The organism is Hydrogenophaga sp. RAC07 (assembly GCF_001713375.1).
Lineage (GTDB): Bacteria > Pseudomonadota > Gammaproteobacteria > Burkholderiales > Burkholderiaceae_C > Hydrogenophaga.
In genome coordinates this window covers 953,825-1,011,495 of the sequence record NZ_CP016449.1, presented here as the reverse complement: position 1 = coordinate 1,011,495, position 57,671 = coordinate 953,825, and the positions used below count along the sequence as shown (strand labels likewise).

Annotated in this window: 48 protein-coding genes (2 of these 48 running past the window's edge); 24 read left to right on the top strand and 24 right to left on the bottom strand. The window is 66.5% G+C overall.

Annotated features, from left to right (window positions below):
- Positions 1-245 carry the 5' end (the start) of an ABC transporter ATP-binding protein gene (locus BSY239_RS04645; RefSeq protein WP_069045816.1) on the bottom strand. 412 nt of this gene lie to the left of the window's left edge, so the window shows 245 of its 657 coding nt (coding positions 1-245); the start codon lies at positions 243-245; the stop codon falls past the left edge of the window.
- Positions 242-739 carry a hypothetical protein gene (locus BSY239_RS04640; RefSeq protein ID WP_083239814.1) on the bottom strand — a complete coding sequence of 166 codons (498 nt, stop codon included), beginning with the start codon at positions 737-739 and terminating at the stop codon, positions 242-244. The genes BSY239_RS04645 and BSY239_RS04640 overlap by 4 nt, the downstream gene beginning before the upstream one ends.
- Before the next feature lie 125 nt (positions 740-864).
- Between BSY239_RS04640 and BSY239_RS04635 the strand changes: the two genes are divergently transcribed.
- The 5 genes from BSY239_RS04635 (at position 865) to BSY239_RS04615 (ending at position 5,175) form a co-directional block, all read left to right on the top strand.
- Positions 865-1,734, top strand: a complete 870-nt coding sequence (locus BSY239_RS04635; protein WP_216637497.1) for an EamA family transporter — start codon at positions 865-867, stop codon at positions 1,732-1,734.
- 243 nt (positions 1,735-1,977) lie between these two features.
- The gene (locus BSY239_RS04630; RefSeq protein ID WP_069045814.1) at positions 1,978-3,009 is read left to right on the top strand and encodes an ABC transporter substrate-binding protein; all 1,032 of its coding nucleotides are present in this window, start codon (positions 1,978-1,980) and stop codon (positions 3,007-3,009) included.
- Between the two features lie 69 nt (positions 3,010-3,078).
- A complete protein-coding gene (locus BSY239_RS04625; RefSeq protein WP_069045813.1) occupies positions 3,079-3,915 on the top strand; it encodes an ABC transporter ATP-binding protein in 837 nt (278 codons plus the stop codon).
- 13 nt (positions 3,916-3,928) lie between these two features.
- Positions 3,929-4,699 (top strand): ABC transporter permease, encoded by a 771-nt coding sequence (locus BSY239_RS04620; RefSeq protein ID WP_069045812.1) that lies wholly within the window; start codon positions 3,929-3,931, stop codon positions 4,697-4,699.
- Positions 4,699-5,175 (top strand): nucleoside deaminase, encoded by a 477-nt coding sequence (locus BSY239_RS04615; protein WP_069045811.1) that lies wholly within the window; start codon positions 4,699-4,701, stop codon positions 5,173-5,175. Before BSY239_RS04620 ends, BSY239_RS04615 begins: the two co-directional genes overlap by 1 nt.
- 305 nt (positions 5,176-5,480) lie before the next feature.
- On the opposite strand, the gene BSY239_RS04610 is transcribed toward BSY239_RS04615, so the two are convergent.
- Entirely contained in the window at positions 5,481-6,500 is a 1,020-nt protein-coding gene (locus BSY239_RS04610) for an aromatic ring-hydroxylating dioxygenase subunit alpha (protein ID WP_069045810.1), read from the bottom strand.
- A 289-nt stretch (positions 6,501-6,789) separates the two neighbouring features.
- On the opposite strand from BSY239_RS04610, the gene BSY239_RS04605 reads away from it, so the two are divergent.
- The 4 genes from BSY239_RS04605 to BSY239_RS04590 all read left to right on the top strand — a co-directional run bounded on the left by BSY239_RS04605 (position 6,790) and on the right by BSY239_RS04590 (position 11,148).
- Positions 6,790-7,818: an ABC transporter substrate-binding protein gene (locus BSY239_RS04605; RefSeq protein WP_069045809.1), complete on the top strand. Its 1,029-nt coding sequence runs from the start codon at positions 6,790-6,792 to the stop codon at positions 7,816-7,818.
- Positions 7,818-8,309 (top strand): nucleoside deaminase, encoded by a 492-nt coding sequence (locus BSY239_RS04600; protein ID WP_069045808.1) that lies wholly within the window; start codon positions 7,818-7,820, stop codon positions 8,307-8,309. Before BSY239_RS04605 ends, BSY239_RS04600 begins: the two co-directional genes overlap by 1 nt.
- A 216-nt stretch (positions 8,310-8,525) precedes the next feature.
- Positions 8,526-9,353: an urease accessory protein UreD gene (locus tag BSY239_RS04595; protein WP_069045807.1), complete on the top strand. Its 828-nt coding sequence runs from the start codon at positions 8,526-8,528 to the stop codon at positions 9,351-9,353.
- A 115-nt stretch (positions 9,354-9,468) separates the two neighbouring features.
- The gene (locus BSY239_RS04590) at positions 9,469-11,148 is read left to right on the top strand and encodes a tetratricopeptide repeat protein (RefSeq protein ID WP_069045806.1); all 1,680 of its coding nucleotides are present in this window, start codon (positions 9,469-9,471) and stop codon (positions 11,146-11,148) included.
- Here the strand turns inward: BSY239_RS04590 and BSY239_RS04585 are convergent, their stop codons facing one another.
- Positions 11,149-12,066, bottom strand: coding sequence for a LysR family transcriptional regulator (locus tag BSY239_RS04585; protein ID WP_069045805.1), 918 nt, complete (start codon positions 12,064-12,066; stop codon positions 11,149-11,151).
- 112 nt (positions 12,067-12,178) lie between these two features.
- Here BSY239_RS04585 and BSY239_RS04580 point away from each other — a divergent pair, with 112 nt between their 5' ends.
- From BSY239_RS04580 to BSY239_RS04560, 5 genes are all read left to right on the top strand, one after another.
- A complete protein-coding gene (locus tag BSY239_RS04580; RefSeq protein ID WP_069048774.1) occupies positions 12,179-14,344 on the top strand; it encodes a thiamine pyrophosphate-dependent enzyme in 2,166 nt (721 codons plus the stop codon).
- 88 nt (positions 14,345-14,432) lie between these two features.
- A complete protein-coding gene (locus tag BSY239_RS04575) occupies positions 14,433-16,043 on the top strand; it encodes an indolepyruvate oxidoreductase subunit beta family protein (protein WP_069045804.1) in 1,611 nt (536 codons plus the stop codon).
- Between the two features lie 57 nt (positions 16,044-16,100).
- Positions 16,101-17,102 (top strand): Bug family tripartite tricarboxylate transporter substrate binding protein, encoded by a 1,002-nt coding sequence (locus BSY239_RS04570; protein WP_069045803.1) that lies wholly within the window; start codon positions 16,101-16,103, stop codon positions 17,100-17,102.
- A gap of 38 nt (positions 17,103-17,140) precedes the next feature.
- Positions 17,141-17,383, top strand: coding sequence for a glutaredoxin domain-containing protein (locus tag BSY239_RS04565; protein WP_069045802.1), 243 nt, complete (start codon positions 17,141-17,143; stop codon positions 17,381-17,383).
- Between the two features lie 95 nt (positions 17,384-17,478).
- On the top strand, positions 17,479-19,164 hold the full coding sequence (locus BSY239_RS04560; RefSeq protein ID WP_069045801.1) for a hypothetical protein: 1,686 nt from the start codon (positions 17,479-17,481) through the stop codon (positions 19,162-19,164).
- A gap of 12 nt (positions 19,165-19,176) precedes the next feature.
- Here the strand turns inward: BSY239_RS04560 and urtE are convergent, their stop codons facing one another.
- The 8 genes from urtE to BSY239_RS04520 all read right to left on the bottom strand — a co-directional run bounded on the left by urtE (position 19,177) and on the right by BSY239_RS04520 (position 30,061).
- Positions 19,177-19,869 (bottom strand): urea ABC transporter ATP-binding subunit UrtE, encoded by a 693-nt coding sequence (gene urtE / locus BSY239_RS04555; RefSeq protein WP_069048772.1) that lies wholly within the window; start codon positions 19,867-19,869, stop codon positions 19,177-19,179.
- A 16-nt stretch (positions 19,870-19,885) separates the two neighbouring features.
- Positions 19,886-20,761 carry an urea ABC transporter ATP-binding protein UrtD gene (gene urtD / locus BSY239_RS04550; protein ID WP_069045800.1) on the bottom strand — a complete coding sequence of 292 codons (876 nt, stop codon included), beginning with the start codon at positions 20,759-20,761 and terminating at the stop codon, positions 19,886-19,888.
- Entirely contained in the window at positions 20,758-21,891 is a 1,134-nt protein-coding gene (gene urtC / locus BSY239_RS04545; RefSeq protein WP_069045799.1) for an urea ABC transporter permease subunit UrtC, read from the bottom strand. The genes urtD and urtC overlap by 4 nt, the downstream gene beginning before the upstream one ends.
- The gene (gene urtB / locus BSY239_RS04540) at positions 21,888-23,492 is read right to left on the bottom strand and encodes an urea ABC transporter permease subunit UrtB (protein ID WP_083239813.1); all 1,605 of its coding nucleotides are present in this window, start codon (positions 23,490-23,492) and stop codon (positions 21,888-21,890) included. The genes urtC and urtB overlap by 4 nt, the downstream gene beginning before the upstream one ends.
- A 109-nt stretch (positions 23,493-23,601) precedes the next feature.
- Positions 23,602-24,900, bottom strand: a complete 1,299-nt coding sequence (gene urtA / locus BSY239_RS04535; RefSeq protein WP_069045798.1) for an urea ABC transporter substrate-binding protein — start codon at positions 24,898-24,900, stop codon at positions 23,602-23,604.
- A 212-nt stretch (positions 24,901-25,112) separates the two neighbouring features.
- Entirely contained in the window at positions 25,113-26,072 is a 960-nt protein-coding gene (locus BSY239_RS04530) for an alpha-E domain-containing protein (protein ID WP_069045797.1), read from the bottom strand.
- Positions 26,073-26,134: 62 nt separating this feature from the next.
- A complete protein-coding gene (locus BSY239_RS04525; protein WP_069045796.1) occupies positions 26,135-27,574 on the bottom strand; it encodes a circularly permuted type 2 ATP-grasp protein in 1,440 nt (479 codons plus the stop codon).
- A 54-nt stretch (positions 27,575-27,628) separates the two neighbouring features.
- Positions 27,629-30,061 carry a DNA internalization-related competence protein ComEC/Rec2 gene (locus BSY239_RS04520; RefSeq protein WP_069045795.1) on the bottom strand — a complete coding sequence of 811 codons (2,433 nt, stop codon included), beginning with the start codon at positions 30,059-30,061 and terminating at the stop codon, positions 27,629-27,631.
- 152 nt (positions 30,062-30,213) lie between these two features.
- Between BSY239_RS04520 and BSY239_RS04515 the strand changes: the two genes are divergently transcribed.
- The 4 genes from BSY239_RS04515 to BSY239_RS04500 all read left to right on the top strand — a co-directional run bounded on the left by BSY239_RS04515 (position 30,214) and on the right by BSY239_RS04500 (position 38,109).
- Positions 30,214-33,720 carry a transglutaminase family protein gene (locus BSY239_RS04515; RefSeq protein ID WP_069045794.1) on the top strand — a complete coding sequence of 1,169 codons (3,507 nt, stop codon included), beginning with the start codon at positions 30,214-30,216 and terminating at the stop codon, positions 33,718-33,720.
- Between the two features lie 95 nt (positions 33,721-33,815).
- Positions 33,816-36,416: a circularly permuted type 2 ATP-grasp protein gene (locus tag BSY239_RS04510; protein ID WP_069045793.1), complete on the top strand. Its 2,601-nt coding sequence runs from the start codon at positions 33,816-33,818 to the stop codon at positions 36,414-36,416.
- Positions 36,417-36,596: 180 nt separating this feature from the next.
- Positions 36,597-37,568 carry a transglutaminase family protein gene (locus BSY239_RS04505; protein WP_069045792.1) on the top strand — a complete coding sequence of 324 codons (972 nt, stop codon included), beginning with the start codon at positions 36,597-36,599 and terminating at the stop codon, positions 37,566-37,568.
- A 70-nt stretch (positions 37,569-37,638) separates the two neighbouring features.
- On the top strand, positions 37,639-38,109 hold the full coding sequence (locus BSY239_RS04500; protein ID WP_069045791.1) for a RidA family protein: 471 nt from the start codon (positions 37,639-37,641) through the stop codon (positions 38,107-38,109).
- A 110-nt stretch (positions 38,110-38,219) separates the two neighbouring features.
- Here the strand turns inward: BSY239_RS04500 and BSY239_RS04495 are convergent, their stop codons facing one another.
- From BSY239_RS04495 to BSY239_RS04480, 4 genes are read right to left on the bottom strand one after another with little or no spacing between them, the layout of a single operon-like run.
- Positions 38,220-38,399 carry a hypothetical protein gene (locus tag BSY239_RS04495; RefSeq protein ID WP_156775415.1) on the bottom strand — a complete coding sequence of 60 codons (180 nt, stop codon included), beginning with the start codon at positions 38,397-38,399 and terminating at the stop codon, positions 38,220-38,222.
- A 2-nt stretch (positions 38,400-38,401) separates the two neighbouring features.
- Complete coding sequence (locus BSY239_RS04490) at positions 38,402-39,502, bottom strand: DNA glycosylase AlkZ-like family protein (protein ID WP_069045789.1); 1,101 nt, start codon at positions 39,500-39,502, stop codon at positions 38,402-38,404.
- Positions 39,503-39,506: 4 nt separating this feature from the next.
- A complete protein-coding gene (parC, locus tag BSY239_RS04485; protein ID WP_069045788.1) occupies positions 39,507-41,858 on the bottom strand; it encodes a DNA topoisomerase IV subunit A in 2,352 nt (783 codons plus the stop codon).
- Positions 41,859-41,877: 19 nt separating this feature from the next.
- Positions 41,878-43,848 (bottom strand): DNA topoisomerase IV subunit B, encoded by a 1,971-nt coding sequence (locus BSY239_RS04480; protein WP_069045787.1) that lies wholly within the window; start codon positions 43,846-43,848, stop codon positions 41,878-41,880.
- 167 nt (positions 43,849-44,015) lie between these two features.
- Here BSY239_RS04480 and BSY239_RS04475 point away from each other — a divergent pair, with 167 nt between their 5' ends.
- The 5 genes from BSY239_RS04475 (at position 44,016) to bamC (ending at position 48,171) form a co-directional block, all read left to right on the top strand.
- Positions 44,016-45,251, top strand: a complete 1,236-nt coding sequence (locus BSY239_RS04475; protein WP_069045786.1) for an MFS transporter — start codon at positions 44,016-44,018, stop codon at positions 45,249-45,251.
- Complete coding sequence (locus BSY239_RS04470; RefSeq protein WP_069045785.1) at positions 45,248-45,457, top strand: hypothetical protein; 210 nt, start codon at positions 45,248-45,250, stop codon at positions 45,455-45,457. The genes BSY239_RS04475 and BSY239_RS04470 overlap by 4 nt, the downstream gene beginning before the upstream one ends.
- Positions 45,457-46,011 carry a class I SAM-dependent methyltransferase gene (locus BSY239_RS04465; RefSeq protein WP_069045784.1) on the top strand — a complete coding sequence of 185 codons (555 nt, stop codon included), beginning with the start codon at positions 45,457-45,459 and terminating at the stop codon, positions 46,009-46,011. Before BSY239_RS04470 ends, BSY239_RS04465 begins: the two co-directional genes overlap by 1 nt.
- Before the next feature lie 72 nt (positions 46,012-46,083).
- Positions 46,084-46,980: a 4-hydroxy-tetrahydrodipicolinate synthase gene (gene dapA, locus BSY239_RS04460; protein ID WP_069045783.1), complete on the top strand. Its 897-nt coding sequence runs from the start codon at positions 46,084-46,086 to the stop codon at positions 46,978-46,980.
- A gap of 51 nt (positions 46,981-47,031) precedes the next feature.
- Entirely contained in the window at positions 47,032-48,171 is a 1,140-nt protein-coding gene (bamC, locus tag BSY239_RS04455) for an outer membrane protein assembly factor BamC (RefSeq protein ID WP_069045782.1), read from the top strand.
- A gap of 56 nt (positions 48,172-48,227) precedes the next feature.
- Here the strand turns inward: bamC and BSY239_RS04450 are convergent, their stop codons facing one another.
- Positions 48,228-48,746: a hypothetical protein gene (locus BSY239_RS04450; protein ID WP_069045781.1), complete on the bottom strand. Its 519-nt coding sequence runs from the start codon at positions 48,744-48,746 to the stop codon at positions 48,228-48,230.
- Between the two features lie 41 nt (positions 48,747-48,787).
- A complete protein-coding gene (locus BSY239_RS04445; protein WP_069045780.1) occupies positions 48,788-49,939 on the bottom strand; it encodes a cupin domain-containing protein in 1,152 nt (383 codons plus the stop codon).
- Between the two features lie 14 nt (positions 49,940-49,953).
- On the opposite strand from BSY239_RS04445, the gene BSY239_RS04440 reads away from it, so the two are divergent.
- Complete coding sequence (locus tag BSY239_RS04440) at positions 49,954-50,505, top strand: FKBP-type peptidyl-prolyl cis-trans isomerase (RefSeq protein WP_069045779.1); 552 nt, start codon at positions 49,954-49,956, stop codon at positions 50,503-50,505.
- Positions 50,506-50,516: 11 nt separating this feature from the next.
- On the opposite strand, the gene dut is transcribed toward BSY239_RS04440, so the two are convergent.
- The 6 genes from dut to BSY239_RS04410 all read right to left on the bottom strand — a co-directional run.
- A complete protein-coding gene (gene dut / locus BSY239_RS04435) occupies positions 50,517-50,966 on the bottom strand; it encodes a dUTP diphosphatase (RefSeq protein ID WP_069045778.1) in 450 nt (149 codons plus the stop codon).
- Between the two features lie 23 nt (positions 50,967-50,989).
- On the bottom strand, positions 50,990-52,810 hold the full coding sequence (locus BSY239_RS04430; protein WP_069045777.1) for a TRAP transporter large permease: 1,821 nt from the start codon (positions 52,808-52,810) through the stop codon (positions 50,990-50,992).
- A 2-nt stretch (positions 52,811-52,812) separates the two neighbouring features.
- Positions 52,813-53,412: a TRAP transporter small permease subunit gene (locus tag BSY239_RS04425; protein WP_069045776.1), complete on the bottom strand. Its 600-nt coding sequence runs from the start codon at positions 53,410-53,412 to the stop codon at positions 52,813-52,815.
- Positions 53,413-53,581: 169 nt separating this feature from the next.
- The gene (locus BSY239_RS04420) at positions 53,582-54,661 is read right to left on the bottom strand and encodes a TRAP transporter substrate-binding protein (protein WP_069045775.1); all 1,080 of its coding nucleotides are present in this window, start codon (positions 54,659-54,661) and stop codon (positions 53,582-53,584) included.
- Positions 54,662-54,831: 170 nt separating this feature from the next.
- Complete coding sequence (dxs, locus tag BSY239_RS04415) at positions 54,832-56,727, bottom strand: 1-deoxy-D-xylulose-5-phosphate synthase (protein ID WP_236944135.1); 1,896 nt, start codon at positions 56,725-56,727, stop codon at positions 54,832-54,834.
- Between the two features lie 47 nt (positions 56,728-56,774).
- On the bottom strand, positions 56,775-57,671 hold the 3' portion of the coding sequence (locus BSY239_RS04410) for a polyprenyl synthetase family protein (protein WP_069045773.1). Its footprint extends 15 nt past the window's final position; 897 of the gene's 912 nt are visible here — the last part of the coding sequence; the start codon falls outside the window, past its right edge; its stop codon occupies positions 56,775-56,777.

Here is a 57,671-nt window from a genome sequence, read left to right as displayed (position 1 = left end):
CCGATGTGCCTTGCCCGCCAGGCATCGCGCGCGGCGGCGGCCAACACGCCCACCGACTGCCCGTTCACCACCATCTCACCTGCGGTCGGCGTGAGCAGGCCGCAGGCCAGTGCGAGCCAGGTCGACTTGCCGCTGCCGGAAGGTCCGCGCAACAGCAACGTGCCGCCCTGCGCCACCGACACATCGGCGAAGCGCAACGGCTCGGTACGCGGGTAGGCGAATTGCAATCCGCGGCTTTCAATCATGCGTCGGGCTCCGCGCAGCCTGCGCAGGTGCCGTGGATGGACACGTCCACCCGGCTGCCTTGGTGACCCAGGCGCGCCAGCGCGGCAAACAGGTCGTGCGTCACGGCGCGCGTGGGTTCGCTGGCCTCGGTGAGGCGGAACTGCCGGTGGCAGGCATCGCACTCGAAACGCGGCAGCGCAACTTCGTCTTCACCGCCCGGCATGGGCAACGCCAGGCTGAAGTGCCAGGTGCGCGCGTCGTCGGCCTGGCGCTGCAACACGCCGCACGCGGCCAGGCGATCGAGCAGCCGGTAGAGCGTGACGCGGTTGATGTCCAGACCGCGGGCGGTGAGCGAAGCCAGGGCCTGCGCGTGGGTCAGGCCGCCAGCGGGCCGGGCCAGGAACAGGCCGAGCACGGCGCGTGTGGCCAGGGTGCGGCGCAGGCCGGCGGCTTCCATGCGCGACTGGATCTCGGGCGGCACACCGTTGAGCGCGGGGCGGGGGCGAAGGGACACAGGGAGCTCTCCTGGCTGTTGCAACCCAGTTGCGATTCGGCGGATATTAACGCAATTCAGTTGCAATAAAACGGTCCTCGCTACACTCGCCGCCGAGACCCCCACCACCTGCCCCGGACCTTCCTTTGCCCACCACCCACCTCCTGCTCGCCCTCTCGGTGGTTTTTGTCTGGGGCACCAACTTCGTGGTCATCCGCTGGGGCCTGGACGGACTGCCGCCCTTTCTGTTCGCCACGCTGCGCTTCGCTTTCTCCGTCCTGCCCTGGTTGTTGTTCATCCCACGGCCCACGGCGCCCTGGCACAAGATCGCGGCCTTTGGCGTGCTGCTGGGCGTGGGCCAGTTCGGACTGCTGTTCCTGGCCATGCGAAGCAGCATCTCACCCGGGCTCGCCTCGCTGGTGGTGCAGTTGCAGGTGTTCTTCACCATCGGCCTGTCGCTGTGGCTCATGGGCGAGCGCGTGCGCGGCTTCCAGATCGCCGGCTTGCTGCTCGCACTGTGTGGCCTGGGCGTGATTGCCGCCAACCTCGACGCCACGGTGACGCTGCAGGGCATCGCCACGGTGCTGGGCGCGGCGTTTTTCTGGTCGCTGGCCAACCTGGTGGTGAAGTCGCTCGGACCGGTCAACATGCTGCACTTCATGGTGTGGAGCAGCCTCTTTGCGGTGCCGCCGCTGTTCGCCCTGTCGTGGTTCATCGAAGGGCCGGCGCTCATGCGCTCCTCGGTTGAACAAGCCGGCGGCCTGGTGTGGGCCAGCGTGCTCTGGCAGGCGGTGGGCAACACCTTGTTTGGCTATGGCGTGTGGAACTGGCTGCTGGCGCGCCACCCGGCCGCCACGGTGACACCGCTGGCCTTGTTGATCCCGGTCTTCGGCATGGGCGCGTCGGCCTTGTCGCTGGGCGAACCTTTGCCCGCGTGGAAGCTGGGCGCTGCCGCGCTGGTGCTGCTGGGTCTGGCGGTGATCGTGCTCTGGCCGCGCTGGCGACCGGGTCGCTGACAGATCCCGGGCAAAATCGCCCCACCCTGGTGCGACCCAACTTGGTGCGCACCATTCGGGGTTACCCATGTAGACGTTTTCGAGACGGGAAACCAGAATCTGTATACACATTCTGTGTTCAAAACACCCGCAAGCATCTGTTTCCAAGGGTAAGCACCGCTGGCACCCTTATTGCTGATGCAGAAACATGCCTGGGCGCTCCCGACACGGACCCTTGCAATCCCTCACCCCACAGGAGAACCCATGAACAAACGCCACTTCATCCGGACCGCCGCCGCACTGGCCACCCTGGCCGCCATGGGCGCCGCCCAGGCCCAGACCCCCATCAAGTTCCAGCTCGACTGGCGCTTCGAGGGCCCGGCCGCCCTGTTCCTGCAGCCTGCGGCCAAGGGTTACTTCAAGGCCGCCGGCCTGGATGTGACGATCGACTCCGGCAACGGCTCCGGTGGCACCGTGACCCGTGTGGCCTCGGGCACCTACGACATGGGCTTTGCCGACATGGCCGCGCTCATGGAGTTCCACGCCAACAACCCGGACGCACCCAACAAGCCGGTGGCCGTGATGATGGTCTACAACAACACGCCGGCTGCGGTGCTCGCACTCAAGAAGAGCGGCATCACCAAGCCCGCCGACCTGAGCGGCAAGAAGCTTGGCGCCCCGGTGTTCGACGCCGGCCGCAAGGGTTTCCCTATCTTCCAGAAGGCCAACAACATCAGCAACGTGGCCTGGACGTCGATGGACCCACCGCTGCGCGAGACCATGCTGGTGCGCGGCGACATCGATGCCATCACTGGCTTCTCGTTCACCTCGCTGCTCAACCTGGAAGCGCGTGGCGTGAAGGCCGAGGACGTGATCGTCATGAACTACGCCGACAACGGCGTGAAGCTGTACGGCAACGCGATCATCGCCTCGCCCAAGCTCATCGCCGAGAACCCGGCCGCCGTGAAAGCCTTCCTCACGGCCTTCGCCAAGGGCGCCAAGGACGTGATGGCCAACCCGGCCACCTCCATCGAAACGGTGAAAGCGCGTGACGGCATCATCAACGTGCCCCTGGAAACGCGTCGCCTGCAACTCGCCATCGACGCCGTGGTGGCCAGCCCCGACGCGCGCAAGGAAGGTTTTGGCCAGATCGTTCCCGGTCGTCTGGCGCTGATGGCTTCGCAGGTGTCCGATGCCTATGGCACGAAGACGCGTGTGGACCCGGCCAAGATCTGGAACGGCTCCATGCTGCCCGCTGCAGCCGACCTCAACGTGCTGCCGCCCGCCAAAAAGTAAGGCCGGTCCGCAGCCTCTGGCCCAGGCCAGCCACCCTGCGGCGGCTGGCCTTTTTTTCAGGAATTTTTCATGCAAACCGCCCCGCCCCCAGACTCCGCCAGTGACAAGCCTTTCGTCGATTTCGACCAGGTCTGGCTGGCCTACAACGACGACCTGCTGGCCAAGAACACCTTTGCGGTGGAGGACATCAACCTCAAGGTCAAGCAGGGTGAGTTCATCGCCATCGTCGGCCCCTCGGGTTGCGGCAAGTCCACCTTCATGAAGCTCACCACCGGGCTGAAGATGCCCAGCATGGGCAAGATCCGCATCGACGGCCAGCCCGTGACCGGTCCGCTGAAGATCTCGGGCATGGCCTTTCAGGCGCCTTCGCTGCTGCCCTGGCGCACCACGCTGGACAACGTGCTCTTGCCACTGGAAATCGTGGAGCCTTACCGCAGCCAGTTCAAGGACCGGCGCAAGGAATACGTGGAACGCGCCGGCCGCCTGCTCGCCAGCGTGGGCCTGGGCGGCATGGAGAAGAAGTTTCCGTGGGAACTCTCGGGCGGCATGCAGCAGCGCGCCAGCATCTGCCGCGCGCTGATCCACGAACCCAAGATGCTGTTGCTCGACGAGCCCTTCGGCGCGCTCGATGCCTTCACCCGCGAGGAACTATGGTGCACGTTGCGCGACCTGTGGGAGGCGCAGCGCTTCAACGTGATTCTGGTCACCCACGACCTGCGCGAGTCGGTGTTTTTGGCCGACACGGTGTACTGCATGAGCAAGAGCCCGGGCCGCTTCGTGGTGCAGCGCGAGATTCCGATCCCGCGCACGCGCGAACTGGAGGTGACCTACACCAAGGAGTTCTCCGACATCGTGCTCGAACTGCGCGGCCACATCGGTGCCATGCGCACCCCCGTCAACCAGTGAACGGACCCACACCATGAGCTTGAACAAAAAACAGATGGAGCGCTGGTCGCCGTTTTTGCTGCTGCTGGCCATCATCGTCATCTGGGAAGTCATCACCAGCGGCTTCGGCGTTTCCGAATTCATCTTCCCCAGCCCCTCGCGCATCTGGGAACAGACACTGGAGCACAAGACCACCATCCTGGGCCACGCCTGGCGCACCTACTGGGTGACCATGGCGGGCTTCGGCATCGCCATCGTGGTGGGTGTGCTGCTCGGCTTTCTCATCGGCAGCTCGCGCCTGGCCTATGCGGCGGTGTACCCGCTCATGACGGCCTTCAACGCGCTGCCCAAGGCGGCGTTTGTGCCCATCCTGGTGGTGTGGTTCGGCATCGGCGTGGGCCCGGCCATCCTCACGGCATTCCTCATCAGCTTCTTCCCCATCATGGTGAACATCGCCACGGGCCTCGCCACGCTGGAGCCGGAGCTGGAGGACGTGTTGCGCGTGCTGGGCGCCAAGCGCTGGGACGTGCTGACCAAGGTCGGCCTGCCGCGCTCCATGCCCTACTTCTTCGGCTCGCTCAAGGTCGCGATCACGCTGGCGTTTGTGGGCACCACGGTGTCGGAGATGACGGCGTCGAACGAAGGCATCGGCTATCTGCTGATCTCCGCCGGTTCATCGATGCAGATGGGTCTGGCCTTCAGCGGTCTGCTGGTGGTGGGAGCGATGGCGATGGTGATGTATGAGTTGTTCAGCTGGATCGAGAAGCACACCACCGGCTGGGCACACCGCGGCTCACAAAACTGATGAGCCCTGATCAGGTTGCCAGGCACCTGCGAAGGGCCAACGAGGTGGCCAGGCGAGCCGCCAGCATGGGCCGCCATCCCTTTGGTGCCCTGCTGGTGGCGCCCGATGGTGAGACGGTGTTGGCCGAGCAAGGCAACATCAACACGGTGAACCATGCGGAGTCGACCCTGGCGCGCACGGCGGCGGACAACTGGCCCGGCGAGTACCTGGCGCGTTGCACCCTGGTGACCACTTTCGAGCCGTGTGCCATGTGCACCGGCACGATTTACTGGGCCAACATCGGGCGGGTGGTGTACGGGGCGGGTGAAGAGGCTCTGCTCGCGCTCACCGGCAGCCACGAAGAGAACCCCACCTTGTCCTTGCCTTGCCGTGAGGTGCTTTCGCGCGGGCAGAAGTCGATTCAGGTGATGGGCCCGGTGCCTGAGCTCGAAGCCGAGATGCTGGAGCCCCATCAAGGGTTCTGGGCCGCTCGCTGAAGGTCTTTTCCGAGGGGCACCGGCCATCGGCGACCACGGGGCACGGCTCCGCGGGTGTCCCCCGGACCGGCTTCGCCGGTCCTCCTCCTTTACCCCGCTGCGCCGTACCCCATGATCACCGATGGCCTCGTTGGGGCTCAAGCAGTGGGTGAGCCACCGTGGCCTCTGCACGGGGGTGGGTGGCGTTCTGCGCAGCGGGGTGAAGGAGAAGACGGCGCCAGCCGTCCGGGGACACCCGCGGAGCAGAGCGCCGCCCGCCGGCCGCCCACGAGGTGCAGACCAGAAGCGCGTGCAAGAGAAGCAACTCAGCGATGCACCTCCACCTCATCGGCGGCAGTCAACAAAGCCATCAATTTGCGTCGAATCAGAATCCCCGGCCGATCCGAGTCCATCGAGTACTCCACGCCACGGCGACGCAGATCCACCACCGCGTCCGGGTCGGTCGACTCCAGGATGTCCTTGTCTTCCCGCGTGATCTCGTCATCGAAGTCGATCAGCATCTGCGCCGGGCAATCGGCTTCGGTGTCGTTGCGGAACAGCCATTGGCACAGTTGCATGCGGCCGTCATCAATGGGCGTGAAGGCGTTGATGATGATGTGGCGAATGCCGCTGGGGTATTCAATGTCCAGCCGGCGTGAAAACGGCTGGTAGTAGGCGTTGCGCATGTGCCGCTGCGTGATCGCCTCCTTCACGCCGCTGATGCGCTGGAAGCGCTCCGGGTTCGCGGCGTCGATCACCGTTTCGGCGTAAAAGCCCGCGTCGTTCTCCACCAGCTCGTACTTGCTTGGCGCAGGGGACGCGGCCACACCAAAGGTGGCGCGGTGCACAAAGCTGAAGTGCGAGTTGTCGAACGAGTTTTCCAGCGCACGCAGCGGGCTCGTGTTCCAGGTTTCGTAGAACTGGAAGATGGTGCGCCAACCCTCGGCCTCGAACTCTGGCATCGCCGGGATGTCGGCCACCGGGTCTTCGAGTGCCACCCACGCATAACCGTAGCGCGCCGTGCAGTGGTAGGCCGTGGTGCCGTAGTCCTTGGGAATCTCGCGGTCCGCCGGGTACTGCGGAATCATGACCACGCGGCCGCTGCGGTTGTAGACCCAGCCGTGGTAGCCGCACTGGATGTTGCCGTCCTTGCACCAGCCCTTGCTGAGCCTGGCGGTGCGGTGGCAGCAGCGGTCCTTGAGTGCGGCGGGTTCACCGTGTTCGTCGAGAAAGAGAACGATGTTTTCACCCAGCAAGGTGAAGGGCTTGGGGCCGTCGGCCAACTGCGAGAGCGGCATGACGGCGTGCCAGTAACGGCGAAAGACGGGCTGTTGGGTGACCAGCATGGAAACGCTCCTGAAAGAAATGGCTTGAGGGATCTCAAGAGCAATTTCCTGCTCCGCATGGCGCGGTGCTGAACGCTTCTACTCTGGGCAAACATGCTAGCAAAACGCAGGCCACGGCGACGCACCGTTTTGATGAACTCCTGCTGGCATGGCTTGTGCGTACACGCATTTCGCAGAGTAGAAGCGTTCAGTGGGTGCCGCGTCACCCGCCCGGAAATTGCTCTTGTACGTCCCCTGTGTCCACACGGCCCAGGGGGTTGGAACAAGCCCATTTTTCCGGAGCCACGCCATGCAACGCCGCCTCTTCATTGCCACTTCTGCCGCCCTTGCCTCACTGGGCGCGCCCACCGTGTGGGGCCAGTCGGCGCCCAAGCTCACGCCCATCAAGTTCACGCTGGATTTCCGCATCACCGGCCAGACCTCGCCCTTCTTTCTGGCGCAGCAGCGCGGCTACTACAAGGACGAAGGCCTGGACGTGAGCATCGACGTGGGCGCAGGCTCGGTGGCCTCCATCACGCGCATTGCCAGTGGCGTCTACCAGATGGGGCTGGGCGACATCAGCTCGCTCATCGAGTTCCAGGCCAGCCAGACCGGCACGCCTTTGGTGCAGGCGGTGTACCAGTACTACAACCGCGCACCGTTCGCGATCATCGGCCGCAAGGACCGCGGCATCACCACCGATTTCCGCAGCCTCGAAGGCAAGAAGATCGCCGCCGCAGCGGTGGAGTCCACCCGCCGCGCCTGGCCCATGGTGGCGCGAAAGCTGCGCGTGAAGGACGAATATTTCCAGTGGTCCACCACCGACTTCGCCTCGCGCGACAACGTGGTGGTGCGCGGCGATGTGGACGGCGCCACCTACTTTCACGATTCCGCCGTGTCGCTGTTCGCCCGCATGAAACTCGACGACTTGTCCATCCTGCAGTACCAGCAAGCGGGCGTGAACCTGTATGGCAACGCGATCCTGGCGAGCAACGCCATGACCACACAGAACCCGGCCGCCGTGGCCGGCTTCCTGCGCGCGACCAACCGCGCCATTCTGGACAGCATGGCCGACCCGGCCGCCGCGATCGCGGCCACCAAGGTGCGCGAGCCCATCCTGAACGAAGCCGTGGAGCTGGAGCGCTGGCGCATCACGCAGCAGTACATCGCCGCGGCCGACACCAAGGGGCATGGACTGGGCGATGTGCTCAAGCGCACGCTCGAAGATCAGGTGGACGAGGTGGTCAGCGTGTACGGCTTGAAAGCCCGCCCGAGTGTGGAAGGTGTGTTCAACCGCGCCATGCTGCCGGCCGCGAACCTGCGAATGGTGAAGGCCTGATGGACGCGGAAACGCCCATCAACGAGCGCGACGGCCTGTACATGCGCCAGGCCATCGCCTGGTCGCGCGTGGGCCGTGAGCGCGGCAACCGGCCGTTTGGCGCGGTCGTGGTGGCCGACGACGACCGCGTGCTCGCCGAGGCCTGGTGCAACACCAGCGAAACCGGCGACTGCACGGGCCACGCAGAGACCAACGCGGTGCGCCAGCTCAGCCCGGTGGTGGACCGCGAGACGCTCTCGCGCTCCACCCTCTATTCCTCGGCCGAGCCCTGCGTGATGTGCGCAGGCGCGATCTTCTGGAGCAACATCGGGCGCGTGGTGTTCGGCATCGACGCGGTGCGCTTGCGGGTGTTTCGCGGAGAGGTTGCGGCGCAGCGCGATGCCGAGTTGTCGTGTCGCGATGTGTTCAACGCGTCACCGCATCCGATTGAATGCATCGGGCCGGTGTTGATCGAGGAAGCGAGTGAGCCTCATCGGGGTTTCTGGGGATAGATTCTTTGTTGGGTTTTCTCCGGCTGCTCCGGTCATCGGCGACCACGGGGCACGCTGCTTCAGGCTCGCGGACGCGGTGTGCGCTGCGCAACGGCGTAAAGGAGGAGAGGCGGCGAAGCCGACTCGGGGGACAGCCGCGGAGCAGCGCACACCGCGTCCGCGAGCCCGCGAGGCCCAGGCCAGAAATCCCCCCAGCCCAGCCCCTAAACTCAAAGCATGCCCTGGCACGCCCAACTCGACCTCCACTACCGCCGCGACGAACATCGCACCGTGCTGCAGCACCGCCACACCGGCCCGCTGCGCATCTTCAAAAGCCTCTACCCCGAGGGCGACGGCATCTGCCACAACGTCATCATCCATCCGCCCGGCGGGCTCGTGGGCGGCGATGTGCTGGAGGTCAACGTGCACGCAGCAGCCCACTCACACGGGCTGCTCGCCACGCCCGGCGCCACACGCTTCTACCGCTCCGACGGCCCCGCCACCGAGCAGCGCGTCACGCTCACGCTCGACGAAGGCGCGCGTCTCGAATGGCTGCCGTTGGAGGCCATCGCCTACCCCGGCTGCCTCGCTCTCAACCACCTCACGGCCACCCTGGCTGAGAGTGCTGAAATGATCGGCTGGGATGTGTGCGCCCTCGGCCTGCCCAACGCCAACCAGGCGTTTGACCGGGGCAGCCTCACGCAGCACCTGGAGATTCCGGGCCTGTGGCTGGAGCGATCGCGCATCGACGCAGCCGACACGCGGCTGCTCGAATCGCCGCTGGGCCTGGGCGGCCACAAATGCATGGGCACGCTCTGGCTGGCCAGCGGCACCCCCCTCACGCGCGAACGCCGTGAACAGCTGCTGGAGGCGGTGCGCACGGCGTCGGGTGGTGAACACGGCGTGCAGGTGGGCGCCACCTGCCCCAACCCGCGCATGCTCGTGGTGCGCGGGGTGGCGCCCATGGTGGAGCCGCTCATGACCTTGTTCCAGCAGGTGTGGGCCGCGCTGCGCACCCACGCCTGGGGCCTGAACAACACACCACCGCGCATCTGGAAAGTCTGACAGGCACCGAATTGGGGTGAAAAGCCCCCGCTGATCGGTGCACCAGCGCGCTGGCGTCGTGCGCAGAATGGGAAAGCCATTGATGGGCGCGCCAGTTCCGCGCCCTGAACCACCCATGCCCGTTGCCGCGAACCACCTGCAAGACGCCCACGCTCTCGTGATCGAAGGCAACGTGCAGTCGCGCTCGATCCTGGTGTCGCAACTGCGTGAGCTCGGCGTGGGCACGGTCTCGCAGTGCTCGCGGCTGGTGGACGCCCGGCGCAAGCTGGAAGTGAACCGGTACGACGTGGTGATCTGCGAACAACACTTCGACCGCGACTCGATGTCGGGCCAGGACCTGCTGGACGACCTGCGACGCAACCAGCTGCTGCCGTTCTACACGGTATTCATCATGGTCACCGCCGAGGCCTCATACGCCAAGGTGGCCGAAGCGGCCGAGTCCGCGCTGGATGCCTACCTGCTCAAACCCCACACCGGTGCGCGCCTGTTCGAGCGCATCCGGATGGCGCGCGACCGCAAGAAGTCGCTGGAAAGCATCTTCTCCGCCATCGACGCCGAGCAGTTCGACCAGGCCGCCTTGCTCTGCCTGGAGCGCTTTGAAACCCGGGGCACCTACTGGCTGTATGCCGCGCGCATCGGCGCCGAGCTGCTGCTGCGCAACGGCGAGATTGGCGATGCGCAGAAACTCTACGAAGCCGTGATCGCCGCCAAGACCTTGCCCTGGGCGCGTCTGGGCGTGGCGCGCGCGCAGCTTGAAGGCGGACAACCCGCCAAGGCCGTGACCACCCTGGAGAGCCTGATCCAGGACGACAACAACTACGCCGATGCCTACGACGTGATGGGCCGCGCGCAGTTCGAACTGGGCAACTTCCAGAGTGCGCTGACCACCTACCAGATGGCCACGAAACTCACGCCTTCCTCCATCAGCCGCCTGCTCAAACACGGCATGCTGGCCTACTACACCGGTGAGAAAAGCGAGGGCGTGGAACTGCTCGACCGCGCCACGCGCCTGGGGCTGGACTCCAAGATGTTCGACGCCCAGGCCCTGCTGCTGCTGGCCTTTGCGCGGCTGGACAACAACGACCTGCGTGGCCTGGCCCGCACCGTGGACCAGCTCACCCGCCTGCGCGACCGCAGCCACGCGCCCGCGCGGCCCCACCGCCTGCTCGGCATGGCAGAGAGCCTGCTGGCGCTGCAGAACAACAACACCGCGCGCGCACTCGACGACGTGCGCCGCCTGGCCAACGACGCGCTCAATCCCGACTTCGACTTCGAGACCGCCTGCAACCTGCTCGCGCTCATGAGCCGGCTGCAGATGCGGTCGATCTCGCTCAACGAATCCGAGAGCGCGGTGGACACGCTCGCCCTGCGCTTTTGCACCAGCAAGGCCATGAGCGAGCTCATGGCCTGCGCGGCCTCCGGCGTGCAGGGCTTTGCCGACCGGGTGCGCAGCGCGCACAGCCAGATCCTGAAGATGACCGAACAGGCCATGACGCTGAGCATCAAGGGCGATCCGCAGGGCACGGTGGTGAAGCTGCTCGATGACGGAGAGCGCACGCTCAACGCCAAGCTGATCGAGTCGGCCCACCAGGTGCTGCAGCGTTACAACGTGCGCATTCCCGAGTTCACCGCGCTCAACGAACGCACCGAAGCACTGCGTGAGCGCTACCGCACGACCGCACAACACTCCCGTCTGGGCGAACACACGGGCGCCGCGGCCTCGCCAGGCGGCGTCTCCTTGCCCGCGGGCTACAAGCCGCCCAATCCCGACGGCCTGCTCGCCGCCACCACCTGATCAGCGCTCGGCAAACAGCGCGATCACCTGTTCACGAAACCAGCGGTTGTCCGGGTCGCCTTCAAAGCGGTGGCTCCAGTGCAGCGACACGGTGAAGCCACGGTCCACAAAGGGCGGCTGCACCACCACACAACCCCCCGTGGCCACAAAACCCTGCGCGATGTTGCCCGGCATCACCACACACAGGTCGGTGGCCTGCACGATGGAGGGCAGCACCATGAAGTGCTCGGTGGTCAGGCGCAGGCGCTCCTGCAGGCCGGTCTGGGCCAGGATGCGCAAGGTGTCGCTGTGCGTGCGCACCGCCACAAAGTCGAGCTGGTGCAAGGCCTTGAGCAGGGCCGGGCCCCGCAGGCGTGCCAGCGGCGCGTGCATGGGGTGGCCGCTGCGCATGAGCACCACGTAGCGGTCTTGCAGCAGCTCGGTGCGTTGGGTGTCCTTCACCTGCGGCAGAAAGCCGAACGCAAAGTCGATCACACCACTGTCCAGCGCGTCGGTGAGCCCACCGTGCGGCACCGGGCGCGTGGCCACGCGCACGCCCGGCGCCTCGTGCTGCAGGCGGCCCATGAGATCGGGCAGAAAGCGGCTCTCGCCGATGTCGCTCATGTGCAGGCGAAAGAGGCGGCGCGAGCTGCCGGGGTCGAAGCCGCTCGATTCGCTCAGCGCGCTGGCCAGCGTGGCCAGCGCGCCCTGCACCGCTTCTGCCAGCGCCACAGCCTTGGGCGTGGGCTTCACACCACCGGGCGCGCGCACGAACAGCGGGTCTTTCACCAGCAGGCGCAGGCGCGTGAGGCCGTGGCTCACCGCCGGCTGGGTCAGGCCCAGGTGCTCGGCCGCCCGGCTCACACTGCCGGCGCGGTACACCTCGTTGAAGAGGCGCAGCAGGTTCAGGTCGAGGTCTTTGATATGCATGGCGTTCATGTCGCTTAGTGGTTTCATTGTATTGATCGATGACGATCCGGTGCCGATACTCGGTGGTTCGGTCGCGCCCCCGCACGAAACCCACGATAGCGACCCGCTGGAGACAAGCACCTTGGAAGTTTCATTCACCCAGGAAATCGAGTCCCTGCGGCTCGGTGACGGCCAGACCTTTCACGGCGAGGGCATCCTCGCCATCACCAAGGCGCTGCTGCAATCGGGCGTGGCCTATGTGGGCGGCTACCAGGGCGCCCCTGTGTCCCACCTGCTCGACGTGATGGTGCAGGCCAAGCCCTACATGGACGAACTCGGCGTGCACGTGGAGGCGTGCTCCAACGAAGCATCGGCCGCGGCGATGCTGGGCGCGTCCATCCACTACCCGCTGCGCGGCGCGGTCACCTGGAAGTCCATCGTCGGCACCAACGTGGCGGCCGATGCGCTCTCCAACCTGGCCTCGCCCGGGGTCACCGGCGGCGTGCTGGTGGTCGTGGGTGAAGACTATGGCGAAGGCGCCAGCGTGATCCAGGAGCGCACCCACGCCTACGCGCTCAAGTCGAGCATGGTGCTGCTCGACCCGCGCCCCGATCTGGAGCGCATGGTGCACATGGTCGAGCAGGGCTTCCGGCTGTCGGAGGCGTCGAACATGCCCGCGTTGATGGAGCTGCGCATCCGCGCCTGCCACGTGCGGGGCAGCTTCACCACCAAGGACAACGTCAAGCCCGCGCTCTCGCGGCACAAGCTGATCGACGAACCCGCCAGCTTCGACTACAACCGCCTGGCCCACCCGCCAGTGACCTTCCGCCACGAGAAGCTCAAGGGCGACGAGCGCATTCCGGCGGCGCGGCGCTACATCGTCGAGAACAACCTCAACGAGTTCTTCGACGGTGAGCACAAGGAACTGGGCCTCATCGTGCAGGGCGGTCTTTACAACACCCTCATCCGCGCTCTGCAGCAGTTCGGCCTGGCCGATGCGTTTGGCGACACCGCCATTCCCATGCTGGTGCTCAACGTCACCTGCCCGCTGGTGCCCGAGCAACTCACCAACTTCTGCCTGGGCAAACGTGCGGTGCTGCTGCTCGAAGAAGGCCAGCCCGAGTACATCGAACAGGAGCTCGCCACGCTGCTGCGCCGGCTGGACATCCAGACCCCGCTGCACGGCAAGGACATGCTGCCCAACGCGGGCGAGTACACGGTCGAAGTCATGGCCAACGGCCTGGCCAAGTTTGTCGGCCGCCATTTGCAGGACCCGGCCACGCAGGCCATCACGGAGACGGCTCGCGCCTGGCTGCAGGGCAACCAGACGCGCCGCGCCGAGTCGGTGCAGCAGCTCTCCGCACCGCTGCCGGCGCGCCCGCCGGGCATGTGCATCGGCTGCCCGGAGCGGCCGGTGTTCTCCGCGCTCAAGCTGGCGCAGCAAGACACCGGGCCGGTGCACATTGCGGGCGACATCGGCTGCCACGCACTCGCCACCTTCGAGCCGTTTTCGTTCGGTCACTCCATCCTCGGCTACGGCATGAGCCTGGCCAGCCGCGCGGGCGTGTCGCCGGTGATGAAGCGGCGCGTGTTGTCCGTGATGGGCGACGGCGGCTTCTGGCACAACGGCCTGCTCACCGGCGTGCAGAGCGCGCTCTTCAACGGCGACGACGCGGTGCTGCTGATTTTCAAGAACGGCTACACCTCGGCCACCGGCACGCAGGACATCATCTCCACGCCCGATGACGACGCCAAGGACCAGGCCAGCGACAAGCAGGCGAGTCTCGCCCACACCAACCAGACCATCGAAACCACGCTCAAGGGCCTGGGTGTGAAGTGGATGCGCACCGTGAACACCTACGAGGTGGACACCATGCGCGCCACGCTCACCGAAGCTTTCAGCACGCCGTTCCAGGGCCTCAAGGTGATCGTGGCCGAGGGCGAATGCCAACTGGAACGCCAGCGCCGCATCAAACCCTGGATTGCCAACCTGCTGAAAAAGGGCGAGCGCGTGGTGCGCGTGAAATACGGCGTGGACGAAGACGTGTGCAACGGCGACCACGCCTGCATCCGCCTCTCGGGCTGCCCCACGCTCACCTTGAAAGACAACCCCGACCCGCTCAAGGTCGACCCGGTGGCCACCGTCATCGACGGCTGTGTGGGCTGCGGCCTGTGCGGCGCCAACGCGCACGCGGCCACGCTGTGCCCGTCGTTCTACCGCGCGGAAGTGGTGCAGAACCCCAAGTGGCACGAGCGCCTGTTCCATTCGCTGCGCGGCAGCATTGTTCGTTTCCTCCAGCCGGCGTGACCATGAACCCCCACGCTCATCACTTCGTGTATTCGCTGCCCCCAAAGGGGGCGCGGTCCTTCCTTGGGGCGGCCCGGCGGGAGTCCCCATGACCAACAACCAACAACCCATCTCCCTGCTGCTCTGCGCCCTCGGCGGAGAAGGCGGCGGCATCCTCACCGACTGGCTGGTGGAGGCCGCGCGCCACGCCGGCTACGCAGCGCAGGCCACCTCCATTCCCGGCGTGGCGCAGCGCACGGGCGCCACCACCTACTACATGGAGGTGTTCCCCGTGCCCATGGCACAACTGGGCGGGCGCAAGCCGGTGTTCGGCCTGAACCCCCTGCCCGGCCGGCTCGACGCACTGGTGTCGTCAGAACTGCTGGAGACCGGCCGCCAGATCACCAACGGCCTGGCCTCGGATTCGCACACCCTGGTCATCACCTCGTCGGCCCGGGCGCTCACCACCGGCGAGAAGATGGTGATGGGCGACGGCCGGCGCGACGCCTCGGAGCTGGTCGACCTGGTGAACACCCACAGCCGCGCGCGGCATGTGCTGGACATGGCCGCACTCACCAAACAGGCCGGCACCGTGGTGAGCGCGGTGATGCTGGGCGCCATTGCGGGCAGCGGCCTGCTGCCGTTTGCGCGGCAGGACTTTGAAGCCGTCATCGGCACCGCCGGCGCCAGCGCCAAGGCCAGCCTGCGCGGCTTCGCGCTCGCGTTCGACGCGGTGCAGGCCCAGCGCGCGCAGGCCGCGTATGTGGAGCAGGTGCTCGCACCCGAGCCCACACCCGCCGGCCCCAGCCTGCCTGCAGCCCTCGCACGCGAGTTCCCGCCCGAAGTGCACCCGCTCATGGCCCTGGGCCACGCCCGGGTGTGTGACTACCAGAACGCCGCCTACGGCTCGCACTACGCCGCGCGGCTGCGGCGCGTGCTCGAAGCCGAGAAGCGCACCGACCCGCAAGGTGAGCACGGCTGGGCCACCACCGTGGAAATGGCGCGCTGGGTCGCGCTGTGGATGGCCTTCGACGACATCGTGCTCGTGGCCGACCTCAAGAGCCGAGCCAGCCGCCAGGCCCGCGTGCGCGCGGAGGCCAAGGCCGGCAACGACGACCTGCTGCGCGTGTACGACCATTTCAAGCCCGGCGCGCCCGAGTTCGCCGCCATGCTGCCCGCCGGCATGGCACAGCGCGTGCTGGCCTGGGACCGCCGGCGCGTGGCCGCGGGCAAGGCGCCGTGGGCGCTGCCGCTGAAGATCGGCACGCACTCGGTGCTGGGCATGCTCGCCTTGCGCGGCCTGGCCGCCACCAAACGCCTGCGCCCCATGGGCAGCCGCTTCCAGGCCGAGCAGGCCCTCATCGACCGCTGGCTCGCCGCCGTGGTTCAGCTCAGCTCCATCCACTGGCAGCTGGGCCACGAGGTGGCACTGTGTGGCCGGCTCATCAAGGGCTATGGCAGCACCAATGAACGCGGCAAAGACAACCTGCTGCACATCATCGACCACCTAGCCCTGCCCGCACTGAACGACCCCACGAGTGCCGCACAACGCTGCCGCGCCGTGGCCGCCGCCCGCACCGCCGCGCTGAGCGACGAAGCCGGCAAGGCACTCGACCTGGCCCTGCAGCAACACGGCGCACCCGCGCGCCCGGTGAAAGCGCAGCCGATCCGGTGGCAGCACAACCCCCGATTGAAAGTGAAGGCCATTGCGCCACACTGAACGCCACACTGAGTTTTCCGTTCACCGTTCCACCACAAAACCGACAAGGAGACAGACATGAACCAGCCCCACATCACCAACCCTTCTCGCCGCTGGCACCTGGCCGGCGCCGCCGCCCTGGGCCTGATGGCCCTGGCCGCCGTGCCCGCCGCGCTGGCGCAGGCCTGGCCCGAGAAGCCGGTGAAGGTGGTGGTGGGCTTCCCGCCCGGGGGCGCTGCCGACCAGATCGCGCGGCTCGTTTCCACGCCGCTGGCCGCCGCACTGGGCCAACCCGTGGTGGTGGAAAACCGCGCGGGCGCCAACGGCAACATCGCCGGCGACACCGTGGCCAAGGCCCCGGCCGACGGCTACACGCTGCTCATGGGTTCGGGCGGCATGGTGTCGGTGAACCCGCACATCTACCCGCGCATGCCGTTTGACCCGGCCAAAGACCTCGTGCCCGTGGCTTCGGCCGCGCGCGTGCTGGTGTACCTGATGGGCAAGCCCACGCTGGAAGCCAACAACGTGCAGGACCTCATCAAGCTCATCAAGGCCAACCCCGGCCGGCTGGTGTACGGCTCGGCCGGCAACGGCAGCTCGCCCCACCTGGCGGGCGAAATGTTCAAGAGCCAGGCCGGCCTGTTTGCCGTGCACGTGCCCTACCGCGGCGCCGCCCCCGCGCTCACCGACCTCATGGGCAACCAGATCGACTACTACTTTGACCCGGGCATCGGTCTCTCGCACGCCCGCGCCGGCCGCACCAAACTGCTGGCCGTGGGCAGCATGAAACGCTCCCCCCTGTTCCCCGACGTGCCCACGCTCGACGAAGCCGGCCTGAAAGGTTTTGACGCCGACTCCGTGTTCGGCTTCTACGCCCCCGCCGGCACGCCGCAGGCTGTGATCACCAAGCTGAACACCGAGATCAACAAGATCCTGAACAGCACCGCCGTGAAAGACCGCATCACCGCACTGGGTGGCGAAGCCCTGGCGCTCACGCCGGCCGAGTTCGGCAAACGCGGCGCGGACGATTCGCAGCGGTTTGGCGCGATCATCAAGGAGCGGAAGATCACGGCGGAGTGAGGACGGCCAGGAAGCGTCCACCCGTAAACTCTTCCCCCATGCAACTCAACATCACCGTCTACTCCAAGTCCGCCTGCCCGCAATGCGAGTCGGCCAAGATGCTGCTCAAGTCCCGTTCGCTCGGGTTTGAGGAGATCAAGATCGATGACGAGACCGAGCGTCTCGCGTTCTACGAGCGCTGCGGCCCTTCGGTGCGGCAGATGCCGCAGATCTTCATCAACGACCAGCGTGTGGGTGGCCTGTCGGGCTTGCAGGCGGCGCTGGTTCAGCTGGGCAAGTAAGGGCTCCAGAACGGGGGCCATGGGCTCCCGGGCGGATTCACACCGCGCTGGCGGCGCAGGACGATGGGCGTCCCTTCCATTGGCCGCCCGCTGCGATGAACTCCTCTGCCACCCCCACCCAACGGCTTCACGCCCTTCGCCACACCGCGCCCGCGCAGCCGCTGCTGCGTTCCGACATTCGAACGGCCACGCGCCACGACCTCACGCCGAGCCAGGCGCAGGCCTTGCTGCTGCAGGCACTGGACGAACTGCGGCTGGTTCCCGGCGACGACGCAGACCACGCGCACGCGGAGCGTCTTCACGAATGTTTTGTGCAGATCCTGCACACCGCGCAGGCGCTGCACCCCACGGTGGAGGCGGCGGTGCTGGAGCACATGGTGCACAGCCTGCGCGAGCACCATGCCCAACACGACCGTGTGGCCCACGCCTTGGTGTCGGCCTGGACGGCGGTGGGCCCGCGCGACCCGACCGCGCTGGTGATCGGCCTCATCGAGGCGTCGGCTGCGGACGCTGCTCCGCTGCCCTTCTGGCTCTCACACGTGTTGCACTTGCTGCCGGCGGGTCATTCGCATCCGCTGCTGCAAGCTCGCTTGAACGAGCTCACGCCAGCGGGCATGGCCCACCGCCTGCAGCAGTTGGAGCACAACCCGGACCCGCACGCGTTGGAACACCTCATCGGTGATCTGAGCCTGCTGGCGCTGGAACAGTCACCCACGGCGGGTTTGTCGCGTCTGGTGGAGGTGTCGCCGGGGGACGATGAATCGGTGGTGTGGCTGTCGCACCAGCACCCGGGTCTGGTGTGTGTGGGCGACCGTTGCTGCGACGACCACTGGCTGCTCACGCCGCTAGGGCATTCCACGCTGGAGCACCTGCTGCACCTGTGCGCCGATCAAGAGGCGCGCGTGTCCCGCCGGCTGCGCCAGCGTCTGCTCTACCAGTTCACACACGCGGCGCGGCTGGCGCTGCTCAAGCCCGGGCGGCGCCACCCCTGCCTGGTGCTGGCGCACATCCACCGCGTGGCGCAGACCTTTGACAAAACCGACGACGCCTGGGCCGATGTGCTGGCCTGGCTGGCCCCGCACCGCAGCGGGCATCACGGTCATCCGGCAAGCCGCTCGGCGCAGCACACGGTGTTTGACCTGTTGTTGCTGCCCTCGTTTGAAGGGCACCCGCAGCTGGCGCTGCGCACGCTGGTGGACGCGCAGGTGGAGCCCACGGTGTGGCTGCCCGGCGTGGTGCGCAGCTGCATGGCCACGCAGCCCGGCCTCTCGCGCCTGCTGCGTCCGCTGCAGCACCTGCATGCCAGCACCCACCTGAACCACGCGCTGGTCCACGAGGTGCTGCACCAGTGCCCACCGGCGCACCTCGTGCGGGTCGGCTTCGAGATTGCGTTGACGGTGTTCCACGAGCCCGCCAGACCCCGGGGCCTCACCCCCAACGCCCTGCACGCGCTGGCGCGAGCGCAATCGCGCTTTGGCTCGGGCTGGGTGCCGTTCAGCCTGCTCGCTCACTTGCTGGACGAAGGCCGGCGCTTCGGCTGCGTGGGCCTGGGCGTGACCGACGGCGAGTGGCTGCTCACGTTCGCACAGGACAACAGCCACCAGCTGCCAGCGGGCCTGCCGCCGCTGGCGTTGGAGGCGGCGCTGATCAACCTGTTCGACGTGCTCACGCGCCTGGGGCTGGAGCCCGATCCCGTGGCGCATGTCTGCATGCAGTTGTTCGACCACTGGGCCGAGCGCGGGCACCTGGGCCACCACACGGCGCAACACACCGGGCACTGAGGCCCGGCGTGCTCAGATGGCCACGAGCTGGCGCACGCCCTTGGCCTGCATCTCGCTGCCGGGGCCGCTGGCAATCACCTCACCGCGCTCCATGACCACATAACGGTCGGCCAGGGCTTCGGCGAAGTCGTAGTACTGCTCCACCAGCACGATGGCCATGTTGCCGCGGTCGGCCAGCATGCGGATGACGCGGCCGATGTCCTTGATGATGTTGGGCTGGATGCCTTCGGTGGGTTCGTCCAATATCAACAGCTTGGGGCCGGCGGCCAGCGCGCGCGCAATCGCCAGCTGTTGCTGCTGCCCGCCCGACAGGTCACCGCCGCGCCGGCCCAGCATCTGCTTGAGCACGGGAAACAGCTCGAACAGCTCGGGCGGAATGGGCGTGTTGCCCTTTTTGTAGGCCAGTCCCATGAGCAGGTTTTCCTGCACGGTGAGGCGGCCAAAGATCTCGCGCCCCTGCGGCACAAAACCCATGCCCATGCGGGCGCGTTCGTAGGGCGTGGCGCCGGCAATGGGCACGCCGTCGAGCGTGATGCTGCCGCTCTTGATGGGCACCAGCCCCATGAGCGATTTGAGCAGTGTGGTCTTGCCCACGCCGTTGCGGCCCAGCACCACCGTGACCTGGCCGAGTTCGGCCTGCAGATTGACGTTGCGCAGGATGTGGCTGCCGCCGTAGTACTGGTTGATGTCTTTGACTTCGAGCAGGCTCATGTGTTTGTCCTCAACGACCCAGATAGACCTCGATCACGCGCTCATCGGCCTGCACCTCGTCCAGCGTGCCCTCGGCCAGCACCGCGCCGTCACACAGCACCGTGACCTTCTCTGAAATCGTGCGGATGAAGCTCATGTCGTGCTCCACCACCATCAGCGAATGTTTGCCCTTGAGCGTGAGGAACAGCTGCGCCGTGCGCTCGGTTTCTTCGTCGGTCATACCGGCCACGGGTTCGTCGAGCAGCAGCAGTTTCGGGTCCTGCATCAGCAGCATGCCGATCTCCAGCCACTGCTTTTGCCCATGGCTCAGGTTGCCGGCCAGGCGCGCGGCGCTGTCGGCGAGGTGGATGGTCTGCAGCACCTCGCCCAGGCGGTCCTTTTCAGCGCCGGTGAGGCGGAACACCATGGAGCGGCGCACGCCCTTGTCGGTGGCGAGTGCGAGTTCGAGGTTTTCAAACACGGTGAGGTGTTCGAACACCGTGGGCTTCTGGAACTTGCGCCCGATGCCCATGGCCGCGATCTCGGCTTCGCGGTAGCGCAGCAGGTCGATGGTGCTGCCGAAAAACACGTGACCCGAGTCGGGCTTGGTCTTGCCGGTGATGATGTCCATCATCGTGGTCTTGCCCGCGCCGTTGGGGCCGATGATGCAGCGCAGTTCACCGGGCGCGATGTCCAGGCTCAGGTTGTTGATGGCCTTGAAACCGTCAAAGCTGACGTTCACCCCGTCGAGGTACAGGATGCGGCCGTGGGTGGTGTCCACTTCGCCGGGCGTCACCAGCCGGGAGAAGCCCGCCGCGCGACCGCCCGATGCGGTGTTGCCCGCGAGACCAACAGCCGCGATCTTCTCCAGGCGCTGCGCGCCCTCTTCCATCAGGTCGGGCGTCATGCCTGGCCTCCTTTGTGTCCACGCAGTTTTTTCACCAGGCCCACCACGCCTTGCGGCATGAAGAGCGTGACCACGATGAACAGCACGCCCAGGAAGTACAGCCAGTACTCGGGAAAGCTCACGGTGAGCCAGCTCTTGGCGCCGTTGACGATGAAGGCGCCGACGATGGGGCCGATCAGCGTGGCGCGGCCACCCACCGCGGCCCAGATCGCGATCTCGATGCTGTTGGCCGTACTCATTTCGCCGGGGTTGATGATGCCGACCTGCGGCACATAGAGTGCGCCGGCAATGCCGCACATCACCGCCGAGATGGTCCAGATGGTGAGCTTGTAGGGCAACGGGTTGTAGCCGCAGAACATGACACGGCTCTCGGCGTCGCGCACAGCTTGCAGCACGCGGCCGAACTTGCTGTTGACCAGCCAGCGCGCCCACAGAAAGAAGCCCAGCAGCGTGAGGCCGGTGATGATGAACAGGGTCATGCGCATGCTGGGTGTGGCCAGCGGAATGCCCAGGATGCGCTTGAAATCGGTGAAGCCGTTGTTGCCGCCAAAGCCGGTCTCGTTGCGGAAGAACAGCAGCAGCGCGGCGAAGGTGAGCGCCTGCGTGATGATGGAGAAATACACACCCTTGATGCGCGAGCGGAAGGCGAAGTAGCCGAACACGAAAGCCACCAGGCCGGGCACCAGCACGATCAGCAGCAGGGTGGCGATGAAGCTGTCAGAGAGCGCCCAGTGCCAGGGCAGTTCCTTCCAGTCGAGGAACACCATGAAGTCGGGCAGTTCGCTCTTGTAGTTGCCGTCCAGCCCGATCTGGCGCATGAGGTACATGCCCATCACATAGCCGCCCAGCGCGAAGAACAGGCCGTGGCCCAGGCTCAGGATGCCGGTGTAGCCCCAGATCAGGTCCATGGCGAGCGCGCAGATGGCGTAACACATGATCTTGCCGAGCAGGCCGACCATGTAGTCGCTCAGGTGGAAGGCGCTGCCCTCGGGCACGAACAGGTTGAGCAGCGGCGCCACGGCGCACACCACCAGCAGCGCAACCACGAAGGCGCTCCAGCCGGTGCGGGTGAGCAAGGGGCCGGGCTGGGGCAGCGACACAGCCACGGGGACGTTGGGTGTGGTGCTCATGCTTCTGCGCTCCGGCCCTTCATCGCAAAGATCCCTTGCGGACGCTTCTGGATGAAGATGATGATGAAGACCAGCACCGCGATCTTGGCCAGCACGGCGCCGGCCCAGCCTTCAATGAACTTGTTGAGCATGCCCAGACCCAGCGCGGCGTACACCGTGCCGGCGATCTGGCCCACGCCACCGAGCACCACCACCATGAACGAGTCCACGATGTAGCTTTGGCCGAGGTCGGGGCCGACGTTGCCGATCTGGCTGAGCGCGCAACCCGCCAGGCCCGCAATGCCCGAACCGAGTGCGAAGGCATAGGTGTCGATGCGCGCGGTGTTCACACCCATGCACGAGGCAATGGGCCGGTTCTGCGTGACCCCACGCACGAACAAACCGAGGCGGGTTTTGGTGATCATGAGCGTCACACCCACCAGCACCGCCACCGCGAAGCCGATGATGATGATGCGGTTCCACGGCAGGTTGAGGTTGCCCAGCAAGGTGACGCCGCCACTCATCCAGCTCGGGTTTTCCACGCCCACGTTCTGCGCGCCGAAGAGGCTGCGCACGGCTTGCATCAACACCAGAGAGATGCCCCAGGTGGCGAGCAGCGTCTCCAGCGGGCGTCCGTACAGGAACCGGATCACCGTGCGCTCCATGGCCGCACCCACCAACGCCGAAGCAGTGAACGCGATCGGCAGGGCCGCGAGCAGATACCAGTCGAAGTACTCGGGGAGCGACTGGCGAAAGAACGCCTGCACCAGCCAGGTGGCGTAGGCGCCGATCATGATGAGCTCGCCATGGGCCATGTTGATCACGCCCATGAGCCCGTAGGTGATGGCCAGACCGAGTGCTGCCAGCAGCAGGATGCTGCCCAGGCTGATGCCTGTGAACGCCTGGGCCAGCGTGTTGCCCAGCGCCAGCATGCGGTCGATGCCCTTGAGCGAATCGGCCAGTGCGGCTTTCACGCCGGCGTCGGTTTCTTTCTCCATCTGTTGCAGCAGCAGCGGCCGCACGATGGGCTGTTTGGCCTCGCCCAGCTTCTGCGCGGCGGCCAGGCGTTGCGCGGGATCTTCGCTGGCGAGCAACACGGCGGCCTGCGCCAGCTCCAGACTCTGGCGCGCCTGCGCATCCAGGTTGCCGGCCAGCGCCTTGTCGATCAGCGCGAGCTGGCTGATGTCGGGCTCTTCAAACGCGCTGCGCTGCAAGGTGCGCGCGGCTTCGCGCTGGCGTTCGGGCTCTGCGCCCACCAGCTCCATGCCCGCCAGCGCGCTCTCCATGGCGCTGCGCAGGCGGTTGTTGATCATGATGTCGCCCGCGTCGTAGGGCAAAGGCAGCTTCTCGCCGGTCACGGCGTCCACGGCGCCATCGTCCACCACGATGAACACCCGTTCGCCCTGCACACGCACGGCTTCTTCGGCCATGGCCTTGATCAGGGCAGACGCTTTTTCGTCGGGCTCGGCGGCGAGCTTGTTCAGGGTGTCGATGCGCACATCGGTGTCGCCGTCCACCAGGGCCAGGGCGTCGGCCGGTTTGAGGGCGTGGGCCGATGCTCCGGCGGCCAGGCACAGCGCCAGCAGCAGTCGCACAAGGCAATGAAACAAGGTGGGACGCATGGGGTCCGTCTTTCAGTTCAAAAATTCAAAGCGCCCCGGCAGGCACACGCCGGCCGGGGCAGCAAGACCAGGCAAGGTGGCCTCCCCATGGAGGCCACCCCGCGCTTCATCACTTCTTCATTTCGGGCACATTTTTCTTGCCCTTGTTTTCGGCGATGTAGTCGCTCCATGGGTCTGCAACCACCGGGCCGGGCGTCTTCCACACCACGTTGAACTGGCCGTCGGCCTTGATCTCGCCGATGAACACCGGCTTGTGCAGGTGGTGGTTTTCCTTGTCCATGGTGCTGGTGAAGCCACCGGGTGCCTTGAAGGTCTGGCCGGCCATGGCGGCGATCACCTTGTCGGTGTCGGTGGACTTGGCCTTGGTCACGGCTTGTGCCCACATGTTCACGCCGATGTAGGTGGCCTCCATCGGGTCGTTGGTGAGTGGCTTGTCCTTGTGGCCGGGGATGTTCTTGGCCTTGGCGTAGGCGGCCCACTTCTTGGTGAACTCGGTGTTGGCCGGGCTCTTGACGCTCATGAAGTAGTTCCAGGCGGCCAGGTGGCCCACCAGCGGCTTGGTGTCCACACCGCGCAGCTCTTCCTCGCCCACCGAGAAGGCGACCACAGGCACGTCCTTGGCGGACAGGCCGGCGTTGCCCAGCTCCTTGTAGAAGGGCACGTTGGAGTCACCGTTGATGGTGGAGACCACGGCCGTCTTCTTGCCTTCGGACGAGAACTTCTTGATCTTGGCAATGATGGTCTGGTAGTCGGAGTGACCGAACGGGGTGTACTCCTCCATGATGTCGGCATCGGCCACGCCCTTGGCCTTCAGGAAGGCGCGCAGGATCTTGTTGGTCGTGCGCGGGTACACGTAGTCGGTGCCCAGCAGCACCCAGCGCTTGGCCGAGCCGCCGTCCTTGCTCATCAGGTATTCCACCGCAGGAATGGCCTGCTGGTTGGGCGCGGCACCGGTGTAGAACACGTTCTTGCTCAGCTCTTCACCTTCGTACTGCACGGGATAGAACAGCAGGCCGTTGGCCTCTTCCACCACCGGCAGCACCGACTTGCGCGACACCGAGGTCCAGCAGCCGAAGATCACGGCGGCCTTGTCCTGGGTCAGCAACTGCTTGGTCTTTTCAGCGAACAGCGGCCAGTTCGAAGCTGGGTCAACGACGACGGGTTCGAGCTTCTTGCCCAGCAGGCCGCCCTTGGCGTTGATCTCGTCAATCGCCATCAGCACCGTGTCCTTGAGCACGGTTTCCGAAATGGCCATGGTGCCCGAGAGGCTGTGCAGCACGCCGACCTTGATGGTCTCCTGGGCGTGGGCGCTCAGGCCGGTGAAGCCTAGCGTGGCGACCGTGGCGGCGGCAGCCAAGGTCTTGAGTGTGAAACGGCGTGCAGTTGAGGTGGCTGGGGTGGTCGACATGGCGCTTCTCCTGAGTTCCTGGGGTCCCGTGAGGGGTTGGTGTTGGCGCCGCCGGCTGCCCTCTTCGGGCGTGGCTCAGCGGACAACTGGATGCTAGGGAAGACACCGGGGGGCGTATGTACGCCGGGTGGCGTACGTGGCACACAAGCGGTCGTTACCGACATGAAAAAGGCCAGCACGAAGCTGGCCTTTGTCGCTGAAGTCGGCGCTCTTCAGCCCGCCGGCACCAGAAAGTCCTTGCTGATACGCCCACCCAGTTCGTTCACCCGGTCGAGGAACTGCGTGAGGAAGGCGTGCAGGCCGGTGGCCAGGATCTCGTCGATGCGGGCGTACTGCAGGTCGGCTTTGAGCTTGCCGGCGCGGCGCAGGGTTTCGGCCGACAGGTCGTTGGACACCACGGTGAGGTTGTTGACCACTTCGTTCAGGCTGGCGGCCAGGCTGCGCGGCATGTCGGCGCGCAGGATCAGCAGCTCGGCCACGCGCTCGGGCGAGATCACGTCGCGGTAGACCTTGCGGTAGACCTCGAAGCCGCTGACGCTGCGCAGGATGGCGCTCCAGTGGTAGAAGTCGTACTCCTGATCGAGCTCGCTGGCGTTGCCGAAGAAGTCGCTGTGCACCGCGTGGAACTTCACATCGAGCAGGCGCGCGGTGTTGTCGGCCCGCTCCAGGAAGGTGCCCATGCGGTAGAAGTGGAACGCTTCGTCCTGCAGCATGGTGCCGATGGCCACCCCGCGCGAGAGGTGCGAGCGGAACTTGACCCACTCGAAAAATTCGCTGGGGTCGCGCTCGAAGTTCTTGCTCTTGATCATGCGGCCGAGTTCCAGCCAGGTCTGGTTTTGTGTTTCCCACAGCTCGGTGGTGAGCGCGCCGCGCACCGCGCGGGCGTTTTCACGCGCGGCCTTCAGGCAGGTGGCGATGCTCGACGGGTTGGACTCGTCGCGCACCATGAAGTCGAGCACGTTGCGCGGCGTGATTTCCTGGCCGTACTTCTTGTTGTAGGCGGGCATGAGCTCGCTGATGATCAACAGGCCTTCCCAGCCCACCTGCGCCACGGCGGCGGACTGCGGCAGCAGCGAGGTCTGGTAGTTCACGTCGAGCATGCGGGCGGTGTTCTCCGCGCGCTCGGTGTAGCGGGACATCCAGAAGAGGTGGTCGGCGGTGCGTGACAGCATGTTGGGTCCCTATGTTCAGATGGGGTCAGGGCTGAAGATCTGACCCCAGGTCTATTCGATCTTCAATCTTCCAGAACCCAGGTGTCCTTGGTGCCGCCGCCCTGCGAAGAGTTGACGACCAGAGAACCATCCTTGAGCGCCACGCGGGTGAGCCCCCCCGGCACCATCTGCACCTCTTTGCCGCTGAGCACAAAGGGGCGCAGGTCGATGTGGCGCGGCGCCACGCCGCTTTGCACATAGGTGGGGCAGGTGGAGAGCGAGAGCGTGGGCTGGGCGATGTAGCCACCGGGGTTGGCCACCACAGCCTTGCGGAAGTCTTCGATCTCGGCCTTGGTGGAAGCCGGGCCCACCAGCATGCCGTAGCCGCCGGCGCCGTGCACCTCTTTGACCACCAGGTCTTTCATGTTGGCAAGCATGTACTTGAGGTCTTCGGCGTCGCGGCCCATGAAGGTGGGCACGTTGCTGAGAATGGGTTTCTGCCCGAGGTAGAACTCGATCATCTTGGGCACGTAGGGGTAGATCGACTTGTCGTCGGCCACGCCGGTGCCCACCGCGTTGCAGATGGCCACGTTGCCGCTGCGGTACACGCTCAGCAAACCCTCGCAACCAAGCGTGGAGGTGGGGCGGAACACGGAAGGGTCGAGGAAGTCGTCGTCCACCCGGCGGTAGATCACGTCCACGCGTTTGGGGCCGCGCGTGGTGCGCATGTAGACGAAGTTGTCCTTGACGAACAGGTCTTGCCCCTCCACCAGCTCGATGCCCATCTGCTGCGCAAGGAAGGCGTGTTCAAAGTAGGCGCTGTTGTACATGCCGGGTGTGAGCACCACCACCGTGGGCTCGGCCGTGGTGGCCGGGCTCACCGCACGCAGGGTTTCCAGCAGCAGGTCGGGGTAGTGGGCCACCGGGGCCACGCGGTTCTCGCCGAAGAGTTCGGGAAACAGCCGCATCATCATCTTGCGGTCTTCGAGCATGTAGCTCACACCACTGGGCACGCGCAGGTTGTCCTCCAACACGTAGTACTCACCCACGCCGTCGGCGTTGGGGGCGCGCACGATGTCCACGCCCGCGATGTGCGAGTAGATGTTGTGCGGCACGTCCACGCCCATCATTTCGGGGCGGAACTGCGCGTTCTGGAAGATCTGCTCGGCCGGCACGATACCCGCCTTGATGATTTCCTGGTCGTGGTAAACGTCGTGGATGAAGCGGTTGAGCGCGGTCACGCGCTGCACCAGACCTTCTTCCATGCTCTGCCATTCGTGCGCGGGAATGATGCGGGGAATCAGGTCGAACGGGATCAGGCGCTCGGTGCCGGAGCCGTCTTCGTCCTTGGCGCCGTACACCGCAAAGGTGATGCCGACACGCCGAAAGATCATTTCGGCCTCTTCGCGCCGGGCCGCCATGACTTCTTCGGGCTGCTGCGCCAACCAGCGGGCGTAGTTCTCGTAATGGGCCCGAACCTCGCTGGGCGAGGCATTCATTTCGTCAAACATCGGTCTGCTCATGGGCTTTTTTCTCCTGACCACAGCATAGCAAGGAGTGGGCCAGCAATTGGTGTGTCAGCGCTCCATCGTTGGGGGTTGAACCGTTTTTTGATCGTGGTAATGCCAGTAGCGACGGCTTTCCAGGCGGTGGCATCTCACCGCCTCGGGCTCGGCGCTGCGCCAGGTCGCCGCACCGCAGTCGGGTGAATTCACCCAGCGGATCTCGCGCTGCCGGTAGCGATCCAGCACCGCAGGTGCCGGGTGTCCAAACCGGTTGCGGTAGCCCGACTGCACCAACACCCAGCGTGGCTGCAGGGTGTTGAGCAGCACCGGCGTGCTCGACGTGAGGCTGCCGTGGTGCGGTGCAAGCAGCACGGTGGCGCGGTCCTGCGGCCGGGCCAGCGCCAGCTGCACCTCGCGCGCGGCATCGATGTCGCCTCCCAGCCAGGCGCTGTGTTCGGCGCTGGCAATGCGCAGCACACACGACATGGCGTTGCTGCCCAGAAGGCCCTGCCCGTCGGGGCCGTAGTCCTGCGGGAGCGGGCGCAGCACCTCGAAGTCCACGCCGTCCCAGGTCCAGCGTTGGCCGGCCACGCAGCGTTCTGCGGTCTCGGCGCTGAACGACGACAACCAGCGCGCCTGCGGGTGCGCCGCGCGCACCGCCTCGGCCCCACCCGCGTGGTCGCTGTCGCGGTGACTCACCACCACCGCGTCGAGCCGCTCACCCAGCGCGCGCAGCAGCGGCAACACCACCCGTTCGCCGGCGTCACTGTCGGGGCCGAAGCGTGGACCGGTGTCGAACAGCAGGCTGTGCCCAGCCGTGCGCACCAGCACCGCGCTGCCCTGCCCCACGTCCAGCGCCAGCAGCTCGAACTGTCCCGGCGCCGGGCGTGGCGGCGCGTACAGCAGCGCGGGCGCGAGCAGCAGCACCCCCGCTGAGCGCACCACCCACGGCAGGCGCAGCACCAGCAGCGCTCCGCCCAACACCGCAGAGAGTGCCAGCGGCCAGGGCGCCGCCGGGCGAAACACCGCGGCCCAGCTGGCCTGCCCCATCCACTGCAGCCCCGAGGCCATGGCCTGCACCACCCAGGCCGCCGCGTCCCACAGCGGCGGCACAGCCACGCCCAGCATGGCCAGCGGCGTGATGAACAAGGTCACCACCGGAATGGCCGCCAGGTTGGCCACCAGGCCCACCACCGAAAACTGTCCGAAGAGCAGCAGCGTGAGTGGCGCCAAGGCCAACGTGACCACGCCTTGCTCCCGCAGCAGACCCACCACCGACCGCACCGCGCGCGCCGGCACCCCGTCCGCAACGGCGCGCTGCGAACGCCCGGGATCGGTCGCAAACAAGATACCCACCGCGACAAAACTGAGCCAGAAACCCGGCTGCATGAGCGCCCACGGATCGAGCAACAACACCGCCGACATCGCCAGCAGCCACACCACCGGCCACGGCCAATGCCGCACCCCCAGGCGCAGACCGACCACCACGGCCAGCATGATCACCGTGCGCTGCGCCGGCACGCCCCAGCCCGAAAACAGGGCGTAGGCCGTCGCCAGCGCCACCCCGCCCATGCCGGCCACCACCGGCGTGGGCACCGCCAGCAAGGCCTGGGGCCACACCGGGGCCAGCCGCCGCCAGCCCCGGGCCAGCAGCGCGGTGGCCAGCCAGGCAAACATGGTCACGTGGAGGCCGGAAATGCTCATGAGGTGGGCCACGCCGGTGGTGCGGAACAGCGCCCAGTCCTCGCGGTCGATGGCGGACTGGTCGCCCACCACCAGCGCCGCCAGCACACCGGCGGCGCGCGGATCCTCCACGCGCTCGTCGATGCGTTCGCTCACGCTCTGGCGAAATGCGTTCAGCGGATGGCGCCGGGTGGACCCCAGATGCTCAGGCGCCGGGTCGCGCGGACCGCTTTTCACATGGCCTGTGGCCTGGATGCCGTGCTCCCAGAGCCAGTGCTCGCGGTCAAAGCCGTGGGGGTTGGACAGGCCGTGCGGGCTGCGCAGGCGCACGGTGAAACGCCAGCGGTCCCCGGCGCGCACGCCCGGGCCCTGGCTGGCCATCTCCCAGTGCGGCCCCTCGGCAGTGGGCCCAAAGCCGCTGATCCAGCCCAGCTGAATGCGTTCGGGCACCTGCACCGGCGTCCCTGCGCGCGTGGCCGACTCCACCACAAAGTCAAACCGTTCGCCTTGCGCCGTGCGCTGCGGCAACGAGGCCACGCGGCCAATCAGTTCCATGTCGGTGCCCTGCAAGGTCGGGTCCAGCGCCTGGCCGGCAAAGTGCGCGGCGCGTGCGCCGGTGAGCCCAAAGCCGATCAGGCAGCCCGCGAGCACCGTGAGCACGAGGCCGCTGACCCGCCCCGCCAGACGCGAGCCCAGCACGAGCACCAGGCCTGCGCACAGCAGCAAGCCATACACCCCCAAGGCCCACAGCGCCGGCTGCTGCAACTGCAGTGCCACGCCCAGCACCCAGCCCGGCAAACCCGCCAGCCCGCCCCGGCGCATGGTCAGGGAGTCGGGCGCAACACCACCACAAACGCGTTGCCGGCAGTGCCATCACCATTCTTTGGCGCAAGACTTGCTAGGATGAGTCCCAGCGCCCACGGCCAAGCCATTGCCCGACGATCCATTGTTTCCTCCCCGTTGAAAGCCCCCACATGGCCATTCATGTCGCTCTGAGCCACATCACCCATTATCGATACGACCGGCTCGTCAAACTCGGCCCCCAGGTGGTCCGTCTGCGGCCCGCGCCGCACAGCCGCACCAAGGTGCTGTCGTACTCCCAGCGCATCGAGCCCGAAGGCCATTTCATCAACTGGCAGCAGGACCCGTTCGCCAACTACCAGGCCCGCCTGGTCTTCCCCGAGCCCACCACCGAGTTCAAGGTCACCATCGACCTGGTGGTGGAAATGGCGGTCTACAACCCGTTCGATTTTTTCCTGGAGCCGCGCGCGGAGAACTTCCCGTTCAGCTACGACGAAGAGCAGAAAAAGGAACTCGCACCCTACCTGGTGACGGCGCCCGTGACACCGTTGCTCAAGGCGTATCTCGCCACGGTGGACCGCAGCGAACGCCGCACGATCGACTTTCTGGTCGACGTGAACCAGAAACTGCAGCACGCGATCTCGTACACCATCCGCATGGAGCCGGGTGTGCAGGCGCCGGAAGAGACGCTCAAGCTGGGCAGCGGTTCGTGCCGCGACACCGGCTGGCTGCTGGTGCAGATCCTGCGCCACATGGGCCTGGCCGCGCGCTTCGTCTCGGGCTACCTGATCCAGCTCAAGAGCGACGTGAAATCGGTCGACGGCCCCAACGGACCCGAACAGGACTTCACCGACCTGCACGCCTGGTGCGAGGTGTTCCTGCCCGGCGCTGGCTGGATCGGCCTGGACCCGACCTCGGGCCTGCTCGCCGGTGAAGGCCACATCCCGCTGGCCTGCACGCCGCAGCCCTCCAGCGCCGCGCCGGTGGAAGGCGCCATGGACAAATGTGAAGTGGAGTTCAGCCACCACATGGGCGTGACCCGCGTCTACGAATCGCCCCGCGTGACCCTGCCCTACACCGACGACCAGTGGGCCGGTGTGGTCGCGCTGGGCGACAAGGTCGACGTGGACCTGCAGAAACACGATGTGCGCCTGACCATGGGCGGTGAGCCGACCTTCGTGGCCACCAGCGACCGCGACGCGGGCGAGTGGAACACCGACGCGCTCGGCCCGACCAAACGCGGCTACGCCACCGAACTGCTGAACCGCCTGCGCGTGGAATACGGCGCCGGCGGCTTCGTGCACATGGGTCAGGGCAAATGGTACCCGGGCGAGCAGTTGCCGCGCTGGGCACTGTCCATGTTCTGGCGCGCCGACGGCGAAACCATCTGGAACAACCCCGCGCTGCTGGCCGACGAGCGCGACGAAAAGCACTACACCGCCGACGACGCGCGCCGCTTCACGCAGGCGCTGGCCCGCAAGCTCGGCCTGTCCACGCAGTACATCACCCCCGGTTTTGAAGACACCTGGTACTACCTCTGGCGCGAACGCCGCCTGCCCGTGAACGTGGACCCGTTCGACGCCAAGTTGGACGACGAGCTCGAGCGCGCGCGCCTGCGCCGCGTCTTCACCCAGGGCCTGGAGGCCACGGTGGGCTACGTGCTGCCGCTGCAGGCCTCGGGCCCCAACGGCGCCTTGTCCAACAACGGCAAGAGTGCCTACACGCGCGTCTCGGGCACGGTGTGGTCCACCGGCCCCTGGTTCTTCCGCGACGAGCGCATGTACCTCGTGCCCGGTGATTCGCCCATGGGCTACCGCCTGCCGCTCGACTCTCTGCCCTGGGTCTCGGCCGGCGACTACCCGTACCACATCGAACAGGACCCGCACACCGCGCGCGACCCGCTGCCGCGCGGCGCGGCGGTCAAGCACCAGGTTTCGCCGCACCAGGTGGGCGGCGGTTTTGCCGAAGGCGGCACCGTCTCCATGCAGGGCATGGACTTCGACCCCGACGCCGAAACCGTGGAAGGCCTGCGTGCCGGCCAGCCCGGCCCGGGGGCAGCCCCCGCGCAAGCCTTGTCGGCCCGCTTTCCGCAGCGCGCCGAATCGGCCGCCTGGCTGACCCGCACCGCACTTTGCGTGGAGGCCCGCGACCCGCATCGCGCCAACGGCCCCAAGGCCGAAAAAGCCGGTGGCGGCAAGATCCAGCACCTCTACATCTTCATGCCGCCCATGGCGCATCTGGAGGACTACCTGGATCTGCTGGCCGCGGTGGAAGCCACGGCCGAGCGCCTGGGCATGACCATCGTGCTGGAGGGCTACCCACCACCACGCGACCCACGCCTGAAGATGCTGCAGATCACCCCCGACCCGGGCGTGGTGGAGGTCAACATCCACCCCGCCCACACCTGGGGCGAGCTGGTGGAGCACACCGAGTTTTTGTACGAGGCCGCGCACCAGACCAAGCTGTGCGCCGAGAAGTTCATGACCGATGGCCGCCACACCGGCACCGGTGGCGGCAACCACTTCGTGATGGGCGGCGCCACGCCGGCCGACTCGCCGTTCCTGCGCAAGCCCGAGCTGCTCGGCAGCCTGATTGCCTACTGGCACAACCACCCCTCGTTGTCGTACCTGTTCAGTGGCCTCTTCATCGGCCCGACCAGCCAGGCGCCGCGCGTGGACGAGGCGCGCAACGACCAGCTGTACGAGCTGGAGATTGCGCTGGCGCAGATCGAGAAGAACCGCACCACCTACGGCGACCACATGCCACCGTGGATGGTCGACCGCACGCTGCGCAACATCCTGATCGACGTGACGGGCAACACGCACCGCAGCGAGTTCTGCATCGACAAGCTCTATTCCCCCGACACGCCCACCGGCCGTCTGGGCCTGCTGGAGTTGCGAGCGTTTGAAATGCCGCCGCACGCACGCATGAGCATCGCGCAGCAGCTGCTGTTGCGCGCCCTGGTCTCGCGCTTCTGGCAGCAGCCCTGGCACGGCCGCCTCACCCGCTGGGGCACCGAGCTGCACGACCGCTACCTGCTGCCCACCTATGTGCGCATGGACTTTGAAGACGTGCTCACCGATCTGGCCGACTTTGGCTACAAGTTCGACATGGCCTGGTTCGACCCGCACTTCGAATTCCGCTTCCCCATGGTGGGCCAGGTGGCTGCGCGCGGCATCGAACTCACGCTGCGCAGCGCGCTGGAGCCCTGGCATGTGATGGGCGAGGAAGGCGCGCCGGGCGGCACCGTGCGGTACGTGGACTCGTCGCTGGAGCGCATCGAAGTGCGCGTCAAAGGATGGAACGACAGCCGACATGTGATCACCTGCAACGGCCGCGCCATCCCGCTGCAAACCACCGGCACGGCCGGCGAATATGTGGCTGGCGTTCGCTACAAGGCCTGGAGCCCGCCGTCGGCGCTGCACCCTTCGATTCCGTCGCATGCGCCGCTCACGTTCGACATCGTCGACACCTGGATGAAACGCTCCATGGGTGGCTGCCAGTACCACGTGGCGCACCCGGGCGGGCGCAACTACGACACCTTCCCGATCAACGCCTACGAGGCCGAGAGCCGCCGCATGTCGCGTTTCTTCCAGATGGGGCACACCCCGGGCCACATGGACGTGAAGCCCGCCAGCAGCAGCCGCGAGTTCCCCGCCACGCTGGACCTGCGCTACTGACCACCCGGCGGGTGGCCCGCCTTGTGTGACGGAAGCAACAAGGCGGGGACCCCGGCGGGGTATTGCCCGCAGGGCACCGGGCATACTCGGGCACAGTGAACCACGACCCCTCCGACTCCCTCTTCGACGAGCTCAGCCCCGACAACCCCGGTGACTGGGCTTTGTCCTTGTCGGTCCCCGCAGACCCGGGCCACCGGGACGAACTGCGCGCCGGGGGCAAGTCCAGCGGCGACGCACTCGCGCCCGCCTGGGACAGTTTCTTCGAGCACATCGGCACCGACGGCCTGGCCGACCTGAGCCGCCGCAACGACAACCTGCAGCGCCAGATCCGCGACAACGGCGTGACCTACAACGTCTACGCCGACGCCTCGGCCGGCCTGCAGCGGCCCTGGGCGCTGGACCTTTTCCCCATGCTGGTCGGTCCGCAGGACTGGGCACAGATCGAGGCCGGCGTGTTGCAGCGCACCCGCCTGCTCAACGCCATCATGGGCGACCTCTACGGCGAACGTGAGCTGCTCAAGCGCGCGTTGCTGCCCGCCGCGCTGGTGCAAGGCCACCCGGGTTACCTGCGATCGATGCAGGGCGTGAAACCACCGGGCGACACCTGGCTGCACATCGTGGGCTTCGATCTGGCGCACGGTCCCGACGGCCGCTGGTGGGTGGTGGGTCAGCGCACGCAGGCGCCTTCGGGCCTGGGCTACCTGCTGGAAAACCGCATCGCGATTGCGCGCCAGTTCCCCAAGGCCTTCGCCGGCATGAAGGTGCAGCGTCTGGCCGCGAGCTACCGCGCGCTCATGGACGGCATCAAACGCATGGCGCCCGAAGGCGAGAACGCGCGCATCGCGCTGCTCACCCCCGGCCCCTACAACGAAACCTATTTCGAACACGCCTACCTGGCGCGTTACCTCGGCCTCACGCTGGTGGAGGGCAACGACCTCACCGTGCGCGACCAGCGCCTCTACTTGAAGACGCTCAGCGGCCTGGAGCCTGTGCACGCGCTGATCAAGCGGCTGGACGACGAGTGGCTGGACCCCTTGGAACTGCGCTCCGATTCGCGGCTGGGCGTGCCCGGCCTGCTGCAGGTGCTGCGCGCGGGCAACCTGCTGCTGGCCAACGCGCCCGGCTCGGCACCGCTCGAGTCCAGCGCCCTGCTGGGCTTTCTGCCCGCCATCAGCCGCCACCTGCTGGGCGAAGAACTCGCCATGCCGTCGCTGGCCACCTGGTGGTGCGGCGAAGACGCCGCGCTGCGCGAGGTGCTGCCGCTCATCAAGGGCAGCGTGATCAAACCCACCTACCCGCAATCGGGGCTGGACACCGCCATGGGCCAGAGCCTGAGCGAACGCGAGCTCGACGAATGGTCGGGCCGCATGGCCCGCCACCCGGATCACTACACCGTTCAATCGTGGCTCCCCTTGTCGCAAACGCCCACCTGGTCGGGCGAACGGCTGATGCCACGTTCGGCCATGCTGCGCGTGTTTGCACTGGCCGACGGTGCCGGCTCCTGGCGCGTGTTGCCCGGTGGCCTGGTGCGCCTGGCGCCGCGCGGAGAACTCATCGCCGCCATGCAGCGCGGTGGCAGCAGCGCCGACTGCTGGGTGCTCACCGACGGCCCGGTCGACCACACGAGCCTGCTGCAATCGGCGCCCAGCACACTCGCACTGGCACAACAGAAGCGTCCCGTCACCAGCCGGGCGGCAGAGAACCTGTTCTGGCTGGGCCGCTACACCGAGCGCGCCGAAAACAGCGTGCGGCTCGCGCAAATCGTGCTCAACCACCTGGGCGGCGAAGAGCCCAACTCGCGCCCGCTGATGGCGTGGCTCACCGCCACCGCCACCGAGAACTCGCTGGTGATCTCCGAAGCGCCGACCGCCACCGCCTCGCCGCGAGTGTTCGCGCGCAGCCTCATGGCTGCGCTCTCGCCCAAAGCGGCCGACCCGCTGTTTGCCAAGTCGCACAGCGTGGGCTTCAACCTGCGCGCGCTCAAGTCCGCCGCCTCGCAGGTGCGCGAGCGCCTCTCGCAGGAACACTGGCACCTGATCGAGCGCACCGAAACCTGCTTTGCGCGCGACTGTGCCGCCCTGTCGACCGACGCCGAATACGCCACCGTCGAAGCCCTGACAGCGCTGCAGAACGCCAGCGAACTGCTGGCCGCCATCACCGGCTCACAAACCGACCGCATGGTGCACGACGACGGCTGGCGCCTGCTCTCCATGGGTCGCCACATCGAACGCCTCATCACGCTCTCGCGCGCCCTGTCGCTCGCGCTTGAGCACGGCTGCGTGCACGACCAGGCCGGCTTCGAAGCCGTGGTCGCGTTGTTCGACAGCACCATCACTTTCCACGCCCAGTACCAGCAACGGCGCGACATGGTCGCCCTCATCGACCTGCTGGTGATGGACCGCGACAACCCACGCTCGCTCGCCTGGGTGGTGCAGACGCTGCGCTCGCGCCTGGCCAAGTTGGCCAGCAGCGCCACGCCGCAAGACGCCGTGCTGGCCCAGGGCCTGCCCAACCCCGACACCTGGGTGCTGCCCGACCTGAGCAACTGGCAACGCAGCCCCGAAGGCCTGCGCACCTGGAGCGACCTCGCCGAGCTGCTTGACGGTTGCGAGATCTCGGCGGTGGAACTCTCCAACGAAGTCAGCCGTCTTCACTTCAGCCACGCCGATTTGCGCAATCAAAGCCTGGGTGCCTGAGATGAACCCCCACGCTCCGCACTTCGTGTCGTCGCTGCCCCCCGAGGGGGCGCTGGCCCTCCTTGGGGCGGCCCGGCGGAGGTCCTGACAACATGAACCCCCACGCTCCGCACTTCGTGTCGTCGCTGCCCCCCGAGGGGGCGCTGGCCCTCCTTGGGGCGGCCCGGCGGAGGTCCTGACATGCTTCTTCGAGTTCTCCACCGCACCCGCTACCGCTACCACGGCTCGATCGATCTGGCGCAGCACATGGTGCACCTGTGCCCGCTGGACACGCCGTACCAGCGCCTGATCGGCAACGAACTGCGCATCGACCCGATGCCGGCCGCGCGCAGCCAGACCACCGACGTGTTCGGCAACCAGCGCACCTTCTTTTCGCTGCAGGCCACGCACAGCGTGCTCACGGTGGAGGCCGACAGCCTGGTGGAGACGAGCGCGCACCAGCCGCTGCCCCAGACGCCGCCGTGGCGCACCATGACCTGGGAGCGGGTGCGTGAACATTTCCGCTACCGGGCCAACGCACCGTTCGACCCCGCCGCCGAATTCCTGTTTGCGTCGCCCTACGTGCCGCGCGACGACGCGTTTGCAGCCTTCGCCCGCCCGGCGTTCAAACCCGGCCTGCCCGCGCTGGCCGCTGCCCAGGCGCTGATGGAACTCATCCACACCGACCTGACCTACGAGACCGCCAGCACCGAGGTGAACACCCCGGCGCTCGAAGCCCTGGCCCAGGGCAAGGGCGTGTGCCAGGACTTCGCCCACATCATGCTGGGCTGCCTGCGCTCGCTGGGTTTACCGGCGCGGTACGTGAGCGGCTATTTGCTCACCCGCCCGGCGCCCGGCAAGGTGCGCCTGATCGGTGCCGACGCCTCGCACGCCTGGGTGTCGGTGTACGTGCCGATCGTCAGCGAATCGGACGACGAGACCGAGAACACCGGCGCCTGGTTCGACTTCGATCCGACCAACAACCGCTGCGGCTGGGGCAGCCCGGGCGAAGACTACGTGACACTGGCCACCGGCCGCGATTTCGGTGACGTCTCGCCCATGCGCGGTGTCATTCAAAGTGGTGCCGACCACACGCTGCAGGTGGCGGTGACGGTGGCACCGCCCGACGAACTCAAAGCGCTCGAAGCGCAGGCCTCAGATCCCAAGGACTGATCTGCGCGCAGACCGTCCCGCCATCGGGGCCGTCATTAGAATGGGCCGCTCATTCTTCAGGAGCCTTCCCATGAGCATTTACGACAAGCTGTCACAACTCGGCATCGTCCTGCCGCCCGTCTCGGTGCCCGCCGCGGCCTACGTGCCCTTCGTGCAGACCGGCAACCTCATTTTCCTGAGCGGCCACATTGCCCGCCAGGACGGCAAGCCGTGGGTCGGTCAGCTTGGCCTGACCATGACCACCGATGAAGCCAAACCCGCCGCCCGCGCTGTGGCCATCGACTTGCTCGGCACCCTGGCCGCCGCCTGCCTGGCCGCCGGCAAAACGCTCGACGACATCAAGCGCATCGTCAAGGTGCTCAGCCTCGTCAACTCCACCGCCACCTACACCGAGCAGCACCTGGTCACCAACGGCTGCAGCGAGCTGCTCGGCCAGGTCTTCGGCCCGGTGATCGGGGCGCACGCGCGCAGCGCGTTCGGCGTGGCGCAGTTGCCGATGGGAGCCTGTGTGGAAATCGAGCTGATCGCAGAGCTCGGTTGACCCCCCCCGCGCGCCTCACGGCGCTCCCCCCTGAAGCGGGGCGGCATCCGGGGCCGGCGGAGCCGGACCCGCGATGCCCCTTGGTCGGGGTTGCTTCGCTCGAGCCGGGCTTACCGCTTCCTGCGTTCGCTGGCTCGCCGCACCTGGCGGCTCTGGGTGGCTTGTGCTTCTGCCTGCTCTTTCGCAGCGCGGCGCCGTGCAAAGTGGCGTACGGCAATTCGCGTGATGCCGAACGCGAGCACCGCCAGCGCCGCCGCAATCACCACCCCGGTCAGTTCGCTGTTGTCCATGTTCATTCCTGTGGCGTCATGAAGACCTTGAAGCGCGCCAGTTCCTCGTCCAGCGCGCGCTGAAAAGCCGCGTCGCGCGGGCGACCGGCGATGAAGCCCAGTTCGTGTCGGAGCTGCCCGCGCTCCAGGCGCAGGTTGGCCCAGCCCACCATCTCTTCGCCCCACAGCACCGGCAGCGCGTAGTGGCCCATGGTGCGCTTGGGCGCCGGCACATAGGCCTCGAAGCGGTAGGCCCAGCCCCACAACATCTCGAAGCGACGCCGGTCCCAGACCACGGGATCGAACGGCGCCAGCAGCCGCACTTCTTGATCTGGCTGGTGGCGGCGCGAAGCCGGGTTTTCGTCTGCGGGCCATATCCAGGTCGTTCCGTCCACCACCGCATGGCCGTAGCGCGAACGCGCTGCCTTGACCACCGCTCGGGCCTCGACCGCCAGGTGGGGCGCGCCGTAGCGCAGCAGCGTGACCAGGTAGCCCAAGCTGGGCGCTGGCAATGGCGCATACAGCGCCACGATGCGATCGACCAGGGCTTCGGCGCGAGCCATCCGCGCCGATGGGCTCTCGTCCTGTTCGACATGGCTCATCGCTTCGTACACCCGCGTGCCCGCCTCACGCCGGCACACCCGCAACCAGCCGTGGTGGTGCATGTCGTCCAGCAGGCGGGTGCTCGCATTGAGTTCCCCGCCCCAGTAGCCCGCCACGCGACCGTGGTGCGCAAAGGCCTCGCTCACCTCTCGCGGGTGCACCACGCCCCGCTCCTGCACGAAGGCGAGCACCTCCTGCGCCCGGCGGGCGGTGGCGGCGTCCCACGGGCGGCGCGGCGTGCGCGGGTGCAGCAGGGAGAGCATGTCGCGCGACACAAAGCCGTAGTTGACGAAGGCGTCTTCCTCGATGCCCAGGCGCTCGTAGCGGCGTTCCAGATCGCCCGCGCGGTAGTCGCGCACCCGCATGCGCAGGATCAGGTCCTGCGCCCGCGCCGGGGCCCGCATCGGATCGGCTTGCACAAACCCCAGCCGGCGGATAGCCGCTGGCAGCGTCAGCGGTTTGAACAGGCTGCGCGCGATCGCGAAGCGGCGCAACTCGGCCAGCGTGGGCGAGCGCGCCACCTGCTTATTCCACCCGCGTGACGCGGTTGGGCTTGAACCCGAGGTCGGCTGCCTTGCCTTTGCGGCCGCGCGCGGCGCGCGCGTTGTTCAGGCTGCGGATCTCCAGCGTTTCGTCGCGCTCCTTGCCGCCGCGTCCGATGCCTTCGATCTTCACGCTGCGGGTGTAGGCGGCCGCCCCGGCCAACGTGTCCTTGGGTTCGAGGTCGATCAGCATCAGGCCGCGACCGCCCTTCTCCATCAGCTTGAGTTCACCGATTTCAAAGGTCAGGATGCGTCCGCCGGTCGAAGCGCAGCACACGTGCGTGGCTGCATTCAGCGGCTGACCGCCCGACGTGAACGCCGCGTGCGACGGCGCGCAAGGCGTTTCGCCCTCGCCCAGGTTGAGGAAGGTCTTGCCACCGCGCTGGCGCGAGACCATGTTTTCCACTGTCGCGAGGAAACCATAGCCGCCGCTGCTGCTGAGCAGCAGCGCGGCGTTGGCCGGGCCGGCAAAGTAATGCAGTGGCTGCGTGCCGGTTTCCAGCTCGATCAGCGTGGTGATGGGCTGACCATCGCCGCGCGCACCGGGCAGGCTGGCCACCGGCACCGAGTACACGCGCCCGTTGCTGCCGAAGACGATCATGGTGTCCACCGTGCGGCACTCAAACGTGCCGTACAGGCCGTCGCCCGCCTTGAACGCGAAGCTGCCGGCCTCGTGGCCATGGCCGGTGCGCGCGCGCACCCAGCCTTTGCTGGAGACCACCACCGTCACCGGCTCGTCCACCACCTTGATCTCGGCCACGGCCTTTTTCTCGGTCTGGATCAGCGTGCGGCGCGCATCGGCGAAGGTCTTGGCATCGGCTTCGATCTCTTTCACCATCAGGCGCTTGAGGCTGCCGGGGTTGCCCAGGATGTCTTCGAGCTTGCCCTGCTCTTCTTTCAGCGACTTGAGCTCCTGCTCGATCTTGATGGCTTCGAGCCGCGCGAGCTGGCGCAGGCGGATTTCAAGAATGTCTTCGGCCTGCCGGTCACTGAGCTTGAAACGTTCGATCAGCGCGGCCTTGGGATCGTCGGCCTGGCGGATGATGGCGATCACCTCGTCGATGTTGAGCAGCACCAGCTGCCGGCCTTCGAGGATGTGGATGCGGTCCAGCACCTTGGTCAGGCGGTGCTGCGAGCGGCGTGTGATCGTGCCCTGGCGGAATTCGATCCACTCGCCCAGCATCTGCCGCAGCGATTTCTGCGTCGGCCGGCCGTCGATGCCGATCATGGTCAGGTTGATCGGCGTGGAGCTTTCCAGGCTGGTGTGCGCGAGCAGCGCGGTGATGAGTTCCTGCTGCTCGATGCGGCTGCTTTTCGGCTCGAACAACAGGCGCACCGGCGCGTCCTTGCTCGACTCGTCGCGCACACCGTCGAGCACCATCAGGATGCTGGCCTTGAGCTGCGTCTGCTCCTGCGTCAGCGCCTTCTTGCCGGCTTTCACCTTGGGGTTGGTGAGCTCTTCAATTTCTTCCAGCACACGCTGTGTGCTCACGCCGGGCGGCAGCTCGGTCACCACCAGTTGCCACTGGCCGCGCGCGAGGTCTTCGATCTTCCAGCGCGCGCGCACCTTGAGGCTGCCGCGCCCGGTGCGGTAAGCGTCGGCGATGTCGCCCGCCGGGCTGATGATCTGGCCACCACCGGGGTAGTCGGGTCCGGGCAGGATGGCGAAGAGTTCGTCGTCGGTGAGCTTCGGCGCCTTGATCAGCGCCACGCAGGCGTCGGCCACCTCGCGCAGGTTGTGGCTGGGGATCTCGGTGGCCAGGCCCACGGCAATGCCCGAGGCACCGTTGAGCAGGTTGAACGGCAGACGCGCCGGCAGCTGCTTGGGCTCCACCGTGGAGCCGTCGTAGTTGGGCACGAAGTCCACCGTGCCTTCGTCGATCTCGTCGAGCAGCAGCGTGGTGATCTTCGCCAGCCGCGCTTCGGTGTAGCGCATGGCAGCGGCGCCATCGCCGTCGCGCGAACCGAAGTTGCCCTGGCCGTCGATCAGCGGGTAACGCTGCGCGAAATCCTGGGCCATGCGCACCAGCGCGTCGTAGGCAGCCTGGTCGCCGTGCGGGTGAAAGCGACCCAGCACATCACCGACCACACGCGCACTCTTCACCGGGCGCGCGGCCGTGTTGTTGTTGGGACCGCTGAAGCCCAGGCCCATGCGGTCCATGCTGTAGAGGATGCGCCGCTGCACCGGCTTCTGGCCGTCGCACACGTCAGGCAACGCGCGGCCTTTGACCACAGAGAGTGCGTACTCGAGGTAGGCGCGCTGCGCGTAGCTGGCGAGGTTCAGGCCGTCGTCCGGTTCGGAAAGGGGCAGTTCGGGGTTCAGGATGTCGGACATGCGTCGGTTCTAGAAGGGGTCAGATGTCCACGTCGACCGAGTCGCCGTGCAGTTCCATGAGCTCGCGGCGCGAAGCGGCTTCGCCCTTGCCCATGAGCTTGGTGATGAGAGCCTCGGTGTCCGAGAAGTTGATCGCGCCGAGCACCACCGGCATGAGGCGGCGCGTGTCGGGGTTTAGAGTTGTGTCCCAGAGCTGTTCGGCGTTCATCTCGCCCAGACCCTTGAAGCGGCTGATCTGGCACTTCTCGGGCGCCACGCCGTCCTTGGCGCACTTGTCGAGGATGGCGTGCAACTCGCCATCGTCCAGCGCGTATTGCTTGGCCGCGGGCTTTTTGCCGCGCGCGGGGATGTCCACGCGGAACAGCGGCGGGCGCGCCACGAACACATGGCCGGCTTCGATGAGCTTGGGGAAGTGGCGGAAGAACAGCGTGAGCAACAGCACCTGGATGTGCGAGCCGTCCACGTCGGCATCACTCAGGATGCAGACCTTGCCGTAACGCAGGCCGCTCATGTCGGGGGTGTCGTTCGGGCCGTGCGGATCGACGCCGATGGCCACCGAGATGTCGTGGATCTCGTTGTTCGCAAACAGGCGGTCGCGCTCGACCTCCCAGGTGTTGAGCACCTTGCCGCGCAGCGGCAACACGGCCTGGCATTCCTTGTCGCGGCCCATCTTGGCGCTGCCACCGGCCGAATCGCCCTCGACCAGAAACACCTCGTTGTGCGCCAGGTCCTTGCTCTCGCAATCGGTCAGTTTGCCGGGCAGCACCGCCACACCCGAGCCCTTGCGCTTCTCCACTTTCTGCCCGGCCTTCTGGCGAAACTGCGCGGCCTTGATGGCGAGCTCGGCCAGCTTCTTGCCGTAGTCCACGTGCTGGTTGAGCCAGAGCTCCAGCGCGGGCCGCACGAAGCTGCCCACCAGGCGCACCGCGTCGCGCGAGTTCAGGCGCTCCTTGATCTGGCCCTGGAACTGTGGGTCGAGCACCTTGGCACTCAGCACATACGAAGCGCGCGCGAACACGTCTTCGGGCAGCAGCTTCACGCCCTTGGGCAGCAGCGCGTGCAATTCGATGAAACCCTTGACCGCCTGGAACAGGCCGTCGCGCAAACCGCTTTCGTGCGTGCCGCCCGCGCTGGTGGGGATCAGGTTCACGTAGCTCTCGCGCACAGGCTGGCCGTCCTCGGTGAAGGCCACGCACCACGCCGCGCCTTCGCCTTCGGCAAAGCTGTCGTGTCCGCTGTCAGCGAAACCTTCGCCTTCGAACAGCGGAATCACCGGGTCACCGTTGAGCGTCTGCTGAAGGTAGTCGCGCAGGCCGCCTTTGTAGAGCCAGGTCTGCACGTCTTTGGTCTTTTCGTTGACCAGGGTCACCGTCACACCCGGCATCAGCACCGCCTTGCTGCGCAGCAGGTGGGTGAGCTCCGCCATGGGCAACACGGCGGATTCGAAGTACTTGGGGTCGGGCCACGCACGCACCGTGGTGCCCTGCTTGCGGTCGCCTTCGCCCTTGGGCGCGATGACCAGGGCCTCGATCACGTCACCGGCGGAAAACGCCAGCTTCGCCACCTGGCCTTCGCGGTAGCTCGTGACCTCCAGGCGCGTGGACAGCGCATTGGTCACGCTCACGCCCACGCCGTGCAGGCCGCCCGAAAAGCTGTAGGCGCCGCCCTTGCCCTTGTCGAACTTGCCACCGGCGTGCAGCCGTGTGAACACGAGCTCGACCACGGGGGCCTTTTCTTCGGGGTGCAGGCCGAACGGGATGCCGCGGCCGTCGTCTTCCACGCTCACCGAGCTGTCGGGGTGCAGCGTGACCTTGATTTTTTTGCCGTGCCCGGCCAGCGCCTCGTCGGCCGCGTTGTCGAGCACTTCCTGGATGATGTGCAGCGGGTTGTCGGTGCGGGTGTACATGCCCGGGCGCTGCTTGACCGGCTCCAGGCCCTTGAGGACGCGGATCGAGCCTTCGGAATACACGGGGGGAGTTTGGGTTGCCATGGGGGCGGATTGTAAGCACCGGAGCCCTCAAAGACTGTATGAAGATACAGATAACTGCCCACACGGTCGGCTTCCATGCCTGCCCGGCATCAATCAGCGCTGCCGATATCAAGTGCGCGCCCCGGCGGCGACAGGTCAAGGGCGGGCTTCTTCGCTACAGTCGCCGGATGTCGTCCGTTGCCCCCACCCGCACCCCGCTGTCCACCGTCCAGGTTCTCGCCTGCGGCGCCCTCATCGTCACGCTTTCCATGGGCATCCGCCACGGCTTCGGCCTGTGGCTGCAGCCCATCACCCAGGCGCAGGACTGGACGCGCGAGAACTTTGCCTTCGCGCTGGCGATTCAAAACCTCTCCTGGGGCCTGTTCGGCATCTTCGCCGGCATGGCGGCCGACCGTTTCGGCGCGTTTCGCGTGCTGATCGGCGGCTCGCTGCTCTACGGCCTGGGCCTCACCGGCATGGCGCTGACCACCACACCCATGACCTTTGCGCTCACCGCTGGTGTGCTCATCGGCGCCGCGCAGGCCGGCACCACCTACGCCGTGATCTACGGTGTGATCGGGCGGCAGATCTCGGCTGAAAAGCGCTCCTGGGCCATGGGCGTGGCGGCAGCGGCAGGTTCGTTCGGCCAGTTCCTCATGGTGCCGGTGGAAGGCTGGCTGATCAGCAGCTTCGGCTGGCAGGAGGCGCTGCTGTTCTTGAGCGCGGCCGTGTTGCTGATCGTGCCGCTGGCCTGGGGCCTGCGTGAACCGGGTTTTGCCGGCGGTGCTGCACCGGTGCGAGAACAAACCATCCTGCAAGCCCTGCGCGAGGCCTTCCGCTACCGCAGCTTCCAGTTGCTCATGGCGGGCTACTTCGTGTGCGGCTTCCAGGTCGTGTTCATCGGCGTGCACATGCCCAGCTACCTCAAGGACAACGGACTCTCGCCCCAGGTGGCCAGCTACGCGCTGGCGCTGATCGGCCTGTTCAACGTGTTCGGCACCTACGCGGCCGGCGCGCTCGGCCAGCGTCTGGCCAAGCGGCACATCCTGTCATTCATCTACTTCGCGCGCGCCGTGGTCATTGCCATCTTCCTGATCGTGCCGCTCTCGCCCCTGAGCGTGTATGTGTTCGCGAGCGTCATGGGCCTGCTGTGGCTCTCCACGATTCCACCGACCAACGCGGTGGTGGCGCAGATCTTCGGCGTGGCCCACATGTCCATGCTGGGCGGCTTCGTGTTCTTCAGCCACCAGATCGGCAGCTTCATGGGCGTGTGGCTGGGCGGCGTGTTGTACGACCGCACCGGCAGCTACGACATCGTCTGGTACATCTCGATCGCACTCGGCGTGTTCGCCGGCCTGATCAACCTGCCGGTGCGCGAGACCCCGATCGTGCGCACACCACAACGCGTGGGGGCCGCTGCGTGAATCTGGACCCCCACGCTCCGCCGCTGCGCGGGTCGCTGCCCCCCGAGGGGGCTGAGCCGCCTTCGGGCGGCCGTGCGGCGGCTCGCCTCTGGCAGCGCGCCCTGGTGTGGATCGGCGTCATCGCCGCCCTGCTGGGGACGTTTGCGCTCTACAACCAGCCGGGCTTTCTGGTGAATCTCGCCGACCAGCTCTGGAGCTGCTTCTGATGCACGGCACGGAAGCGCCATCGGCCTGGGTGCAACGCTGGGCCCATCTGGTGCCCGGAGGCGGCACGGTGCTCGACGTGGCTTGCGGTCATGGGCGCCACCTGAAATGGTTCGCGCAGCTTGGCCACCGCGTCACCGGGGTTGACCGCTCCGCGGAGGCGATCGACGCGGTGAAGCCCTTCGGCCGCGCCGTGCTCGCCGACATCGAAAACGGTCCATGGCCCTTCGAGGGCGAAAGCTTCGACGCGGTGGTGGTGACCAACTACCTCTGGCGCGCACTGCTCCCGGTGATCACGCGCAGCGTGGCGCCGGGCGGCGTGTTGATCTACGAGACCTTTGCCACCGGCAACGAGAGCGTGGGCAAACCTTCGCGCCCCGACTTCCTGCTGCAGCACGGTGAACTTCTCCAGGCCTGCGAGGGTCTGCACATGGTGGCGTACGAAGACGGCTTCTGCGACCGACCCGAGCGCTTCGTGCAGCGCATAGCGGCGGTGCGAAAACACCCGGCAACACCCGAGTCGCCGCCCCGGTATCCGCTGGATGCCACTGGGTAGAATGCACGATTCGCGCGGATGCCGCGCCCCATGGGGCGGCCCAGACAAGCGCCCCCAATTGAGCCTGCAGCAATGAACACCATCACCGGCAGCATCGTGGCCCTGGCCACCCCCCTGCATGAAGACGGCAGCGTGGACTACCCCACCCTGCGCAAACTCATCGACTGGCACATCACCGAAGGCACGGACTGCATCGGTGTGGTCGGCACGACCGGCGAATCGCCCACCGTCACGGTCGAAGAGCACTGCGAAATCATCCGCGTGTCGGTCGAACAGGCCAAGACGCACGGCGACAAGCGCGTGCCCATCATGGCCGGCTGCGGCGCCAATTCCACCCGCGAAGCCATCGAGCTCGCGCGCTTCGCACAAAGTGTGGGTGCCGACTGCCAGCTGCAGGTCGTGCCTTACTACAACAAGCCCACGCAAGAAGGCCAGTACCAGCATTTCAAGGCGATTGCCGAAGCCGTGGGCGACCTGCCCACCGTGCTGTACAACGTGCCCGGCCGCAGCGTGGCCGACATGCACCACGAAACCGTGCTGCGCCTGGCCCAGGTGCCCGGCATCGTCGGCATCAAGGAAGCCACCGGCAACATCGAACGCGCGCAGTGGCTGATCCGCGAAGCACCCAAGGGCTTTGCCATCTATTCGGGCGACGACCCGACCGCCGTGGCGCTGATGCTGTGCGGCGGCCAGGGCAATGTGAGCGTCACCGCCAACATCGCACCGCGCCTCATGCACGAACTCTGCGTGGCCGCCATCGCCGGTGACGTGAAACGCGCCATGGACATCCAGTTCCGACTGATGCCGGTGCACAAGCAGCTGTTCTGTGAAGCCAACCCGATCCCGCTGAAATGGGCCATGGCCCGCATGGGCCTGTGCCGTGAGACCATGCGTCTTCCGCTCACCCCCATGTCGCGCCATCTGGTGCCGCAGGTCGAAGGCGCGCTGCAACAAAGCGGCCTGGTCTGACTCCAACCTCTCTTCTGTCCACCCCAACACCCGGTCTCCACCGAGCTTCCCATGTCCACTCCCGCTCTGAATCAGACCCCCCGCCTCCAGTCCTGGGCCGGCGCTGCCGCGTGGTCCCGCCTGGGCCTGGTGGCCGCTGCCGCCCTCATCGCCTCGGGCTGCTCCATGCTCCAGGAAGACAAGATCGACTACAAGAGCGCCCAGCGCGGCAGCACGCTGGACGTGCCACCCGACCTGACCCAGCTCAGCCGCGACTCGCGTTACAACGTGCCGGGCACCACGGTAACGGCCAGCGGCTACCAGGCTGCGCAGCCAACACAAGCCACCGCCGCCACCACCGCGGTGAACACCGTGGGTGACGTGCGCATCGAGCGCGCGGGCAACCAGCGCTGGCTGGTGATCAACCGCCCGGCCGACAAGCTCTGGAGCCCTGTGCGCGACTTCTGGCAGGAGAACGGCTTCCTGCTCGACGTCGACCAGGAAGCACTGGGCATCATGGAAACCGACTGGGCCGAGAACCGCGCCAAGCTGCCGCAAGACTTCATCCGCTCCACCATCGGCAAGGTGTTCGAGAACCTGTATTCCACCGGAGAACGCGACCGCTTCCGCACCCGCCTGGAGCGCACCGCCAACGGCGGCACCGAGATCTACATCAGCCACCGCGGCATGGTCGAGGTGTACTCCAACAAGGACAAAGACCAGACCGTCTGGCAGCCCCGCCCGGCCGATGTGGAACTCGAAACCGAATTCCTGCGCCGCCTGATGGTCAAGCTCGGTGTGACCGAAGCGCAGGCCCAGGCGGTCACGGCGAGCGCGCCTGCGCAGGCCGCGGCCAAGGTCACCATGGTGAACAACGCGCCCGTCGTCCAGTTCGTGGACAACTTCGACCGCGCCTGGCGCCGTGTCGGTCTCTCGCTGGACCGCACCGGTTTCACCGTGGAAGACCGCGATCGCACCAAAGGCATCTACTTCGTTCGTTATGTCGAACCTGTTGTCGATGCCAAGGAACCCGGTTTCTTCGGCAAGCTGTTTGGCGGTTCGAAGAAAGAAGCGGCCACCGAGCGTTACCAGGTCGTGGTGCGCAGCGTGGACACCGCCACCACCGTCTCGGTGCTGGGCGCACAAGGTCAGGCCGACGCGTCGGCCAATGCGCGGCGCATCACGCAACTGCTGGCCGACGACCTCAAGTAATCATTCGTTTCACAGCCGACACAGGCCGCCTTCGGGCGGCCTTTGTCATGGCGGGACTACAACCCGAGTTGGCTCGCGGGAAAGGAAGGCGTGCTTCGAAGCCAGCACTCGTTCACCCGCTCTTGCAAGGCCACGCGCCGCTCGGCATCGCCGCTGGCCACCAGCGTGTTGCGCAGCGGGTCCAGCCGCTCCAGCGTCCACACCGGTGAACAGATCGCGCTGGGCAGTTCGGCACCGGCGGCACCCTGGCAGGCGTGCGCTTCCACCAGGTGCGACCAGGTCACGCGCCATTGCACAAAACGCGGGTGCAACAGTCGCAGCTGGTCGTAGTGGCGCGCCAGCATCTTGAGCGTGCGCCCGCGGCGTGCCCAGCGATTCAGCGCATCCACCACCGCGCGCTCGCCCAGCGGCCAGTCGGCAAAGTCGGCGTCGCTCAGGGTGATGTGGTTCCAACCCTGGTCCGCGGCCACCTCGAACGCCAGCCGCACAGTGTCCACAAACACCTGGCGCCCCTGCAGACGGCCCGTGGGCAGGTCCGGCCGTGAAGGGGTCGTGGCGGGATCGGTCTGTGTCATGGCGAACTCCTCGGTGGATGATCAGCAAGACCGGGTGGGGCTCACACGCAGTGCAGCCAGCCGGCCTCGAACCAGTCCTGCAGCAAAGCCTGTGCGCCTTCACTGGCGCGCAGCACCTGACGCGCATCCAATGCACGCTCATCGGCCAGGCGCTGCATCAGCCGCGCATCGGCGCCTCCGGCGCGAAAACTCTCGCCGTTGATGAACACGTGGCGCGGGTCGTACATCATGCGGGTGCGCCGGTCCAGGCGAACGCCGCCGGCCACCCAGTCGCCCTGGGCCTCGTCAAAAAAGATGCGAGGCTTGGGCTCGGTCATCACCTCACCCAAGGCACAGGCCAGCGACTGACGCTCGGCCAGCAATCGCTGCAGGGCGTCCACAGCGAACGCTTCCAGCCCTTCGGGCATGGCGCCCGGGTGGGCCGTGGCGGGCTGGCCCGGGTCGCGGTAGAGCGTTTCGTCATCCAGCTCGTCGGCCATGCGCTGCAGCAGTTCCCCGGCGAGGCCACCACGCTGCGGCGCGCGAAAGCCGATCGAATACGTCATGCAGTCTTCGCCCAGCGCATCACCGTCGTGCGCCCAGCGCGGCGGCAGGTAGAGCATGTCGCCGGCTTCCAGCACATGCTCTTCCTCGGGCTCGAAGTTCTGCAGGATCTTCAGCGGCACATCGGGCTGCAGCGTCAGGTCTTTCTGCCGACCGATGCGCCAGCGGCGCTGGCCACTGGCCTGAAGCAGGAACACGTCATAACTGTCGAAATGCGGGCCCACGCCACCACCCTCACTGGCCCACGAAATCATCAGGTCGTCCAGGCGTGCATCGGGCACAAAACGGAAGCGCTGCAACAGTTCGTGCACGGCGTCCACGTGTTGGTCGACACCTTGCACCAGCAGCGTCCAACCCGGCTGTTTGAAGGGCGGCAGGCCGCTGCGCTTGAAAGGTCCGGACTTGAGCGTCCACCCCTGCGGTTTGCGCACGATCAAGCGCGACTCGACCGTTTCCTGCCCGGCCAGATCAAATAATTCAGCCCGGTTCAGGAGCGGCTTGAAGCCAGGCAGGGCCTGGCGGATCAGCAGGGGCTTTTTCTGCCAGTGGCGGCGCATGAACTGCGACGGCGACAAGCCACCCAACAGACTCACAGGGATTTGCGTGGCGGCGGCCGTGGCCTTCGGGCCAGAGGTTTCGGGTTTGAACATGGGACAATTGTCGGATGAAAATCACCCAACAATGCGTCGTGGCGCTCACCTGGACCCTGAAGGACACGCTGGGCGAAGCGCTCGATGTGCTCGAAGAACCCGTGGAGTTTCTGGTGGGCGGCAGCGACCTGCTGGCCAAGATCGAAGAGGGCCTGCTCAACCATTCGGTGGGCGACACGATCGAGCTGCACCTGGAGCCGGTGGACGGCTTCGGCGACTACGACGACACGCTGCTCTTTCTGGAGCCTCGCCACCTGTTCCCCGACGAGCTTGAAGAAGGCATGGGTTTTGAAGGCCTGCCCCAGGGCTGCAACCCGGCTGCGCCGCGCGACCGGTTGTACTTCGTGAGCGACATTTACCCCGACCACGTGGTGCTGGACGGGAACCACCCGCTGGCGGGCATTGCGTTGCGCATCTCGATGAAGGTGCACGCGGTGCGCGAAGCGACCGAAGCCGAGGTGGGCAAGGGCTCGATGGGCACAGGTTTCTTCCGCATGCACGTGGACGAGCCTGACGAATTGCAAGGCCCGGGCATCACGCCACCGGGCCCCCGCACGCTGCACTGAAACCAGTCAGGTCATCCGCGACCTGTTGAGCCGTAGCCTCCCACGCCACGCTCGCTGGCGGCCTCGAAATCGGTCACCACGTTGAACTGCGCCTGCACCACGGGCACGATCACCATCTGCGCGATGCGCTCCATGGGCTCGATGGTGAAGGGCACGCCGCTGCGGTTCCAGGCGCTCACCATGAGCTGACCCTGGTAGTCGCTGTCGATCAGGCCCACCAGATTGCCCAGCACGATGCCGTGTTTGTGGCCCAACCCCGAACGCGGCAGGATCATGGCCGCAAAGCCGGGGTCGGCCAGGTGGATGGCCAACCCGGTGGGCACCAGCTGCCAGGCGTTGGGCGCCAGGGTCAAAGGCGCGTCCAGGCAGGCCCGCAGGTCAAGGCCCGCACTGCCACCGGTGGCGTAGGCGGGCAACTGATCCGCCATGCGCGGGTCCAGCACTTTCACATCGATGCGCATTCAGCAGGCTCCCATGGTGCGGCTCATGGTTTCTTCTTCATCGACTCTTCGAGCGCCTTGCCCGGATCGACCTCGGGCTCGGGCGGTGGCGGCTCCAGACCGGGCGGTGTGGCCGCTGCGCCCTCGGCTGCGGGCTCGGCGCCCTCCGCCTCGGGCATTTCCGGCTCGGCCTCTTCCGGCTGTGCTTCTTCCTCCATGCCGGGCATGTTGCGCAGCATGTCGCTCACCGCTGCGTCATCCACCACCACCTTGGCCCCCAGGCTGCCCGTGACCAGCGTGGGGTTGGCAATGACCACCACCACCATGATCAGCTGCAGGATGATGAAGGCGATCGAACCTTTGTAGATCTGCGCGGTGGTCACCGCCGGAATGCGCTGCTTCGTGACGTGGTCGGTGTAGTCGCTGCGCGCGGCCACACTGCGCAGATAGAACAGCGCAAAGCCGAACGGCGGCGTGAGGAACGAGGTCTGCAGGTTCATGGCCAGGATCACGCCGAACCAGATCAGGTCGATGCCCAGCTTGTCGGCCACGGGCGCCAGCAGCGGGATCACGATGAAGGCGATTTCGAAGAAGTCGATGAACATGCCCAGCACGAACACCAGCAGGTTCACCACCAGCAAGAAGCCCATCTGGCCGCCCGGCATCTTGTCGAACAGGTGCTCGACCCAGATGTGGCCGTCGGCCGCGTTGAAGGTGAAGCTGAAAACGGTGGAGCCTATCAGGATGAACAGCACGAAGATGGCGAGCTTGGTGGTGCTCTCCAGCGCCTGCTTGAGCAGGTCGAACGTCAAGGCGCGGCGTGCACTGGCCATGATCAAGGCGCCCAGGGCACCCATGGCACCGCCTTCGGTGGGCGTGGCGATGCCCAGGAAAATCGTGCCCAGCACCAGGAAGATCAGCACCAGGGGCGGGATCAGCACAAAGGTGACCTGCTCGGCGAGCCGGGACAACAAACCCAGGCGGAACAGGCGGTTGAGCAAGGCGAGCGTCAGCGCCAGCAGGGAGCCAATGGTGATGGACATGATGACCACCTCGTCGGCGGCAGGGCTCATCTCGCGGCCGATCCATGGGTTGATGATGGACTCGTGCACCTGCGACCACGCCACGCTGGCGGCCGCGCACAGCACCAGCAACACCAGCAATGATCGGTGGCCACTGCTGCCGTCGGGCTCGTTGTAGATGCGCGCCTCGACCGGCAAAGCCGGGACCCATTTGGGTTTGACGATCGCCACCACGGCGATGAACACGAGGTAGAGACCCACCAGCAGCAGGCCAGGTATGAGCGCCCCGGCGTACATGTCACCGACCGAACGGCCCAACTGGTCAGCCAGCACAATGAGCACCAGCGAAGGCGGAATGGCCTGAGCCAGCGTGCCCGACGCGGTGATGGTCCCGGTGGCGATGGTACGGTTGTAGCCGTAGCGCAGCATGATGGGCAGCGAGATCAGGCCCATGGAGATCACGGCGGCGGCCACCACGCCGGTGGTCGCTGCCAGCAGCGCACCCACCAGAATCACCGCCACGGCCAAGCCGCCGCGCACTGGACCAAACACCTGCGCCACGGTGGACAACAGGTCCTCGGCCATTCGGCTTCGCTCCAGGATGATGCCCATGAGCGTGAAGAACGGAATGGCCAGCAGCGTGTCGTTCTGCATGATGCCGAACACTCGCAGCGGAAGGGCCTGGAACAGGTTGGAGGGGAATAGCCCGGCTTCCATGCCGATGAAGCCGAAAAACAGGCCGGTGGCCGCGAGGGCAAAGGCCACGGGAAAGCCGGACAGCAGGAAGACCAGCAGACCCGCGAACATCAGCGGGACAAAATTGGCAGCAATGAAGGCGGTCATGATCAGTGGGCTCCCTTGAGGCGCTTCTCGGCTTCTTCGAGCAGTTGCTGGGCCAGCAGCTCTTCATCGCTCGGGCCACCCTGGGCCAGCACGTCAGGTCCGTTGCCGGTGAGAAATGCAATGCGTTTGATGAGCTCGCTCACGCCTTGCAGGAACAGGACGGCGAAGCCCAGCGGGATCAAGCCATAGACCGGCCAGCGGATGAGCCCGCCCGCGTTGGACGACATCTCGCCGGTGTTCCAGGCGCGCTCGAACAGCGGCCAGCCCAGCGAGGCCATCATGTAGCACAGCGGGAACAGGAAGATCAGGATGCCGAACACATCCACCCAGTTGCGACCGCGCGGGCTGAACTTGGACGAGATGAAATCGATGCGCACATGCGCGTTGCGCAAAAAGGCGTAGCCGCTGCCCAGCATGAAAACCGCGGCGAACAGGTACCACTGGATTTCCAGCAGCGCGTTGGAGCTGTTGTCGAAGAGCTTGCGCACGATCGCGTTGCCGGCGCTGATGAGGGTGGTGGCCAGGATGAACCACATGACCAACTTGCCGATCAGATCGCTCATGGCGTCGATCAGGCGAGAAATTTTCAGAAGGAATGACATGGCATGTCCCCAGGGGGAGTGAACGCAAAAAGAGTCGCAGAGTCTACAGAAGCGGCGCAGGCGTCATTCGGGCGCGCGGGTTCAGAGACATTGAGTGGCGCGAGGCGCAGTGCCATCCGAGCAAAAAACCCCGCCAGGGCGGGGCTTCTTGCCGGATCTCCAGACCGATTTACAGCTTGGCCGCTTGCATGTAGCGGTCGAACTGGGCTTCGGTGAAGCGGAACCAGAGGTTCTGGTCCTTGCGGAAGGCCGCGTAGTCGGTGTAGATCTTTTTCCACTTCGGGTTCTTGGCGCTGTTGTCCGCGTAGAGCTCCATGGAGTTCTTGAACGCGGCGTCCATCACGGCCTTGGGGAACGCCAGCACCTTGGTGCCCGCGGCCACCAGCTGCTTGAGAGCGGCCGGGTTCAGCGCGTCGTACTTGGCCTGCATGGTGGTGTGAGCAATGGCGGCTGCGCATTCCACGATGGCCTTGTTCTCGGGCGACAGCGCGTTGTAGGCCTTGTTGTTGACGTACAGCGAGAGCTGTGGGCCACCTTCCCACCAGCCGGGGTAGTAGTAGTTCTTGGCGACCTTGTTGAAGCCGAGCTTCTGGTCATCGTAAGGGCCGACCCACTCGGTCGCATCGATGGTTCCTTTTTCCAGCGCCTGGTAGATCTCGCCACCGGGGATGTTCTGCGGCACGCCACCCATGGTGGTGAGCACCTTGCCGGCGAAGCCGCCGATGCGCATCTTCATGCCCTTGATGTCGGCGAGCGACTTGATCTCCTTGCGGTACCAGCCACCCATCTGGGCACCCGTGTTGCCCATCGGGAAGTTCACGATGTTGTAGCCCTCGTAGAACTCGCGGAACAGCTTCATGCCGTTGCCTTCGTACATCCAAGCGGTCATTTGGCGGCTGTTCAGGCCGAAGGGAATCGCGCAGTCCAGCGCAAAGGTGTCGTCCTTGCCGAAGAAGTAGTAAGGCGCGGTGTGCGCACATTCCACGGTGCCTTCCTGCACGCCGTCGACCACACCGAAGGCAGGCATGAGTTCACCGCCCGGGTGCACCGAGATCGAGAATTTGCCGCCGGACATTTCGCCGACCTTCTTGGCAAATACCTCGGCCGCACCGTAGATGGTGTCGAGTGCTTTGGGGAAGCTCGAGGCAAGGCGCCAGCGAATGGCGGCCTGGGCATGTACCGCAGGCGCGGCACCGGCGGCCAACACGCCAGCGATGCCGGCGTGTTTGATCAATGAACGACGATCCATGTTGTTTAACTCCGTGGTTGGTATGGGAACACCCAACCCGGCCAGCCGGGCTGGAGACTTGTCAGGTCCACGGAAATTGTAGGAACGCCTCCCCGGCTGGGCGCGGGGGTTTTCCCTCGAAAAATGGCCTCAAGAAGGGACCATTCAGCCTTGTGCAAGCTTCGAGACGATCAGCCGACCACCTTCAAGCCCGGCGCGGCGTGCAGCAAGGAGCCAAAACGAGCGCGTATGGAGGCCTCAATGCCGGCGGCGTCCAGGCCCAGCGCGGCGAGCAGCTTGGCGGGGTCCCCGTGTTCGGAGAACTCGTCGGGCAGACCGAGGGTGAGCACCGGCGTCTGCAGGCCTTCGGCGTGCAACGCCTCCATCACGGCGCTGCCTGCGCCGCCTGGAATGCAACCCTCTTCCACCGTCACCAGCGCATCGTGGGTGCTGGCGAGTTCTCGCAGCAGTTCCAGGTCCAGCGGCTTGGCCCAGCGCATGTTGGCCACGCTGGCATCCAGTTTCTCGGCTGCGGCCAGTGCGGGGTGCAGCAGGGTGCCAAAGGCCAGGATCGCGACGCCCTTGCCCTGGCGGCGCAGCTCGCCCTTGCCGAACGGCAGACCGTCCAGGCTGGTGGGAATGGTCGCACCCACACCGGCGCCGCGCGGATACCGCACGGCCACCGGCTGGTTCTGTGCGTGCGCGGTCGACAGCAACTGGCGGCACTCGGCCTCGTCGGCGGGGCAGGCAATGGCCATGTTGGGAATGCAGCGCAGGTAGGCGATGTCGTAGGCACCGGCGTGCGTGGCGCCGTCGGCTCCCACCAGGCCGGCGCGGTCCAGGGCAAACACCATGGGCAGGTTTTGCAGCGCCACGTCGTGGATGAGCTGGTCGTAACCCCGCTGCAGAAATGTGGAGTAGATCGCCACCACCGGCTTGAGGCCTTCGCAGGCCAGGCCGGCGGCGAAGGTCACTGCGTGTTGCTCGGCGATGCCGACGTCGAAATAGCGCTTGGGAAAACGGCGCTCGAACTCGACCATGCCCGAACCCTCGCGCATGGCGGGCGTGATGCCCACCAGGCGTTCGTCGGCCGCGGCCATGTCGCACAGCCACTGGCCGAACACCTGGGTGAAGGTGGTCCTGGGCGCCGAGGTTGACTTGACGATGCCCACGGCCGGGTCGAAGGTGCTTGGGCCGTGGTACGCGATCGGGTCGTTCTCGGCCAGCTTGTAGCCCTGGCCTTTTTTGGTCACCACGTGCAGGAACTGCGGCCCGCTGTCGGTCTCCAGCAGGTGGCGGATGTTCTCCAGCGTGGGGATGAGCGAGTTCAGGTCGTGCCCGTCGATGGGGCCGATGTAGTTGAAGCCGAATTTCTCGAACAGCGTGGCCGGCACCACCATGCCCTTGGCCTGTTCTTCGAGCCGTTTGGCGAGTTCAAACAAGGGTGGCGCACCCTTGAGCACCTGCTTGCCCACGTTTTTGGCCGCGGCGTAGAACTGCCCGCTCATGAGCTGCGCGAGGTAACGGTTGAGCGCACCCACCGGTGGCGAGATCGACATGTCGTTGTCGTTGAGCACCACCAGCAGGCGGCCTTCGGCCACACCGGCGTTGTTGAGCGCTTCAAAGGCCATGCCTGCGGTCATGGCGCCGTCGCCGATGATGGCCACGGCGTTGCGGTGCTCGCCCTTGATCTTGGCGCCCATGGCCATGCCGAGTGCGGCCGAAATGCTGGTGGACGAGTGCGCGGTGCCGAAGGTGTCGAACTCGCTTTCGGAGCGGCGCGGAAAACCACTGATGCCACCCTTCTGGCGCAGCGTGCTCATGCGGTCGCGCCGGCCGGTCAGGATCTTGTGCGGGTAAGTCTGGTGGCCCACGTCCCAGACCAGGCGGTCTTCAGGGGTGTTGAACACGTAGTGCAGCGCCAGCGTGAGCTCCACGGTGCCGAGGTTGGAGCTCAGGTGGCCACCGGTGCGCGCCACGCTTTGCAGCAGGTAGGTGCGCAGCTCGTCGGCCAGCGGCAGCAGCTGCGCGCGGCTGAGGCGGCGCACATCGGCCGGTGACTCGATGGAAGACAGCAGAGAACTCATGGGCAGGTGTGTTCGGGTCATGAATGAAGAACAGGTCCCGATGGACCTCAGGAGCCGCGACGACCGACCCAGTCGGCCAGCGCGTGCAAGGTGTCGGACCGCTCGATGCCGCTCTGGCGCAGGGCCTCGTGGGCCTGGTCGAGCACGCGGTCGGCGTAGGTTTGCGCAGACGCCAGCCCCATCAGGGAAACAAAGGTGGGCTTGTCGGCGGCCGCGTCCTTGCCGGCGGTCTTGCCCAGCGTAGCCGAATCGGCGGTGACGTCAAGGATGTCGTCCACCACCTGGAAGGCCAGGCCCACGCAGGCGCCGTACTCGGCGAGCCGCGCCTCGGTGGCGGCAGACACCCGCGCCGTGGCTGCGCCCATCATCACACTGGCCTGCAGCAGGGCGCCGGTCTTGTGCCGGTGCATCAACTCCAGCGCGGGTTGGTCCAGGGCCACACCCACGCTGGCGAGATCGATCGCCTGGCCACCGGCCATGCCACCCGCCCCTGCCGCCAGGGCCAGCATTCGGCACAGCCGCGCCGACATGGCGGGCTCCACGCTGCCGTCGTCGGGCACCAGCAACTCGAACGCGAGTGCCTGCAGCGCATCGCCTGCGAGCAGGGCCTGGGCTTCACCAAACCGCACATGCACCGTGGGCTTGCCCCGGCGCAGCACATCGTCGTCCATGCAGGGCATGTCGTCGTGCACCAGCGAATAGGCGTGGATCAGTTCCACCGCGCAGGCCGCGCGCATCGCGGCAGCGGTGTGGCCGCCCACGGCCTCGCATGTGGCCAGAGCAAGCAAGGGGCGCAGGCGTTTGCCACCGTCGAGCACGGCGTAGCGCATGGCGTCGCCCAGCCCGGCAGGTGCCTGGGCCGGCACCCAGCCGGAGAGCGCGCGTTCAACCTCGGCTTGTTGCGCGTCGCGCCACGCTGCGAAGCTTGAAATGGCTTGAGGGGC

What these genes read in the sequence shown, in the direction of transcription:
- BSY239_RS04630 (WP_069045814.1), top strand. Translation starts at nt 1,978, where the DNA reads ATGAACAAACGCCACTTCATCCGGACCGCCGCCGCACTGGCCACCCTG.
- BSY239_RS04625 (WP_069045813.1), top strand. Translation starts at nt 3,079, where the DNA reads ATGCAAACCGCCCCGCCCCCAGACTCCGCCAGTGACAAGCCTTTCGTC.
- BSY239_RS04620 (WP_069045812.1), top strand. Translation starts at nt 3,929, where the DNA reads ATGAGCTTGAACAAAAAACAGATGGAGCGCTGGTCGCCGTTTTTGCTG.
- BSY239_RS04615 (WP_069045811.1), top strand. Translation starts at nt 4,699, where the DNA reads ATGAGCCCTGATCAGGTTGCCAGGCACCTGCGAAGGGCCAACGAGGTG.
- BSY239_RS04610 (WP_069045810.1), bottom strand. Translation starts at nt 6,500, where the DNA reads ATGCTGGTCACCCAACAGCCCGTCTTTCGCCGTTACTGGCACGCCGTC.
- BSY239_RS04605 (WP_069045809.1), top strand. Translation starts at nt 6,790, where the DNA reads ATGCAACGCCGCCTCTTCATTGCCACTTCTGCCGCCCTTGCCTCACTG.
- BSY239_RS04600 (WP_069045808.1), top strand. Translation starts at nt 7,818, where the DNA reads ATGGACGCGGAAACGCCCATCAACGAGCGCGACGGCCTGTACATGCGC.
- BSY239_RS04595 (WP_069045807.1), top strand. Translation starts at nt 8,526, where the DNA reads ATGCCCTGGCACGCCCAACTCGACCTCCACTACCGCCGCGACGAACAT.
- BSY239_RS04590 (WP_069045806.1), top strand. Translation starts at nt 9,469, where the DNA reads ATGCCCGTTGCCGCGAACCACCTGCAAGACGCCCACGCTCTCGTGATC.
- BSY239_RS04585 (WP_069045805.1), bottom strand. Translation starts at nt 12,066, where the DNA reads ATGAACGCCATGCATATCAAAGACCTCGACCTGAACCTGCTGCGCCTC.
- BSY239_RS04575 (WP_069045804.1), top strand. Translation starts at nt 14,433, where the DNA reads ATGACCAACAACCAACAACCCATCTCCCTGCTGCTCTGCGCCCTCGGC.
- BSY239_RS04570 (WP_069045803.1), top strand. Translation starts at nt 16,101, where the DNA reads ATGAACCAGCCCCACATCACCAACCCTTCTCGCCGCTGGCACCTGGCC.
- BSY239_RS04565 (WP_069045802.1), top strand. Translation starts at nt 17,141, where the DNA reads ATGCAACTCAACATCACCGTCTACTCCAAGTCCGCCTGCCCGCAATGC.
- BSY239_RS04560 (WP_069045801.1), top strand. Translation starts at nt 17,479, where the DNA reads ATGAACTCCTCTGCCACCCCCACCCAACGGCTTCACGCCCTTCGCCAC.
- urtD (WP_069045800.1), bottom strand. Translation starts at nt 20,761, where the DNA reads ATGACGCCCGACCTGATGGAAGAGGGCGCGCAGCGCCTGGAGAAGATC.
- urtC (WP_069045799.1), bottom strand. Translation starts at nt 21,891, where the DNA reads ATGAGCACCACACCCAACGTCCCCGTGGCTGTGTCGCTGCCCCAGCCC.
- urtB (WP_083239813.1), bottom strand. Translation starts at nt 23,492, where the DNA reads ATGCGTCCCACCTTGTTTCATTGCCTTGTGCGACTGCTGCTGGCGCTG.
- urtA (WP_069045798.1), bottom strand. Translation starts at nt 24,900, where the DNA reads ATGTCGACCACCCCAGCCACCTCAACTGCACGCCGTTTCACACTCAAG.
- BSY239_RS04530 (WP_069045797.1), bottom strand. Translation starts at nt 26,072, where the DNA reads ATGCTGTCACGCACCGCCGACCACCTCTTCTGGATGTCCCGCTACACC.
- BSY239_RS04525 (WP_069045796.1), bottom strand. Translation starts at nt 27,574, where the DNA reads ATGAGCAGACCGATGTTTGACGAAATGAATGCCTCGCCCAGCGAGGTT.
- BSY239_RS04520 (WP_069045795.1), bottom strand. Translation starts at nt 30,061, where the DNA reads ATGCGCCGGGGCGGGCTGGCGGGTTTGCCGGGCTGGGTGCTGGGCGTG.
- BSY239_RS04515 (WP_069045794.1), top strand. Translation starts at nt 30,214, where the DNA reads ATGGCCATTCATGTCGCTCTGAGCCACATCACCCATTATCGATACGAC.
- BSY239_RS04505 (WP_069045792.1), top strand. Translation starts at nt 36,597, where the DNA reads ATGCTTCTTCGAGTTCTCCACCGCACCCGCTACCGCTACCACGGCTCG.
- BSY239_RS04500 (WP_069045791.1), top strand. Translation starts at nt 37,639, where the DNA reads ATGAGCATTTACGACAAGCTGTCACAACTCGGCATCGTCCTGCCGCCC.
- BSY239_RS04495 (WP_156775415.1), bottom strand. Translation starts at nt 38,399, where the DNA reads ATGGACAACAGCGAACTGACCGGGGTGGTGATTGCGGCGGCGCTGGCG.
- parC (WP_069045788.1), bottom strand. Translation starts at nt 41,858, where the DNA reads ATGTCCGACATCCTGAACCCCGAACTGCCCCTTTCCGAACCGGACGAC.
- BSY239_RS04480 (WP_069045787.1), bottom strand. Translation starts at nt 43,848, where the DNA reads ATGGCAACCCAAACTCCCCCCGTGTATTCCGAAGGCTCGATCCGCGTC.
- BSY239_RS04475 (WP_069045786.1), top strand. Translation starts at nt 44,016, where the DNA reads ATGTCGTCCGTTGCCCCCACCCGCACCCCGCTGTCCACCGTCCAGGTT.
- BSY239_RS04465 (WP_069045784.1), top strand. Translation starts at nt 45,457, where the DNA reads ATGCACGGCACGGAAGCGCCATCGGCCTGGGTGCAACGCTGGGCCCAT.
- dapA (WP_069045783.1), top strand. Translation starts at nt 46,084, where the DNA reads ATGAACACCATCACCGGCAGCATCGTGGCCCTGGCCACCCCCCTGCAT.
- bamC (WP_069045782.1), top strand. Translation starts at nt 47,032, where the DNA reads ATGTCCACTCCCGCTCTGAATCAGACCCCCCGCCTCCAGTCCTGGGCC.
- BSY239_RS04450 (WP_069045781.1), bottom strand. Translation starts at nt 48,746, where the DNA reads ATGACACAGACCGATCCCGCCACGACCCCTTCACGGCCGGACCTGCCC.
- BSY239_RS04445 (WP_069045780.1), bottom strand. Translation starts at nt 49,939, where the DNA reads ATGTTCAAACCCGAAACCTCTGGCCCGAAGGCCACGGCCGCCGCCACG.
- BSY239_RS04440 (WP_069045779.1), top strand. Translation starts at nt 49,954, where the DNA reads ATGAAAATCACCCAACAATGCGTCGTGGCGCTCACCTGGACCCTGAAG.
- dut (WP_069045778.1), bottom strand. Translation starts at nt 50,966, where the DNA reads ATGCGCATCGATGTGAAAGTGCTGGACCCGCGCATGGCGGATCAGTTG.
- BSY239_RS04430 (WP_069045777.1), bottom strand. Translation starts at nt 52,810, where the DNA reads ATGACCGCCTTCATTGCTGCCAATTTTGTCCCGCTGATGTTCGCGGGT.
- BSY239_RS04425 (WP_069045776.1), bottom strand. Translation starts at nt 53,412, where the DNA reads ATGTCATTCCTTCTGAAAATTTCTCGCCTGATCGACGCCATGAGCGAT.
- BSY239_RS04420 (WP_069045775.1), bottom strand. Translation starts at nt 54,661, where the DNA reads ATGGATCGTCGTTCATTGATCAAACACGCCGGCATCGCTGGCGTGTTG.
- dxs (WP_236944135.1), bottom strand. Translation starts at nt 56,727, where the DNA reads ATGAGTTCTCTGCTGTCTTCCATCGAGTCACCGGCCGATGTGCGCCGC.